This is a genomic window from Pseudomonas lini (assembly GCF_001042905.1).
Classification (GTDB): domain Bacteria; phylum Pseudomonadota; class Gammaproteobacteria; order Pseudomonadales; family Pseudomonadaceae; genus Aquipseudomonas; species Aquipseudomonas lini.
Window position 1 is genome coordinate 113,018 of record NZ_JYLB01000010.1, and the last position, 56,214, is coordinate 169,231.

The 56,214-nt window shown below is 57.1% G+C and carries 57 protein-coding genes and 2 pseudogenes (2 of these 59 only partly in view); 33 read left to right on the forward strand and 26 right to left on the reverse strand.

The annotated features are described in order from the left end of the window. From yghX to TU81_RS25165, 5 genes are all read left to right on the forward strand, one after another. Window positions 1-113, forward strand: partial view of a YghX family hydrolase gene (yghX, locus tag TU81_RS25145; protein WP_048397096.1) — the final stretch only. It extends 775 nt beyond the left edge of the window; only the last 113 of its 888 coding nucleotides appear in the window; the start codon falls outside the window, past its left edge; its stop codon occupies window positions 111-113. Window positions 114-349: 236 nt separating this feature from the next. Continuing rightward, window positions 350-538, forward strand: coding sequence for a DUF1843 domain-containing protein (locus tag TU81_RS25150; protein ID WP_038982645.1), 189 nt, complete (start codon window positions 350-352; stop codon window positions 536-538). Between the two features lie 41 nt (window positions 539-579). After that, window positions 580-1,224 carry a DUF1842 domain-containing protein gene (locus tag TU81_RS25155; protein ID WP_038982646.1) on the forward strand — a complete coding sequence of 215 codons (645 nt, stop codon included), beginning with the start codon at window positions 580-582 and terminating at the stop codon, window positions 1,222-1,224. 54 nt (window positions 1,225-1,278) lie between these two features. Continuing rightward, window positions 1,279-1,860, forward strand: a complete 582-nt coding sequence (locus tag TU81_RS25160; RefSeq protein WP_038982647.1) for a DUF1842 domain-containing protein — start codon at window positions 1,279-1,281, stop codon at window positions 1,858-1,860. A 258-nt stretch (window positions 1,861-2,118) separates the two neighbouring features. Then, window positions 2,119-3,582 carry a GDL motif peptide-associated radical SAM/SPASM maturase gene (locus TU81_RS25165; RefSeq protein WP_038982648.1) on the forward strand — a complete coding sequence of 488 codons (1,464 nt, stop codon included), beginning with the start codon at window positions 2,119-2,121 and terminating at the stop codon, window positions 3,580-3,582. 134 nt (window positions 3,583-3,716) lie between these two features. On the opposite strand, the gene TU81_RS25170 is transcribed toward TU81_RS25165, so the two are convergent. From TU81_RS25170 to TU81_RS25180, 3 genes are all read right to left on the reverse strand, one after another. Further along, on the reverse strand, window positions 3,717-4,646 hold the full coding sequence (locus TU81_RS25170) for a LysR family transcriptional regulator (protein ID WP_048397099.1): 930 nt from the start codon (window positions 4,644-4,646) through the stop codon (window positions 3,717-3,719). A gap of 29 nt (window positions 4,647-4,675) precedes the next feature. Then, on the reverse strand, window positions 4,676-5,650 hold the full coding sequence (locus tag TU81_RS25175; protein WP_048397101.1) for a quinone oxidoreductase family protein: 975 nt from the start codon (window positions 5,648-5,650) through the stop codon (window positions 4,676-4,678). An 84-nt stretch (window positions 5,651-5,734) separates the two neighbouring features. Then, window positions 5,735-7,156, reverse strand: coding sequence for an MFS transporter (locus tag TU81_RS25180; protein ID WP_048397104.1), 1,422 nt, complete (start codon window positions 7,154-7,156; stop codon window positions 5,735-5,737). 128 nt (window positions 7,157-7,284) lie between these two features. Here TU81_RS25180 and TU81_RS25185 point away from each other — a divergent pair, with 128 nt between their 5' ends. Continuing rightward, window positions 7,285-8,178 carry a LysR family transcriptional regulator gene (locus tag TU81_RS25185; protein WP_048397106.1) on the forward strand — a complete coding sequence of 298 codons (894 nt, stop codon included), beginning with the start codon at window positions 7,285-7,287 and terminating at the stop codon, window positions 8,176-8,178. A 17-nt stretch (window positions 8,179-8,195) separates the two neighbouring features. On the opposite strand, the gene TU81_RS25190 is transcribed toward TU81_RS25185, so the two are convergent. Continuing rightward, window positions 8,196-8,372, reverse strand: coding sequence for a DUF1289 domain-containing protein (locus TU81_RS25190; RefSeq protein ID WP_038982653.1), 177 nt, complete (start codon window positions 8,370-8,372; stop codon window positions 8,196-8,198). A gap of 3 nt (window positions 8,373-8,375) precedes the next feature. Next, a complete protein-coding gene (locus TU81_RS25195) occupies window positions 8,376-8,747 on the reverse strand; it encodes a hypothetical protein (RefSeq protein ID WP_048397108.1) in 372 nt (123 codons plus the stop codon). Between the two features lie 536 nt (window positions 8,748-9,283). Here TU81_RS25195 and katG point away from each other — a divergent pair. Beyond that, entirely contained in the window at window positions 9,284-11,572 is a 2,289-nt protein-coding gene (gene katG, locus TU81_RS25200) for a catalase/peroxidase HPI (protein WP_048397111.1), read from the forward strand. 96 nt (window positions 11,573-11,668) lie between these two features. On the opposite strand, the gene TU81_RS25205 is transcribed toward katG, so the two are convergent. From TU81_RS25205 to TU81_RS25215, 3 genes are all read right to left on the reverse strand, one after another. Continuing rightward, window positions 11,669-12,286 carry a LysE family translocator gene (locus TU81_RS25205; RefSeq protein WP_048397113.1) on the reverse strand — a complete coding sequence of 206 codons (618 nt, stop codon included), beginning with the start codon at window positions 12,284-12,286 and terminating at the stop codon, window positions 11,669-11,671. Between the two features lie 533 nt (window positions 12,287-12,819). Next, the gene (locus TU81_RS25210) at window positions 12,820-13,413 is read right to left on the reverse strand and encodes an NADPH-dependent FMN reductase (RefSeq protein ID WP_048397115.1); all 594 of its coding nucleotides are present in this window, start codon (window positions 13,411-13,413) and stop codon (window positions 12,820-12,822) included. After that, window positions 13,410-14,264, reverse strand: a complete 855-nt coding sequence (locus tag TU81_RS25215) for a sterol desaturase family protein (protein WP_038982657.1) — start codon at window positions 14,262-14,264, stop codon at window positions 13,410-13,412. The genes TU81_RS25210 and TU81_RS25215 overlap by 4 nt, the downstream gene beginning before the upstream one ends. Window positions 14,265-14,331: 67 nt before the next feature. On the opposite strand from TU81_RS25215, the gene TU81_RS25220 reads away from it, so the two are divergent. The 4 genes and pseudogenes from TU81_RS25220 to TU81_RS25230 all read left to right on the forward strand — a co-directional run bounded on the left by TU81_RS25220 (window position 14,332) and on the right by TU81_RS25230 (window position 16,351). Further along, the gene (locus TU81_RS25220) at window positions 14,332-15,294 is read left to right on the forward strand and encodes an AraC family transcriptional regulator ligand-binding domain-containing protein (protein WP_038982658.1); all 963 of its coding nucleotides are present in this window, start codon (window positions 14,332-14,334) and stop codon (window positions 15,292-15,294) included. A 37-nt stretch (window positions 15,295-15,331) separates the two neighbouring features. Next, window positions 15,332-15,442, forward strand: a pseudogene (locus TU81_RS30375) (transposase domain-containing protein); the annotation flags it as partial. A 22-nt stretch (window positions 15,443-15,464) separates the two neighbouring features. Next, window positions 15,465-15,971: an AAA family ATPase gene (locus tag TU81_RS25225; protein ID WP_038982659.1), complete on the forward strand. Its 507-nt coding sequence runs from the start codon at window positions 15,465-15,467 to the stop codon at window positions 15,969-15,971. 146 nt (window positions 15,972-16,117) lie between these two features. Next, window positions 16,118-16,351: a hypothetical protein gene (locus TU81_RS25230; RefSeq protein ID WP_038983676.1), complete on the forward strand. Its 234-nt coding sequence runs from the start codon at window positions 16,118-16,120 to the stop codon at window positions 16,349-16,351. A 70-nt stretch (window positions 16,352-16,421) separates the two neighbouring features. On the opposite strand, the gene TU81_RS25235 is transcribed toward TU81_RS25230, so the two are convergent. Further along, window positions 16,422-16,796, reverse strand: coding sequence for a tautomerase family protein (locus tag TU81_RS25235; protein WP_038982660.1), 375 nt, complete (start codon window positions 16,794-16,796; stop codon window positions 16,422-16,424). 108 nt (window positions 16,797-16,904) lie between these two features. Between TU81_RS25235 and TU81_RS25240 the strand changes: the two genes are divergently transcribed. After that, window positions 16,905-17,798, forward strand: a complete 894-nt coding sequence (locus TU81_RS25240; RefSeq protein ID WP_038982661.1) for a LysR substrate-binding domain-containing protein — start codon at window positions 16,905-16,907, stop codon at window positions 17,796-17,798. A 6-nt stretch (window positions 17,799-17,804) separates the two neighbouring features. Here TU81_RS25240 and TU81_RS25245 read toward each other — a convergent pair whose 3' ends face one another. The 3 genes from TU81_RS25245 to TU81_RS25255 all read right to left on the reverse strand — a co-directional run bounded on the left by TU81_RS25245 (window position 17,805) and on the right by TU81_RS25255 (window position 20,210). After that, window positions 17,805-18,698: a tyrosinase family protein gene (locus TU81_RS25245; RefSeq protein WP_048397117.1), complete on the reverse strand. Its 894-nt coding sequence runs from the start codon at window positions 18,696-18,698 to the stop codon at window positions 17,805-17,807. Next, a complete protein-coding gene (locus TU81_RS25250; RefSeq protein ID WP_048397119.1) occupies window positions 18,685-19,149 on the reverse strand; it encodes a hypothetical protein in 465 nt (154 codons plus the stop codon). Before TU81_RS25250 ends, TU81_RS25245 begins: the two co-directional genes overlap by 14 nt. Window positions 19,150-19,307: 158 nt before the next feature. Then, window positions 19,308-20,210 carry a LysR family transcriptional regulator gene (locus tag TU81_RS25255; RefSeq protein ID WP_038982664.1) on the reverse strand — a complete coding sequence of 301 codons (903 nt, stop codon included), beginning with the start codon at window positions 20,208-20,210 and terminating at the stop codon, window positions 19,308-19,310. 92 nt (window positions 20,211-20,302) lie between these two features. Here TU81_RS25255 and TU81_RS25260 point away from each other — a divergent pair, with 92 nt between their 5' ends. Continuing rightward, the gene (locus tag TU81_RS25260; protein WP_048397120.1) at window positions 20,303-21,310 is read left to right on the forward strand and encodes an aldo/keto reductase; all 1,008 of its coding nucleotides are present in this window, start codon (window positions 20,303-20,305) and stop codon (window positions 21,308-21,310) included. 56 nt (window positions 21,311-21,366) lie between these two features. Here the strand turns inward: TU81_RS25260 and TU81_RS25265 are convergent, their stop codons facing one another. The 4 genes from TU81_RS25265 to TU81_RS25280 form a co-directional block, all read right to left on the reverse strand. Beyond that, on the reverse strand, window positions 21,367-22,962 hold the full coding sequence (locus TU81_RS25265; RefSeq protein ID WP_048397122.1) for a DHA2 family efflux MFS transporter permease subunit: 1,596 nt from the start codon (window positions 22,960-22,962) through the stop codon (window positions 21,367-21,369). Further along, entirely contained in the window at window positions 22,959-24,056 is a 1,098-nt protein-coding gene (locus TU81_RS25270; protein ID WP_048397124.1) for an HlyD family secretion protein, read from the reverse strand. The genes TU81_RS25265 and TU81_RS25270 overlap by 4 nt, the downstream gene beginning before the upstream one ends. A gap of 99 nt (window positions 24,057-24,155) precedes the next feature. Beyond that, window positions 24,156-24,569: a cupin domain-containing protein gene (locus TU81_RS25275; RefSeq protein WP_048397125.1), complete on the reverse strand. Its 414-nt coding sequence runs from the start codon at window positions 24,567-24,569 to the stop codon at window positions 24,156-24,158. 43 nt (window positions 24,570-24,612) lie between these two features. Continuing rightward, complete coding sequence (locus TU81_RS25280; RefSeq protein ID WP_048397127.1) at window positions 24,613-25,365, reverse strand: SDR family oxidoreductase; 753 nt, start codon at window positions 25,363-25,365, stop codon at window positions 24,613-24,615. A gap of 241 nt (window positions 25,366-25,606) precedes the next feature. Here TU81_RS25280 and TU81_RS25285 point away from each other — a divergent pair, with 241 nt between their 5' ends. Further along, on the forward strand, window positions 25,607-27,190 hold the full coding sequence (locus TU81_RS25285; protein WP_048397276.1) for a winged helix-turn-helix domain-containing protein: 1,584 nt from the start codon (window positions 25,607-25,609) through the stop codon (window positions 27,188-27,190). Window positions 27,191-27,341: 151 nt separating this feature from the next. On the opposite strand, the gene TU81_RS25290 is transcribed toward TU81_RS25285, so the two are convergent. Continuing rightward, entirely contained in the window at window positions 27,342-27,734 is a 393-nt protein-coding gene (locus TU81_RS25290) for a DUF6124 family protein (protein ID WP_048397129.1), read from the reverse strand. Window positions 27,735-28,050: 316 nt separating this feature from the next. Between TU81_RS25290 and TU81_RS29870 the strand changes: the two genes are divergently transcribed. The 6 genes from TU81_RS29870 to TU81_RS25315 all read left to right on the forward strand — a co-directional run bounded on the left by TU81_RS29870 (window position 28,051) and on the right by TU81_RS25315 (window position 34,098). After that, complete coding sequence (locus TU81_RS29870) at window positions 28,051-28,251, forward strand: hypothetical protein (RefSeq protein ID WP_082157877.1); 201 nt, start codon at window positions 28,051-28,053, stop codon at window positions 28,249-28,251. A 281-nt stretch (window positions 28,252-28,532) separates the two neighbouring features. Next, window positions 28,533-30,656 (forward strand): hypothetical protein, encoded by a 2,124-nt coding sequence (locus TU81_RS25295; protein WP_048397131.1) that lies wholly within the window; start codon window positions 28,533-28,535, stop codon window positions 30,654-30,656. 796 nt (window positions 30,657-31,452) lie between these two features. Then, a complete protein-coding gene (locus TU81_RS25300; RefSeq protein ID WP_048397133.1) occupies window positions 31,453-31,815 on the forward strand; it encodes a DUF6124 family protein in 363 nt (120 codons plus the stop codon). A gap of 230 nt (window positions 31,816-32,045) precedes the next feature. Continuing rightward, window positions 32,046-32,576, forward strand: a complete 531-nt coding sequence (locus TU81_RS25305; RefSeq protein ID WP_048397135.1) for a PAAR domain-containing protein — start codon at window positions 32,046-32,048, stop codon at window positions 32,574-32,576. After that, window positions 32,573-33,466 carry a hypothetical protein gene (locus TU81_RS25310; protein WP_048397137.1) on the forward strand — a complete coding sequence of 298 codons (894 nt, stop codon included), beginning with the start codon at window positions 32,573-32,575 and terminating at the stop codon, window positions 33,464-33,466. Before TU81_RS25305 ends, TU81_RS25310 begins: the two co-directional genes overlap by 4 nt. Before the next feature lie 8 nt (window positions 33,467-33,474). Continuing rightward, window positions 33,475-34,098 carry a hypothetical protein gene (locus TU81_RS25315; protein ID WP_048397139.1) on the forward strand — a complete coding sequence of 208 codons (624 nt, stop codon included), beginning with the start codon at window positions 33,475-33,477 and terminating at the stop codon, window positions 34,096-34,098. 162 nt (window positions 34,099-34,260) lie between these two features. On the opposite strand, the pseudogene TU81_RS29875 reads toward TU81_RS25315, so the two are convergent. Then, window positions 34,261-34,626 (reverse strand): annotated as a pseudogene (locus TU81_RS29875) (malate:quinone oxidoreductase); the annotation flags it as partial. Window positions 34,627-34,802: 176 nt separating this feature from the next. Further along, the gene (locus tag TU81_RS25325) at window positions 34,803-35,372 is read right to left on the reverse strand and encodes a DJ-1/PfpI family protein (RefSeq protein WP_048397142.1); all 570 of its coding nucleotides are present in this window, start codon (window positions 35,370-35,372) and stop codon (window positions 34,803-34,805) included. Between the two features lie 431 nt (window positions 35,373-35,803). Between TU81_RS25325 and TU81_RS25330 the strand changes: the two genes are divergently transcribed. The 3 genes from TU81_RS25330 (at window position 35,804) to TU81_RS30865 (ending at window position 37,100) form a co-directional block, all read left to right on the forward strand. After that, on the forward strand, window positions 35,804-36,283 hold the full coding sequence (locus TU81_RS25330) for a hypothetical protein (protein ID WP_048397144.1): 480 nt from the start codon (window positions 35,804-35,806) through the stop codon (window positions 36,281-36,283). 12 nt (window positions 36,284-36,295) lie between these two features. After that, complete coding sequence (locus TU81_RS25335; RefSeq protein WP_048397146.1) at window positions 36,296-36,529, forward strand: hypothetical protein; 234 nt, start codon at window positions 36,296-36,298, stop codon at window positions 36,527-36,529. A gap of 103 nt (window positions 36,530-36,632) precedes the next feature. Then, window positions 36,633-37,100 (forward strand): hypothetical protein, encoded by a 468-nt coding sequence (locus TU81_RS30865; protein ID WP_231669735.1) that lies wholly within the window; start codon window positions 36,633-36,635, stop codon window positions 37,098-37,100. 103 nt (window positions 37,101-37,203) lie between these two features. On the opposite strand, the gene TU81_RS25345 is transcribed toward TU81_RS30865, so the two are convergent. Continuing rightward, complete coding sequence (locus TU81_RS25345; RefSeq protein ID WP_038982675.1) at window positions 37,204-37,971, reverse strand: tetratricopeptide repeat protein; 768 nt, start codon at window positions 37,969-37,971, stop codon at window positions 37,204-37,206. Between the two features lie 496 nt (window positions 37,972-38,467). Between TU81_RS25345 and TU81_RS31235 the strand changes: the two genes are divergently transcribed. From TU81_RS31235 to TU81_RS25360, 3 genes are all read left to right on the forward strand, one after another. Continuing rightward, window positions 38,468-38,674, forward strand: coding sequence for a hypothetical protein (locus TU81_RS31235; protein WP_048397148.1), 207 nt, complete (start codon window positions 38,468-38,470; stop codon window positions 38,672-38,674). Between the two features lie 291 nt (window positions 38,675-38,965). After that, on the forward strand, window positions 38,966-40,270 hold the full coding sequence (locus TU81_RS25355; RefSeq protein ID WP_048397150.1) for an MFS transporter: 1,305 nt from the start codon (window positions 38,966-38,968) through the stop codon (window positions 40,268-40,270). Between the two features lie 217 nt (window positions 40,271-40,487). Further along, window positions 40,488-41,540 carry an alpha/beta hydrolase family protein gene (locus TU81_RS25360; RefSeq protein WP_048397152.1) on the forward strand — a complete coding sequence of 351 codons (1,053 nt, stop codon included), beginning with the start codon at window positions 40,488-40,490 and terminating at the stop codon, window positions 41,538-41,540. A 142-nt stretch (window positions 41,541-41,682) separates the two neighbouring features. On the opposite strand, the gene TU81_RS29885 is transcribed toward TU81_RS25360, so the two are convergent. After that, a complete protein-coding gene (locus tag TU81_RS29885; RefSeq protein ID WP_080772114.1) occupies window positions 41,683-42,237 on the reverse strand; it encodes a TetR/AcrR family transcriptional regulator in 555 nt (184 codons plus the stop codon). Between the two features lie 126 nt (window positions 42,238-42,363). Between TU81_RS29885 and TU81_RS25370 the strand changes: the two genes are divergently transcribed. Beyond that, on the forward strand, window positions 42,364-43,041 hold the full coding sequence (locus TU81_RS25370; RefSeq protein ID WP_048397282.1) for a DJ-1/PfpI family protein: 678 nt from the start codon (window positions 42,364-42,366) through the stop codon (window positions 43,039-43,041). Between the two features lie 23 nt (window positions 43,042-43,064). Beyond that, window positions 43,065-43,595 (forward strand): DUF2867 domain-containing protein, encoded by a 531-nt coding sequence (locus tag TU81_RS25375; protein ID WP_048397156.1) that lies wholly within the window; start codon window positions 43,065-43,067, stop codon window positions 43,593-43,595. 180 nt (window positions 43,596-43,775) lie between these two features. Here the strand turns inward: TU81_RS25375 and mqo are convergent, their stop codons facing one another. The 3 genes from mqo to TU81_RS25390 all read right to left on the reverse strand — a co-directional run bounded on the left by mqo (window position 43,776) and on the right by TU81_RS25390 (window position 47,098). After that, window positions 43,776-45,422, reverse strand: coding sequence for a malate dehydrogenase (quinone) (mqo, locus tag TU81_RS25380; protein WP_038982680.1), 1,647 nt, complete (start codon window positions 45,420-45,422; stop codon window positions 43,776-43,778). 318 nt (window positions 45,423-45,740) lie between these two features. Then, window positions 45,741-46,451, reverse strand: coding sequence for a GNAT family N-acetyltransferase (locus TU81_RS25385; RefSeq protein WP_048397158.1), 711 nt, complete (start codon window positions 46,449-46,451; stop codon window positions 45,741-45,743). Between the two features lie 77 nt (window positions 46,452-46,528). Further along, window positions 46,529-47,098, reverse strand: a complete 570-nt coding sequence (locus TU81_RS25390) for a YceI family protein (RefSeq protein ID WP_048397160.1) — start codon at window positions 47,096-47,098, stop codon at window positions 46,529-46,531. A gap of 328 nt (window positions 47,099-47,426) precedes the next feature. On the opposite strand from TU81_RS25390, the gene TU81_RS25395 reads away from it, so the two are divergent. After that, entirely contained in the window at window positions 47,427-48,116 is a 690-nt protein-coding gene (locus TU81_RS25395; RefSeq protein WP_048397163.1) for a hypothetical protein, read from the forward strand. 116 nt (window positions 48,117-48,232) lie between these two features. On the opposite strand, the gene TU81_RS25400 is transcribed toward TU81_RS25395, so the two are convergent. Next, complete coding sequence (locus TU81_RS25400) at window positions 48,233-49,564, reverse strand: aminotransferase-like domain-containing protein (protein ID WP_048397165.1); 1,332 nt, start codon at window positions 49,562-49,564, stop codon at window positions 48,233-48,235. Window positions 49,565-49,652: 88 nt separating this feature from the next. Here TU81_RS25400 and TU81_RS25405 point away from each other — a divergent pair, with 88 nt between their 5' ends. The 4 genes from TU81_RS25405 to TU81_RS25420 all read left to right on the forward strand — a co-directional run bounded on the left by TU81_RS25405 (window position 49,653) and on the right by TU81_RS25420 (window position 55,335). Then, a complete protein-coding gene (locus TU81_RS25405; RefSeq protein WP_038982685.1) occupies window positions 49,653-50,549 on the forward strand; it encodes a DMT family transporter in 897 nt (298 codons plus the stop codon). A gap of 145 nt (window positions 50,550-50,694) precedes the next feature. Beyond that, window positions 50,695-51,240, forward strand: coding sequence for an Hsp20/alpha crystallin family protein (locus tag TU81_RS25410; protein WP_048397167.1), 546 nt, complete (start codon window positions 50,695-50,697; stop codon window positions 51,238-51,240). Between the two features lie 284 nt (window positions 51,241-51,524). Further along, entirely contained in the window at window positions 51,525-53,351 is a 1,827-nt protein-coding gene (gene ftsH / locus TU81_RS25415; RefSeq protein ID WP_048397169.1) for an ATP-dependent zinc metalloprotease FtsH, read from the forward strand. Window positions 53,352-53,514: 163 nt separating this feature from the next. Beyond that, window positions 53,515-55,335, forward strand: coding sequence for a DAHL domain-containing protein (locus TU81_RS25420; protein WP_048397172.1), 1,821 nt, complete (start codon window positions 53,515-53,517; stop codon window positions 55,333-55,335). A gap of 212 nt (window positions 55,336-55,547) precedes the next feature. Here TU81_RS25420 and TU81_RS25425 read toward each other — a convergent pair whose 3' ends face one another. After that, window positions 55,548-56,214, reverse strand: the 3' portion of a protein-coding gene (locus TU81_RS25425; RefSeq protein WP_048397174.1) for an aldo/keto reductase. Its footprint extends 152 nt past the window's final position; only the last 667 of its 819 coding nucleotides appear in the window; the start codon falls outside the window, past its right edge; the stop codon is at window positions 55,548-55,550.

The following is a 56,214-nucleotide window of genomic DNA, read 5'->3' on the forward strand; positions in this document are numbered from 1 at the left end:
ACCCCGGCGTTAACCATGGCTTCCATAACGACTCTACGCCTCGATACGATGATGCCGCCGCCAGGCTTGCCTGGGACCGAACACTGGCCTGGTTTCGGCGTTACTTGGCTTGATTAATCAAATACGAATAATGGCGATAAGGAAATTAACGCTTATGAAGAAGTAACTGAACAGGTCCTCCTTCATCGCCAATCTTAATATTGAACATATCGCCTCCTAACCCATCGCGATTAATAAAATAATATTAAAAATTACTGTTCCATTGTCCATTGCATATTTATCCGCGCCTGCTTAACTGCAAAAACTGCTGATGACAGCAGTGCCCGTAAACACCACGGAAGGAATCGTTATGAGCAGCTCAACTCGCCATAGCATGCCCCCCTATGGGGTGGCCATCCAAAGCGCGATCAAGACCGGCGACCTGCCGCAAATGAAGACGCTGTTGAAACAACGCGATGCATCCACACCTGAAAACAAAGAGCTAAGTACCGCTTACGAGCAATTGGCCAAGGAAGTCGCACGCCTGGAAAAGCATTAACAGCTATTTCCGCTCCCCTTATTGCAATGGAGGCAATAACCATGTCTGGTTCTAATCAGCAACCTGTCGGTTTGTTCCCGCTCGCCTACCGAATTGGTACTTCGATGCCGGGTGCACAAACTCTGGCACTCAATATTCTAGTCTTTACCCCTGATGAGACTGTCAACGGCACCGCTGCAATCACTCAGGCGACCAACCCGCCTCTGGATGTGCACTCCGATGTCTGGGGCGAGTACACCTACCTGACGGTCATGTCACCCGGCGTCAGCAAAATCCTGATCACCGCCCAAGGCAATCACGGCGGCTCAGGCTCGAATTCCATCGTGAATTTCAAGTTGCAACTGGTGGTGGGCACCGACTGGAAAGAAGGTATCGCCAACTATTCGTACTTGAATGGTCAGCAGTGGGTCGAGGTCAACAATGCTCCCGCCCATCTCATTGAGGCGGTGCCGTCCCACGTTTCCTTGCCGCCGTTGGAACCCGGCCCGGTGATTCCGCCGGAGTCGTCTTATCCGCCAATCATGCCGCTGTATGCCGCACCGATTCAAAGTGCAATGGCCAGCGGTGACCTGGCCCAGATGAAAAACCTGTCGCGCCTGGCCCAGCAGCAACTGGATCAGCAACCCCAACTGCAGACGGCGCTTGAAACGGCCAAGGAAGAAATCAGCCGGCAGGAACGCCGCTGACTCGACCACGAAATATGCCCGACTTGTCTTGAATACAAATAAGGGAGTAGCACCATGTCAATCGGACTTTTTCATACCCGCCTCAACGTCAGCAATCACCTGCTGGGCGCACCGGTTTTAACCCTGGACCTGCTGGTGGACACCGTAAAGAAAAAAGTCAGCGGGATTGCCAGTATTTACCAAAGCACCTACCCACCCCTCAACTTCCGTGCCCGTGTATGGGGTGAGTACGCCGAGGTCAAACTGGTGCCGACCGCCGAAAGCCACATCATCCTCACCCTGGCCGGCAGCCCGAGTGGCCCTCTCAGCCAGATCGCTCAGACCTTCGGTTTGAAAGGCATTTTGGGCGGCGATTGGGCGAGCGGTTATGCCGACTACAAGTACCAGGAACAGGGCGTCTGGCACTACGTGAAACACGCAGCGGTCAGCCAGGCTCCCGTTATTGTGCGCCCAGAGCATCCGCACCATGCGGTGCCACTCTACGCCGTCGCGGTACAGCAAGCGCAAACCAGCGGTGACCTGGCGCAACTGAAGGCCGTGGTCAGCCAGGGTGAACAGCAACTGGCCCACAGCGGTGCGCTGCGCAATGCGCTGGACCAGCTGAACGTTGAAATCGCCCGGCTGGAGGCTCGCTAACCCCGGGGAATACGGGTCAGGTACGCGCAATCCATGTGGGAGCGGGCTTGCTCGCGAAGGCGGCAGCACAGTCAATATTGATGTCGCCTGACACACCGCTTTCGCGAGCAAGCCCGCTCCCACAGGGTTCCGCGTTTAACTGACTGGCCCGGCTCATTTCAATAACAAAAGGTAAATCCGGTCGCGCCACTGCCCCAAGGAAGGCGCGAACACTTCGATGGATTCGTGCCGCGCACGCGTTGTGCGCAAGGATTTTCCATGTCAGACAGTCGCCCTGCCCGCTACCTCAGTGAAACCGACCTCAAACGCTACGTGCCAGTGCATGTGGTCTGGGAAATCACCCTGGCCTGCGATCTCAAATGCCTGCATTGCGGCTCACGCGCCGGCCATCGACGCCCCGACGAATTGAACACCCGGGAATGCCTGGACGTTATCGATTCCCTGGCGGCCCTCGGCACCCGCGAGATCACCTTGATCGGCGGTGAAGCCTATTTACGCAAGGACTGGACGCAACTGATCCAGGCCATCCACGATCACGGCATGTATTGCGCCATACAAACCGGTGGACGCAACCTGACACCGGCGAAAATGCAGGCCGCGGTGGATGCCGGGCTCAATGGCGTCGGTGTTTCACTGGATGGATTGGCCCCGCTGCATGACGCGGTGCGCAATGTTCCAGGCTCGTTCGACAAGGCGGTAGACACCTTGCGACGAGCCAAACAGTCCGGACTTTCGGTGAGCGTCAACACCCAAATCGGCGCGGCCACGTTGCCCGATCTGCCTGAGCTGATGGACCTGATTATCGGCCTCGGCGCCACGCACTGGCAGATCCAGCTGACGGTCGCGATGGGCAATGCCGTCGATCACCCGGAGCTGTTATTGCAGCCGTATCAACTGCTGGAAGTGATGCCGTTGCTGGCGCGTTTGTATCGCGAAGGCGTCGACCGCGGCCTGCTGATGAACGTGGGCAACAACATTGGTTACTACGGTCCTTATGAACACATGTGGCGTGGTTTCGGCGACGAGCGCGTGCACTGGAGTGGCTGCGCCGCCGGCCAGACCGTGCTGGCACTGGAAGCCGACGGCACCGTCAAGGGTTGCCCGTCATTGGCAACGGTGGGGTTTTCAGGCGGCAACGTACGCACCATGAGCCTGCACGATATCTGGCACTACAGCGAAGGTATGCACTTTGGCCGACTGCGCGGCGTCGAAGACCTGTGGGGTTACTGCCGAAGCTGTTACTACAACGACGTCTGCCGTGGCGGCTGCACCTGGACTTCGCACTCCCTGCTCGGCAAACCCGGCAACAACCCCTACTGCCATTACCGCGCGCTGGACCTGCAAAAACGCGGGCTGCGCGAGCGCATCGTCAAACTCGAAGACGCGGCAAAGACCTCCTTCGCCGTCGGGCGTTTTGACCTGATCACCGAACGCATCGACACCGGCGAGAAGGTCAGCAGCGTCAGCGACAGCGGCCAGGTGATCAAACTGGCCTGGGCAAACCAGGGCCAGAAATCACCGGACGAAGGACGTATTCCACCGCAACTGGCGCTGTGTCGTGGCTGCTTGCAGTACATCCATGCGCACGAAGTGACCTGCCCTCACTGTGACGCCGATGTCGCCGCCGCAGAAGCCGTGCACCAGACAGACCGTGCGCGGCAACAAGCGATTATCAACACTCTGACTGGCCTGCTGGGTATGCCGCAAAATACCTTGATGTAAGGGAGTAATGGCCAGTCAGTTAAGCGCAATCCATGTGGGAGCGGGCTTGCTCGCGAAGACGGCGGCACAGTCAACATTGATGTCGCCTGACACACCGCTTTCGCGAGCAAGCCCGCTCCCACAGGTATCGCATCTTAACTGACGGGCATTTGCCAAGGCGGCCCATCCGCAAATCTGGCCTCCAGCCATTCCTTGAAGGCCATGAGCGTTGCCGGTGTGAACGCGGCGGATGCTCGCACCAGATAGATCCCGCCCTGGGCATCCAGGTCCCACTCCGGCAGAACGCGAACCATCTGGCCGTTGGCGATTTCCCGACTCATCAGCCACTCGCCAGCGCCCAAAATACCGACGCCGGCCTTGGCCGCGGCGAGCAACGCCTCGCCGTCGTTCGAGGTCAAGGTGCCCCTGGTGATGACCCTCTCCTGCCGATCGCCCTTCGACAAACGCCATTCAGGAAACGCCGCAAGGCCGGTAAAGCCCAGGCAGTTGTGCTCAGTCAGTTGTTTCGGACTGGCCGGTAAACCATGCTCCTCTATGTAACCCGGTGAAGCGCAGAGAATGCGGCGATGGTCGCTGAGCTTCTTCGCGACGAGGCGGTTGTCGTTCAATTCGCCAATACGAATCGCCGCATCGAATCCTTCCGCAATGATGTCGACAACGCGATCGCTGTAATCCACCTCGACGGAGACCAGCGGATGAGCCGCCAGAAATTCCGGCAACATCGACGCCAGCCACAAGCGCCCCATCGCCGCAGGAAAAGCCAGGCGCAAGACGCCACGAACCTGCGCCGCGCCCAGTGACGCTTCCTGCTCGGCCTCGATAATCAACCCCGTGGCAGAGCGCAGGCGTTCGACGAGACGGTTGCCGGCATCGGTCAACCGCACCTGTCGCGTCGTACGCTCCATCAATCGCACGCCCAAGCGCTTTTCCATGGCCGCCAGGCGCTTTGAAATCACCGTCGGATGGCGTTGCAGCAACCGTCCGGCGGCCACGAACGAATGCGCCGAGGCGACTGCAAGAAGCGCTGCAATTTCATCGATGTGGCGGCTGTCCAGTGGGTTCACAAAACACTCTTTTTTCAGATGACAGACGATCAGGGCTTGAGGACGATCGCCCCGCGAGATTGCCCACCTTCCAGATCGGCATGGGCCCTGGCGACATCGGCCAATGCATAGCGGCCCCAGATGCCGGGCTTGATTATGCCCGCCTCGACCGCAGCCAGTACATCATCGGCTCGTTGCCGGTATTCGGCGATATCCGTGGTGTGCGCGGCGAGTGAAGGACGGGTCAGGAACAACGAGCCCTTGGCATTGAGCGTGCCCAGTTCGACCGCCGTCGGCGCCCCGGAGGATGCCCCGAAAGACACCATCAACCCACGCGGTCGCAAGCAGTCGAGCGACGCTTCGAACGACACGCGCCCGATGGGATCGTAGACCACATCGGCCTTCTTGCCGTGGGTGATCTCCGCCACATCCCCGGCCAGTGTCTGGGCATTGAACACCAGCACCGCATCGCAGCCCAGCGCCTTGGCGGTCTCGACACTCTCGGCCCGGGACACAATGCCGATGACAAAGGCCCCCAGGTGTTTGGCCCACGTCGCCATGATCTGCCCGAGACCGCCCGCTACGCCATACAACACCAGGGTGGTGCCGGGGCCGACCGGATAAGTCGTCTTCAGCAAGTACTGCGCGGTAATGCCTTTGAACAACACCGCGGCGGCCTCTTCAGCCGTCAACGCGTCGGGAATCGGCACCAGCCGTTCGGCCGGAAACAGGCGCGCACTGGCGTAAGCGCCGATAGGCCCTGTTGCGTAGGCCACCCGATCACCCACCTTGACGTTGCTCACATTCGCGCCGATGGCGGCAACCCGGCCAGCGCCTTCAAGGCCCAGACCCGATGGCAATGGCAGCGGTACGGCGCCCTTGCGTTGACTCACATCGAGGAAGTTGACGCCAATCGCCTCCTGCTCCAGCCAGACTTCACCCGGCCCCGGCTCACGCGCCGGCACTTGCTCGATGGTCATCACCTCAGGTGCGCCGGTGTGTGCGATACGAACGACAGAAACCATTGCCTGACTCCTTCACTTCAGCGCAGCCCATCTGCGCCATGTGCGGGAAGTATCGACATTCGATTTCACGTGAACAATACAGCTTCACTGCAGTTCATTACTGCATGCAGTGCAGCAGTGTGAAGCTCGCAGCGTCAGCGCGATTCCCAGTGCCAGGACGATCAACAGCGCGGCGACGGCAAACGTTATTCGCATACCGTTGGCGATGGCGGCGGGAGATGCCGTGGTGATGTCTGGCGTCGCCGAGGCAAAGGCAAACACCGCGCCCATGACCGAGGCGCCGGTGATCAGCCCGAGATTGCGCGACAGGCTGAGCATGCCGGCAATCACGCCGCGCTGGTCCGGACGGATGTCGGTCATGATCGCAGTGTTGTTGGCCGCCTGGAACAACGCGTAGCTGGCAGTGATCACTGCAATGGGCGCGAGGTAACCGAGGAGGCCGAAACCCGCTGGCATCATCGATAAAACGCCCGTGCCGAGTGCCATTGCGACGAGCCCGACGACGGTCATGCGTCGAGTGCCAAAACGGTCCACCAGGCGACCGGCCGGCACCCCGGTCAGCGCAGCCACCAACGGGCCGACCGACAAGGCAAGGCCGACAAGGGCCGTGCCGAGGCCAAGCGCACCCGAAAGATAAAACGGCCCGACCACCAGCGTCGCCATCATCACCGTCGAAACGAGCGTGCTCATGGCCAGGCTTGCGCTCAAACCCGGCTCCCGGAACAGCGCCAATTTAATCAATGGCGAGGCAACCCTGGCTTCAACGAATATGAAAATCCCGGTGCCGACAACAGCTGTCAGCAGCAGCGCAATATTCAGCGGCCCCAGATCACCGTACCCAATCGTCATCGCTAGCGCATACGCCGCGAGCGTCAGCGCCAGCAGCAACGTGCCTGCCTTGTCGAAACCCACCCGCCCTGTTTTCTCTCGCTGAGAATCCGCAGGCAAATAGCGATACGCCAGCCAAATATTCAGAATGCCCAGCGGCACGTTGATCAGAAAAATCGCCTGCCAGTCGAAGCCGGAAATCAACATCCCACCCAGCGACGGACCCAACGTGGTACCGATCGCCGACATCGTGCCGAGCAATCCCATGGCGCTGCCGGTCTGCGCTTTCGGCACCGTCTCACTGACAAACGCCACGGTCAGCGCCAACATGATCGCGGCCCCGAGCCCCTGCACCGCCCGGGCGCCGATCAGCCACCAAAGCGACGGCGCGACACCACACGCCAGCGATGACAGGGTAAAAATGCCGATGCCCGCCAGCAGCAAACGCCGACGGCCGACGAGATCACCGAGTCGTCCAACGCTGACAATCAGCGTGGTGATCGCCAGCAAATATGCCAGAACGATCCACTGCACCTCCTGAAAGGAAGCATCGAACGCCTCGGCCAGTGTCGGCAAACCCGCGTTGGCGATGCTGGTGTCGAGTGAGGGCATCAACATCGACAGCGAAAGACTGGCGAGCGCCCAGCGGACCGAGCCTGATTGAGTGATGAGTTTCATGGTTGGCCACGTTTTGAAAGGTAGATCAGCAGCGTATGCCCGTGCGTGATATGGCGGAAGGCGCACCATTTGCACCTGATAGTTGCGTTTGACGCCATGTCATCCGCACGCCGTGCTAACGTTGAGACATGACGACTCCCGACCTGAATTTGCTGATTACCCTGGATGTGCTGCTCGCCGAAGGCAGCGTCGCGCGCGCCGCCCAACGACTGCGCCTGAGCCCTTCGGCCATGAGCCGGGCGCTGGCGCGATTGCGCGAAACGACGGGCGACCCGCTGCTGGTCCGGGCCGGACGTGGATTGGTGCCGACACCCCGAGCACTCGAACTGCGCGAACAGGTCAGTCGTTTGGTGCAAGACGCCGAAGCCGTGTTACGCCCCGCCGAACAGCTCGACCTCAAGCAACTGGTGCGAACGTTCACGCTGCGCACCAGCGACGGTTTCGTCGAAAACTTCGGCCCGGCACTGATTGCCCGCGTGAGTGAACAAGCACCCGGCGTGCGCTTGCACTTTGTGCAGAAGCTGAACAAGGACAGCGCCGCGCTTCGCGACGGTTCCGTCGACCTGGAAACCGGCGTAGTCGGCGGCACGACGAGCCCGGAAGTGCGCACCCGGGCGTTGTTCGAAGATCGTTTCATCGGCGTCGTGCGCACGGGGCATCCGCTGAGCCAGGGCGAGGTCAGCGCCTCCCGCTATGCCGCTGGCGGGCACATCCTGGTCTCGCGGCGAGGGCTCGATAAGGGGCCGATGGATGAAGCCCTGGAAGTGCTGGGACTGGAGCGCGAGATCACCACCATCGTCGGCGGCTTTTCGGCCGCGCTGGCGCTGGCTCGCGCCTCGGACCTGATCGCCACCGTGCCCGCACAACACAGCCGAAACCTGCGCGCCGGGCTGCACAGTTTTGACCTTCCGTTCGAGCTGCCACCGATCACCATTTCGATGCTCTGGCACCCGCGGATGGATGCCGATTCAGCGCATCGGTGGTTGCGTGAATGTGTTCGAGAGGTTTGTGCTCAGCCCTAGAGTTTCAGCTGACCGCTTCATTTTTTCTGCAGACCCTTCAACCGCAAACTCGCCCGCTGCACCGCCGCCATTTTTTCCGGACGCTTCATGCGCTTCCATTTTCTGATGTCGTCCTTGGTGCGGCCACAACTGACACACAGCTCACCGCTCAGCTGGCAAATGGAAACACACGGATTTTCGATATCCTTGGCCACGTTTCAACCCCGCGTCGAGCGCTTGGGCGCCAGGCGTTGCTGCCAGTTGCCGGCATTGGCGCGCTGACATTGTTCTTCAGAATCGAACTGCACATGGGCCGCTACCGGGCTGACGAGAACGTCCGCTTCACTTAACGCCACGGCCGTCAGTTCGACCATGCGCTCGCCCTGCCCGCTCGCCAGCGCCTGGTCTTTATTGGCCTGCGTATCGAAGACCCAGATCACCCGCAGGCTGGAAGGAAAGACCGCGTAATCGATTTCGTGGGTCAGCCAGCAGAACCCGACTATTTCCGCTTTGGCCGTTTCACACGCCTCGGTCAGGGTGGCGACCAGGCGACGTTCGATGTGTGCCTGATCGCGTTTGCTTAAAGACATCGGGTAAGGGTCCTTGGGTGGGCGTCGATGGAAGGGACTCATCATACGATACCGGGCTGATCCGAGCGTTGCTGTGTCTGTGCTGCCGTCTTCGCGGGCAAGCCTCGCTCCCACAGGTTTTGTGTCGTTTGCACAATCGTGTTTCAACACAAAACCTGTGGGAGCGAGGCTTGCCCGCGAAGAGGCCCAAACACCCACCGCAAATCCCGGCCCTGGAAACGCCGCTGAAGAATATTGCGAGGTGCCAGATAAAAGAAAATGCCTATCACCCCCCAATACTCCACCTATTAGCTGACTGCTTTATAGGCGTCTAACCTTATTGAAGCGCTGGTGTAAGCCGGCCGGTTGAGACTTGATAAAAGATACGAATGAGTCAGAAGCGTACTAGGCTTGCCGTGGGCCACCGTATTGGCAACTCGATTGCTGCTCTCCAGATTTCCCGTGTGACCACGACGATCGGTTGATCGAACGGCTGCAGCCTATGTCATTGATTTCGCTCGTCGCTATTGCGCGCCCACCCCGGGCCGGATAGCCGGATGAATACGACCAAAGGTAGCGCACACATGGCAAATGAATCGAAATGCCCGTTCAATCACGCCGCCGCGGGCGGTGGTACGACGAACCGCGATTGGTGGCCGAACCAACTGAACCTGAAGATCCTGCACCAGAATTCGCGGCTGTCCGACCCTACGGATGAGGGCTACAACTACGCCGAAGCGTTCAAAAACCTGGACTTTCAGGCGCTCAAGCAAGACCTGAACGCGCTGATGACCGATTCGCAAGACTGGTGGCCGGCAGACTTCGGTCACTATGGGCCGCTGTTTATTCGCATGGCCTGGCACAGCGCCGGCACTTACCGCACCGGTGACGGTCGTGGCGGTGCCGGTTCCGGTCAGCAGCGCTTTGCGCCGCTCAACAGTTGGCCGGACAACGTCAGCCTCGACAAGGCGCGCCGGCTGCTTTGGCCGATCAAGCAAAAGTATGGTCGCAACATCTCCTGGGCCGACCTGATCGTGCTCACCGGTAACGTCGCGCTGGAATCCATGGGCTTCAAGACCTTCGGCTTTTCCGGCGGTCGGCCAGACGTTTGGGAACCGGATGAGGCCGTCTACTGGGGCTCGGAAAACAAGTGGCTGGGCGGCGACACCCGCTACGAAAAAGACAAAAAAGAACCTATGCAAGAACCCGGCGAAGGCCCACTCGTTGCTGAGCCGGGGGAAAATGAAGACAGCCGTACCGACGGAGGACGCAACCTGGAAAACCCGCTCGCCGCGGTGCAAATGGGCCTGATCTACGTCAACCCGGAAGGCCCGGAAGGCAACCCGGACCCGGTCGCTGCAGCGGTGGACATCCGCGAGACCTTCGGGCGCATGGCGATGAATGACGAAGAAACCGTGGCACTGATCGCCGGCGGCCACGCCTTCGGCAAGACCCACGGTGCCGGGCCTGCCGACAACGTCGGCGCCGAGCCCGAAGCGGCCGGCCTCGAAGCACAAGGCCTGGGCTGGAAGAGCACTTTCGGCAGCGGCAAGGGTGGCGACACCATCACCAGCGGCCTGGAAGTGACCTGGACCACCACGCCCACCAAATGGAGCAACAACTACCTGGAAAACCTGTTCGGTTTCGAGTGGGAACTGACCAAGAGCCCGGCGGGCGCCAACCAGTGGACGGCGAAAGGCGGTGCTGGCGCGGGCATCATTCCGGATGCTCATGACCCGTCGAAGCGGCGTAACCCGACCATGCTGACCACGGACCTGTCCCTGCGATTCGACCCGATCTATGAACCGATCTCGCGGCGTTTCCTGGCGAACCCGGACCAGTTGGCCGATGCATTTGCACGCGCCTGGTTCAAGCTGCTCCACCGCGACATGGGCCCCCTCTCCCGCTACCTCGGCCCGGAAATGCCCAACGAAGAGCTCCTGTGGCAAGATCCGATTCCGGAGGTCGATCATGCCCTGATCAACGACAGCGACATCGCCGCACTCAAAGGTAAACTCCAGTCCTGCGGCCTGACCGTCTCGCAGCTTGTATCAACTGCGTGGGCGGCGGCTTCCACCTTCCGCGGCTCCGACAAACGCGGCGGCGCCAACGGCGGACGCCTGCGTCTGGCTCCGCAGAAATTCTGGCAAGCCAACCAGCCTGAGCAACTGGCGAGCGTACTGGCGAAACTCGAGAGCATCCAGAACGAGTTCAACAGCGGCGGCAAGAAAATCTCCCTGGCAGACCTGATCGTGCTGGCCGGTTGCGCCGGTGTCGAACAAGCGGCAAAAAATGCCGGCCACACCGTCACAGTGCCTTTCACACCGGGACGGATGGACGCCTCGCAAGAACAAACGGACGTTGAATCCTTCGGGTTCCTTGAACCTGCCGCCGATGGCTTCCGTAACTACCTCAAATCCCGCTACAGCGTACCGGCCGAGGCCTTACTGATCGACAAGGCGCAACTGCTGACACTCACCGCGCCAGAAATGACCGCGCTTATCGGTGGCCTGCGGGTGTTGAACACCAACGTCGGACAAACCCAACACGGCGTCTTCACGAAACAGCCAGAAGCGTTGACCAACGACTTCTTCAAAAACCTGCTCGATATGAGCGTGGAATGGAAACCCGTGTCGGAGGCCAATGAAGAGTTTGAAGGACGCGATCGGAAAACCGGCGACCTTAAATGGACGGGTACGCGTGTTGATCTGGTGTTTGGCTCGAATGCGCAGTTGAGGGCATTGGCTGAGGTCTATGCCTGCGACGATGCGAAGGAGAAGTTTGTGAAAGACTTCGTCGCGGCTTGGGACAAGGTGATGAATCTGGATCGGTTTGATTTGAGATGATCTGAGCATACTGCTGAAAACCCGCAACGCCTCCCTGTGTGGAGGCGTTGTGCTTTTTGCTGATCTATCGGCCAGGATAGATATTCAATCGTGGACTTATTGAACCAGCTGACGGATCCCCAGAGACAAAATCAAACCGCCGCACAGTCGATCAATAGCTTTTTTTCTCCGTCGATACGCTGAAGCGATCTCAGGTTGCGAAAGAGCGATTGCGACCACTCCATACCAAGTCATCGAAACCACAACTACGACTGCCAGCATCGACAAAAACGTGCCTGGTGCAACGTGGGTGGGGGCTGCGGCTGAGAAAATAGCGGCATAGAAGGCCATGGATTTAGGGTTGCCAATGTTCGTCACAACCCCCTGAATGAATGACTGCCGAAAGTTACCGACGACTGCATTGTTACAGGGGGCAAGCGCGCTCTTCCCGGCCTTGAGCAGCAGTCCGAATCCAAACCACATCAGGTAGGCTGCCCCCAGAACTTTTACGATCAGCGCCGCCCAAGGGAACGCAGCAAATACAACGCCGATACCTGCGATTGCACAGGTGGCCCAGAACAAATTGACCAATACGATGCCTGCCACCAAGGCCAAAGCTTCTGAGCGCGTAGCAGCTACCGCTTTGTGGACTACTGCAACAAAATTTGGCCCTGGAATAACGACACCGGCCAGGTAAACCAAAAAGACTGTCAAAACGGCGGGACCATCGATCATCTGCATTCCTTGCGAGTGTTGTGGCTAGGGACAGTCTTTCAGATCAAGGCCGCCCGCGGACTCAACGTACAACGAAATAATAATTCGATACAGGGCTTTTCGGCGTAGTTGTATTTTTACGCCAGGAGCAGTCATTTGCAGGCTCGGGCCGCGCTTGATCTTCAAAAAGAAAAAGCCCTACCCACCTAAAAATGGGATGGAGCTTTTTACTGCGCAACTCGCTGGAATATGGGCAACCCACCTTCTCCTTACACCGGAGAAATCGTGGCAAGCGCACCGATCAAAATGGTCAACACCAGAAATCCACCCAGGAAAAATGCCATCTTGCCCATGGGGCCTCCTACGTTATGAGTTTGCGGTGCAGCGGCTACCGCAACTGCTGACCGTGCTGTCATTGTGAGCCGGAGGCTGATCCCATTACAGATGCAGATAGCTCAGAAAAATACGGATCAGAACAACGCAGCCCCCCGAATTTCCTGCCCCCGTAGGAGCTGCCGAAGGCTGCGATCTTTTGATCTTCAGCATCCGTGGTTTTACATTCCCGTAGAAAACTCCGGCGGGTGTTCGATTGCAGATCGTAGGGTGCGTAAAGCTGCATCGTACTGACCAAGTATCTGCAGAGCCCAGTCAGCACGTGCCCGAATGCGACTATCACTTTCATCTGAAGGCTCTTCGCTGTTTAACATCGACTCTACGTTTCTGATGATGAGTTGTTCAGGCAAATACATGATCCGGCTATTTTTGTAGCTCGATGCACGTAACTCAGCAATTGGATAGGCGCCTCCAAGCCCTGCCGAAACGCCCACCAACAGCGCAGGCTTATGTCCAAGTTCACCGAGCCCTGCGTACAAAAAGAAGTTTTTCAGGGCTGGGCAAGCCATGCCATTCCACTCAGGGCTGATCACGATCAGTGCCGTCGCTTTTTTGAGAATGGATTGCTGGGCATTCCAGACTCTGCCGGTATCTTCTTCTGGCCAAAGCGGTAGCCGACTAGAGGCCAGGTCTATCAGTTCGCTTGAGTCACACAGCTCAAGTTTCTCTAGTCGGTCGCGCAGATACCTGGCGACCTTGACTGATTGGCTGTTTGATCTGTTCGATCCAGACAGCAGAACTATATGACGACTCATCGCGCCACCTTCTGGTTAGCGTTTACCTTGGGTGCGGTACGGCGGGAACGCACGATGGGCCAGAACAACTCTTCTTTCCAGCTTATCGGTGACAAGTGTTCGATTCCGTAGGCTGGCGGACGCCGACGGGTAATTTTTGCGGTTCCGAACAGTACGTCCCAAAAAAATAACAGGTTGCCGAAATTGCCTTTGTAATGGGTAACGCCATCCTCGGCAGTCAAACCGTGATGCGCAGAGTGAGTGGCGGGTGTGGAGAAGGTTCGCTCCAAAACCCAAACAAGTGGGCGTAACGCGGGGATGCGATAAAGTTTGTCGTCCCACGCAATGCTGCTATGTGCAGCGAAGATCACGGTCATTTTCAGAATCAAATAAACGTAATAAACGTGTGCGAGCCCAAGATAAATCAGCATGCCAGATAGCCAGATGCCGGGCATCAGAAGGTAGTAGAAACTGTTGTTGCGATAGACGATGCGTACACTCATATAGGGTGCGGAATGATGCGCACGGTGCAATGCATAAAGTGCGGGAACCCGGTGAGTCAGGCGATGCCACCAATATTGGGTCATGTCATCCAGCAGTAAAAACAATACAAATCCTGCAACCCACGGAATTGCGGCTAACGCGTCTTTCATGCCCGGTACAGCCTGATTCAGTATCTGGCCACTTAGCCACATGACCAAAGGGAATGTGACCGCCACCAGTATGCCGGAGCCGACGACTTCAATGAGTACGTCACGTTTACCGCCTGACGACTGACGTAACGAGGAACAGGCAAGCTCTAGCAAAATGAAGGCAAGGAAGATCCCGGCCACTATTACAGCAGGGTTATTGGCGAGCATTGTTATATTCATGGCACTCTCGATTTAGGCCCTTGCGGGCAATGCCATGTCATTAGAAACCCAGGAGTCAGCCCTCCCAATGCGCGAAATGGACAGAATTGAGCTAGAACCGGCCAATCGCCCGCCACAACGCTTTCATCGAGGCAGACTGGGCCAAGTGCTGGAGCGCTTCCTTGACAGCCAGGTTTCCCGAAAAAGCACGGATTACAGCCTGATCGAACTGGATCAGCTTTGGCGCGAGGCGGCGCGCATTGATCCGGCGATCGGGTTAAAACTGTTCGCGCTGTTCACGCCTCAGGACTGGCACGTCCTGGCCCATCTTTGCCTGTACAGCCCCGATGTTTTGTCGGCGATGCATCTTTGGGCCCGGTACGCACCGCTTGCATCGGACACAGACAATGTAAGGTTGGTGAATGACGAAAACGGCGTCGGAATCGAGTTGTGCGTCGATGCGCCAGGAGAGTTGGCGCGGTATGTCATCGAACACTACGGCGTGATGTCCATCGCGCAATTGCGACGTGGAACCGGGCAGGAAGTGCAGCCGGTTCTGGCGAAATTCATGCATTCGCGTCCGTCGTATTACAAGCAATATGCCCAGTGGTTTGGAGACCGCATCGAGTTTGACTGCCCGGTTAACCGCTTCTATTTCCATGCGCAAAGCTTGAGCCTGCCGATGCAAACCCGTCATCACGGAATGTTGGAGTTATTGACTCAGGAGCTGGATCGACGGATTGCCGCGCATCGCAACTTCAGCGGTTGGTCAGCCAAGGTTGCCGACGGTGCGCGACGATCTCTGGCGAGAGGTGAAACGCCAAATCTGGACGATCTGGCAAAGGCGCTGCACCAGACGCCCAGGACATTACGCAGACGCCTGGAAGAACAAGGCACGACCTTCAGGCAATTACTCGATCAGATTCGGGCGGAACTGGAACTGCATCTTGAGTTGCACGGCGAGTCGTTAACAGAGATTGCAGCTCAATTGGGCTACAGCGATTTGACTGCTTATCTTCATGCCCGAAGTCGATGGCGCGACAGGAAATAAGGTGGCGGCCTGATTATTTCGAGCCTGTCTTTTGCTTTATGATCCGTATGCTTATCTGAAGGACGTTCTCACGCGCCTGCCGACTCAACGGGCGAGTGATATTGCGCAATCGCTGCCGCATAACTGGCAACCGCCTAGACTGGGTTAACTCACTAACCGAAGGACATAGAATGCTCATTGTCTTCAGCGGCCTTCCAGGTACCGGAAAAACGACTATCGCAAGTAACCTTGCCACCAAAACAAGTGCCGTGTATCTGCGGATCGATACGATTGAGCAGGCTATCCGAAATTCCGGTGCTCTTGCACAAGATGTGGGGCGGAGCGGTTACATGGTCGCTAATGAGCTTGCTCTGAGCAATCTTCGTTTCGGCAGCACGGTCATAGTCGACTGTGTTAACCCAGTAATCGAAAGCCGAAGGGCGTGGAGCGAAATCGCTATACGCGCTGGTGCTCCATTAGTAAATATCCAAGTGGTTTGCTCTGATAAACATGAACACCAGCGACGGGTAGAAACCAGAAAAATTGATATTCCTGGGCTGACTCCACCCACCTGGCAGTCTGTATTGAATCATGAATATGAGGCGTGGGATAACGCTCCGTTTAATATAGACACAGCCCTGACGTCTCCAGCGGAGGCAGTGGCAATGATCACTAAACGATTTTTATCCGAGGAGTAGCGCCAGTTAAAAGCCCGACATAGCAAGGTGTGATCAGCTGACGCTTACGATTGGCTGAGCTGCCCTCGTATTCAGTTGGGGTTTTCCATTGAGGGCAGTTTCTCCGACTACCACGAGTCGAAGGAAATATGGTTTTGGAAGGTCATATGAAAATTGTTAAAGGGATATTGTTCGTCATCCTTATCGTTGCCTTGGCCGTCGGGGCGTTTAATTTGATATTCGTGGCAGTGTCTAGCTACTTTGGGCCGTTCTACGAGGGTGATGCGGACCAAAGTCGGAACTTTGCAATCTGGCTTTTGGGTAATCTGGGGGTTGGGGTGCTTTCGGTTGTTATGGGTGTTGCTTTGTATCGGCGATATCTGCGTAGGGCACGTGTTTGAATGAACAACTTCGGCACCGATGGTGGTGAGCGACCGGTGCCCCTCGTGCTGTTGCCCACCTGATAGAAAACTAGTTGCCCCGCCCGCCACCAAACGACCATTCATCTGCCGCGGTAGTGGTAATCACCACCATGACGTCTTCAGAGTCGATGCCTGGCGCTCGACTCAGTCTCTGGACCAGGTTGCGATAGAAACGCTGTTTCGTCTCGGTGTCTCGAGGGCGACCGGCAGTAATCGCGATCAGCACAAAGTCATGGCTGCGCGGACCGCCAAGATAGCCGGGATCAAATATCAGTTCGCCCACTTCATGTTGGTGAATGACCTGGAATCGGTCGGCCATCGGCACTTCAAAGCTTTCTACCAACGCGTCGTGCAGCCCCTGTGAGAGGGCCTGTAAATACTCGGCCGACTTTCCCCGGTGCAATGAAATACGTGCAAATGGCATAACGGTCTACTCCTGAAAAACCCGCTGACAGGAGAAAACTATCAAGTCGCGATAATTCCGAATATCCGATTTAATGGCGACCATAGTCCTGAATTAGTGGATGATTCGATGCGCCGTCCGACCTTCGATCTTGATGTACTGCGTACTTTCGTGACCGGTGTGGAGTTCAACAGCTTTGCCAAAGCGGCGGATCGGCTCAATCGCTCGACGTCCGCCGTGAGCGCACAACTCAAGAAACTTGAGGAACAGATAGGCGCGCCAGTGCTGTCCAAATCCGGTCGAGGGCTGGTGTTGACGCCGGTGGGTGAGTCCCTGCTCAGCCAAGCCCGCCAACTGCTTGAACTGAACGACAGCATTTTCCAGACCCTGCACGAAAGCCAGACCGCCGCAACGGTACGCCTCGGGCTTCAGGAAGACTTTGGCGAACACTTTCTCAGCGACATTCTGCGACGCTACGTCCAGATGTACCCGAGGGTGAGCCTCGAAGTCAGGATCGCGCGCAATACCGAATTGTTTGCGTTGATCGACAGCGGTGGCCTGGATCTGGCCCTGACTTGGGACACAGGGCACAAGTCCCCTTATGCCACGCGCCTGGGTGAAACGCAGATGCACTGGATCGGGCCTCGTGACACGCCATCGCTCAACCGCGATGTAGATTCTCCCCTGCCATTGATCCTGTTCGACGCTCCTTGCGTGTTGCGTAGCGCGGCAACCCAGGCACTGGATGAGGCACGGATTCCCTGGCGAATTGCGCTGACCAGCCCCAGTGTTGGTGGAATCTGGGCGGCCGTTGCTGCCGGTTTGGGCGTCACGTTGCGAACCCGTATTGGATTGCCAGGACATCTCTCCGTCATTGCTGGCCTACCCACGCTGCCGACCCTCGGCTATGCGCTTTATCGTGGAGCAGAACACCTGGCGCCTGCCACCCGACAACTGGCTGCGTTGATACAAACCCGTCTGGAAGAGCAGGCGTTCAGTATCACTGCAGGCGCCTCCGTTTGACGCTGCCTAAAGCAAGTCACCCAAGGTGTCGTACTTGTAATACTGGCTGTAATTCAGCACATCCCGGGGTGTCACCTTTTCCGGGAAAGGGCTGTACATCGGGTCATCTATCCGATGGAACTTGAGCGTATCCGGGGCATTTCCCGCAGGTACGTAAGCGGCGGCGGGATGCTTCGCTTGCCATGCGGCCCAGAGCCGATCGACGTTGCAATGATGTAGAAAGAACACGGGATCGTTCGGCGAGGACGACAATCCCATGTCACCACCGACCCACACATGGACGTTGTTATGAATGCGTTCTTCGCCCGCCCATCCCTCGATACTGTTACGCGCACCACCGGTGGATTGGGCCGCGTTGTAGGGTGCTTTGTCATACACCGGGTTTTCATGGATGACCTTGCGCACATTGGCTCGGCTGGGCAGCGCCCCACCACTACCCAGATAACGCACCAGGGGGCGGTTTACCCCTTCCAGTTCCATGGTGCGGCCATTACCCGTCAATCGCACCCGCCACTTCCCATTCACGAACTGTCCAAGGTACTCATCCGACCAGATGAGTGAAGTTCTCGGGTCCTGAAGTTCCGCGTCAGTGTTCCAGTCCCAGTATGGGATTCGAAAGTTGGGGTCGCCTATCGCCTTGCGAATCAAGGTTTCCAGCCGCACGAGAAAGTAGCGATGCCACGGCAAGAATGATGGCCCGCCATGCGCAGCGTTCCTGGCCATCTGCCCGGCAGGCGTTGAAATCATCATGGCCCGGTGGTGCCAGGCCACGAAGGAGTCATAAATCGAGAGGTTAGCCTGTCCGGGCCAGGGATTCTGCGCGGGGTCCTTGAGCCGCTGTACCCCTTCAACGTATTTCTTAAGCGCCGGGAGATCATTGACCGCATTAGACCTGATCATGATGTGCTCCGTGGGCATGGTGGTCGGGGTGGCCCGAGTGCTCTCCCCCATCGCCATCGCCCTTGGCGAAGGATTCTGGATAGGCATCGATCACCGCGGTCATCAAGTCGAGAGCCGATCCGTAAGTGACGAATGGGGTGGCGTGCGTATGGACCTGGCCCGCATCGTCCACAAACAGATGCGCCTGGACCGGCGCCCCATCAACCTCTACCTGGTAGGTGGTCACGATCCGGACAACGTGCCCTTTGTGGTTAATCTCGCGAACCGTCCTGGCTTCATGTCCTGCATGCGGGTCCACGTACTCAGGGAACTGTTCCTTGATCCACGCTGGGTGCGTTTTGTCAGGATCGGTGATGGATATCTCTGCGAGAGCACCTATGTCAGGCGGGCTCAATAGCACGTTGGGTTTTGTGCCCGCTGGTTCGGGGCTGGAGACGTTCTTCCGTGTCATGATTCCTCCTGGAGTGTGCCCCCGGACGATTGCCCGGACTGGCTGGAGGAAGTGTAGTTGGTAGCGGGTAGGCATGCCGTTGAACTCGTCCGCCGGGCGGACTCGCTGTGGATTCCCCTACGCGGCTAGAATCAAAATGACATCGCGATGGTTATGAATCAGGTTCGCAAGTCGCCCGCTCTGATGAATTCGATGAGGGCGTTCAAGGCTGGCGGCACATGGCGCCGGCTGGGGTAATAAAGAAAGAATCGGCTTGGCGGTGCTTTCCATTCCTGGAGTATTTCTTTGAGATGCCCGTTGCGGATTTCGTCCCGCGCCAGCTCCTCGTAGACATAGGCAATACCCGCGCCATCTTTCGCCGCCTGGATCATCAGCGCATCGTCTTCCAGAATGAGCGGGCCTGTGACGGACAACCGTATCGGTTGACCGTCTGCCTGATACTCCCAGGCATAAAGTTTGCCACTGGGAAAACGCCTGGCAATGCACGCATGCTCGAGCAAGTCGCGGGGAGCCTGCGCGATCCCCTTCGCGGCCAGATAGGCATCCGACGCTACGGTCACGAATGATTGAGGTGCGCCTGCAGGGACTGCGATCATGTCACCGGCCAGGCTTTCACCAAAGCGGACTCCAGCGTCAAACCCGCCGTTCACGATATCAGTCAATCCATCATCGGTAATCAGGTCCAACTGAATACGTGGATACCTGGCCACGAAGGGCGCGAGCACTTTCGCAAACACGATACGAGCCGCCGGACGCGCCACGTTGAGGCGAAGTTTGCCAGCGGGCACTTCCTGCATCGAGGTCAATTGCGCCAATACATCGGCAACCTGGTGCAGGGTCGGGACCAGCGTCGCTAATAGCTGCTGGCCGGCCTCGGTCGGGGTCACGCTACGAGTGGTTCGGTTCAGCAGCCTGATGCCCAGGCGTGCCTCCAACGCTCGCATTGCGTGACTCAACGCGGAAGCCGACACGCCACGCTCGTCGGCTGCCTTGCGGAAGCTGCGATGGCGAGCGACGGCGGCAAAGGCATCGAGCTCAGAGAGATCGGGGTGATTACTCATGAATGTCATTCAGTAGTTCAAATACGATTACCCATCTTATCGTCATCAGATCTCTCCCGGATACTTCTCAACTCATTTGTGGAGAGGTCGCTATGCAAAAGAATCGTCTTGGATCATCGGATTTCCAAATTTCGCCTATTGGCTTGGGGACATGGGCAATCGCCGGCGCCGGCTGGGAATACAGTTGGGGCGCGCAGGATGACAAGGACAGCCTGGGCGCACTTGAATATGCCGTCGAACGCGGCGTGAACTGGATTGATACCGCTGCGGTTTATGGCTTGGGCCATGCGGAGCAATTGGTGGGGCAATTGCTGCGTCGGGTGCCGGTCTCGCGGCGTCCTTTGGTGTTCACCAAAGGCAGCCTGGTCTGGGACCCGGTCACGAAGGAGATTTCGCACTCCCTGGCCCCCCAATCCTTGCTCGCCGAGATCGACGCAAGCTTGCGCAGGCTCCAAGTCGAGACTATCGATCTGTATCAGATCCACTGGCCTGCCTTTCCTGCCGACGCAAGCAGTGAAGGTATTGAAGTGGCGCTTTCGGCTTTGGCAGCCGCGCGCGATCAAGGAAAAATTCGCGCTATCGGCGTATCCAATTTCGATGTCGCTCAACTCAAGCGGGCGCAGGCGGTGACTGAGATCGTTTCCCTCCAGCCGCCGTACTCCGCCTTGATGCGGGACATCGAGAAGGACGTCCTGCCATTCTGTGAGCAGGCCGGGCTGGGGGTCCTTGCCTATTCCACGCTGCAATCGGGATTACTGTCCGGCAGCATGACGCGCGAACGCATCTCGCAACTGCCCGAAGACGATTGGCGCAAGGCCCGAAGTGCTGATTTCCAGGAGCCTCGTTTGAGTGCGAACCTGACGCTGGTTGAGGTCATGGCACGCATTGGAGAAAGGCATGGGGTGAGCGCTGCGGCGGTCGCCATCGCCTGGGTACTTCGCCAACCGGTAGTGACGGGCGCCATTGTCGGAGCCCGCCGCCCGGCACAAGTAGACGGGCTGATTGCAGCCTCGGCGTTGCGCCTTAGCGCCGCGGAAATCGATGAAATTCGACCGTTCCTGCCGTCGGGCATGGGAACAAATGTTCCTGGCGCCGCCTGACACCCTGAGAGGTCCGAGTGCTCTCCTCCATCGTCATCGCTGGCAGGTGGGATGCCTCACGCGACTGCCCGCGAAGCGCGCACTTTCTCGTATCGCGCGAATCCGATCTTGATGCCGACCAGAATGGGGGCAGCGATTACAAAAAGCAGGGCCACGGCGATGAACGCTGTGTCGAAGGCAATCACCGTGGATTGACTTGTCACTAACCGGCCCAGAAGGCTCGTCGCTGCCCGGCCAGCGGCCACCGCATCCATTCCTTTCGCGCTCAGCATGGCTGTCGTGGTCGTCATCCGTTCGATGACCGCGGCCGCGCCTGGGGTGACGTTGGCGCCGAGGACCACGGCATTGGTGACGACGTTATGGTCGATCAGGGTCTGGAGCCCTGCGACTCCAATAAGGCCACCTAGCTGGCGACCCGTATTGAAAAGGCCTATTCCACTCGCGAGGTTTCGGCTGTTGAGGTGGCTGAAAGCAATCAGCGTGATCGATAGAAACAGAAAGCCAAGCCCCAACCCGCGCAACAAGATAGCCGCCATCATGTCGTCCGCGCCGCTTTCGCTGGTCGAACCGGACAACATCCACATCGCAACCATGATCATCAGGATGCCAAAGGGCACGGTGGCGAACGGCGCAACGCGGCGGGCCTGCATGAGCCAAGCAGATATGAGCAGCGCGCCGACAAAAAACGCGCCACTGGGTAACAGCAGCTGACCGGCATCGGTAGGCGTGAACCCGAGGACCGACAGGGCGAACGCCGGAATCAGGAATGCGCTGCCGAACAAAGCGGCGCCGGCGACAAAACTGACGATAAAGGCGAAGGAAAAATCGCTCGATTTGAACAGAGTAAAGTCGAGCAGCCCCTGCCCTTTGGCCAACACTTGTTGGCCGAGAAATGCCAGTAGAGCGGCTGCGCCGATCACGGTTAACCACAGGATGCGAGGCTCCTCGAACCAGTCCCATCGGCTGCCCTGGCTAAGAACGTAGGTGAAACACAACAGGCTGGCAGAGATCAGCGAGAAGCCGATCCAGTCAAACGGACGCTGCCGGACCTTGGCGGGCATGGGACCGTCTGCGATCAACACAAGTCCGGCAGCCGCCAAGGCAATCGGAACAACGCTGAAGAAGATCCATGTCCAGGATTGACTATCGATCAACCACCCTTGAAGTGCCGGGGCGAGCGTCGCGGGTGCGACAACGGAGCCCATGGCAAACAGGGCCTGAAGGATTGGCTGAAGGGACCGCGGATAAGCGCGAAATATAATCGCCTGGCCCCCGACCAGCAGAGTGCCGCCGGCGAAGCCCTGAACAACTCGAAGTGCAACCAGCAGATCGAGCCGAGCGGTGATGGCGGCAATGCCGCATGCCAGGCCCATGACCAGGATTGAGCTGATCATCACATGACGCGGATTAAAACGCTTCAGCAGCCAAGGCGCGGTCATGAACCCGATCAGCTTGAGCGCGAGGTAGCCGATATCCAGCCAGGCAAACTCATCAGGCGTTGCATAGGTGTCGCCGATGATGTCGCTGCGTCCGAGCGACAGAACGGTGCTGGCGATCGCTTCCGTCAGCGTGGCAAGCACGATGCCCGCCATCAGCAGGACACCGGTTGTAGCGCTGGCGTTGCTCCACGTGGCGCTGGCAACCGTGTTCATGAGCCCTCCCCTTGCGCAACCTCGACACGCGCGGACAGGCCTGGGACGATGCGGCCCGGCAACGGGTTATGGGCAAGCCGGATCTTTACCGGAACCCGCTGCACGACACGCACAAAGTTCCCCGTTGCATTGTCTGTGGGCAGCAAGCTGAACGCCGACCCGCTACCCGGCGCAAAGCTGTCGACCACGCCTTCAAGTACCCCGTCGGGATAGCCGTCGACCGTGATGCGCACGCGCTGACCGGGGCGGATATGTTCGAGCTGGGTTTCCTTGAAGTTCGCCACGACCCACACATCATTGACCGGCACGATATCGAGCAACGAAACACCCGGCGTAACGAACCGGCCGACGCGGACCTGACGGTTACCGATAACGCCATCAACAGGCGCGTGTACCACGGTGCTGTCGAGATCGATCTGGGCCAGATCGCGCGCGGCCTGTGCCTGCGCCACAGCAGCAACGGCAGCTTCTCGCTGGGCCACAAGGACGGTGATGCGTTGCTGTTGAGCCTCGACCGTTGCCGACGCTGCCGAGACCGTCGCCTCGGCTCTGGAGCGTGCCGTGCCGGTTTCATCGACGAGGGCCTGGCTGACCGCGTTGCTGACGATCAGTTTTTGGCTGCGATCGTGGGTCTTGGTCGCCAGATTCATCTCGGCGGAGGCCGAGCGGCGCTGGGCTTCGGCCTGTCGAATCAGGGCACGCTGAAGCTGGGTTTCGGCATCGACATGGGTCAGGCGAGCCTCGGCAGCGCTGACATTGGCCACTGCTTGAGCAAGTCGCGCTCGATAGTCCCTATCGTCAATCCGGAACAGGACATCCCCCGCACGAACGGTCTGGTTGTCCTCGACCTCTACCGCCGTGACATAGCCGGCAACTTTGGCGGCGAGCGAGGTGAGGTCGCCGCGCACATAAGCGTTATCGGTGGAGGTCGCACCGCTCGAAAGCGCCATGGACCATCCGCCAGCCAAGACCGCCACGGCACCGATGCACAGCAGGATGCCGATCATCTTTCTCTTGCTTTGCCGCGCCACCACGACAGGGATCTCGGCGCTTGCGCCGGTGGCAATGGCGGCCTTGTCCTGAAGCGAGTTCATGTTCTTGTTTCCTGTTCAATGCCAAGGGACCTGCAACAACCGCAGGACGACAGTGACCTGCCGCCCGGCTGTCGAGCGTCGATGAGCGCGTTGATCGGCTCACTTTTTAATAGGTGTAACGAGCTCCTTTTCGTTGCTGTCGAGGACGAACACGGCCAGCAGGCGTGCGGGTTTCGTATCGCTGGCGTTGGCGCTGACTTCGTGCACGGAGCCTGGCTCCTCTACGAAGTTTTCGCCGACGTTGTAGATCTTTTCCGGCTCGCCTTTGACTTTGATGCGAAACGAGCCCTCCAGGACCGTTGCATAAATGAAGGCCGTTTTCGGATGGGTGTGGGACGGCGACGCGGCGCCCGGCCCGTACTCGACCAGCACGCCCTTCATGCTCTTGTCAGGGAGGTTGGGAATGGGCCGGTCGAATACGACCGACACCTTGCCTGCGGGCGGCTCGGCGGCCGACGCTGCGGTGATCGACAGCGCTGCGAAGGCAGCGGCCAAGAGATATCGGGTAAACATGGCAATGCTCCTTGGTGTGTAGGTGGTGTGAGCGCGCGGCCCGTTACCGAGCCGTCGACTGACCGAGCCAGTCCTCGAAGCGGATCGCGCCCAGGCGTGGGTTCTTGCCGGGGGTCAGCGATTGATCGTCGAGCATCGAACCGAAATAACGCGCATGCACATCCGGCACGACCTTGCGCGTGTCCTGAGTGGCCCGCAGGAAGCGCCGGACCAGTTCGTCGAGTGGCATGGCCTCGGGACCGGCGACTTCGACCGTGCCATTGACCGGCGTTGCCAGCGTGACCTCGGCGAGCGCCGCCACCACGTCATCGGACGCCATCGGCTGGATCAGCGCCGGCGACAGGCAAATCTCCTCGCCGACGGTGGCCGCCTGCGCAATGCCGCCGACAAACTCGAAGAACTGCGTGGCACGCAAAATGGTGTAAGGGATGCCGGACGCCTTGATCAGGTTTTCCTGCGCGACCTTGGCCCGGAAATAGCCGTTTTCGGGAAGCCGTTCACTGCCGACGATCGACAGCGCAACGTGATGGCGAACGCCAGCGGCCGCCTCGGCAGCCAGCAGGTTACGGCTCGATGTTTCGAAGAACTCGAGCACGGCCTGGTCTTCCCATGAGGGCGCATTCGCCACGTCGACGACGATATCGGCGCCATCCATCGCTTGGGCCAGGCCCTCGCGGGTGATGCTGTTCACGCCCGTGCTGGGGGCGGCTGCGAGCGCTTCGTGGCCGCGCTCGCGGAGGATTGTCACAAGTTTCGATCCGATGAGGCCGGTGCCTCCAATGACGACGATATTCATGGTTTCTCTCCGCTTCTCGACTGCAACCATTGCTGTCGATGTAGATAGAGAGTGCCAGCGCGTGTCAGGGAAGTCCTTGTACCGGCCTTGGGTTTGCCTTCAAGGAAACTTGGTTTTTCGTCCAGAAAAACAGCTATTCGACGGGTATCCCTTGCCGCGGGCGCTGCCGTATTATCGACACCACTTACCCATCGCCAACTCGGACACGGAGTCGGGGGCGCTCGACCAGGGGATCCTCACCTTGCCATTCGTGTTTGAAGACTACGTGCTCGATCAGCAGCGCCGGGAACTCACCTTGCGCGGGCAAGTCGTGGCGGTCGGGCCGCAGGTCTTCGACCTATTGCTGCAGCTCGTCAGCAACCGCGATCGCGTCGTCAGCAAGGACGACCTGCTCAACGCCGTGTGGAGCGGTCGGATCGTCTCGGAATCGACCATCACCAGCCACATCAATGCGGTGCGCAAGGCCATCGGCGATACCGGCGAGGAGCAGCGCCTGGTGCGCACGGTCCCCCGCAAGGGTTACCGCTTCGTCGGCGAGATCAAGGTCGGCGAGACAGGCGAAGCGCCACAGCCTGACGGGCCAGGCATGGGTGAGCGCACCTCATCTGACCCAACTGAGCTCGTCCTGCCGGACAAACCCTCCATTACCGTCCTGCCCTTCCACAACCTGAGCGGCGATCCGGAGCAGGAGTATTTCGCCGACGGCATGGTCGAGGACATCATCGCCGCCCTGTCGCGTATCCGCTGGCTATTCGTCATCGCACGCAATTCGAGCTTTACCTACAAGGGTCGGGACGTGGACGTCCAAGGCGTCGGCCAGACACTCGGCGTGCGCTACGTGCTGGAAGGTAGCGTGCGCAAGTCCGGGAACAAGATACGCATCACCGGGCAGCTGATCGACGCGACGACCGGGACGCATATCTGGGCGGAGCGCTTCGAAGGAACGCTCCACGACATCTTCGAGCTGCAGGATCAAATTGCCGAAAGCGTCGTCGGCGCCATAGCACCGCAGCTGGAACGGGCGGAAATCGAGCGCGCCAAACGCAAACCGACGGAAAGCCTGGACGCTTACGACTATTACCTGCGCGGCATGGCGAAACTGCACAACGGCACCCGCGAAGCCATCGAGCAAGCGCTGCCGTTGTTCTACAAGGCCATCGAGCTCGATCCGGAGTTTGCATCGGCCTATGGCATGGCAGCCTGGTGCCACTTCTGGCGCAAGTTGAATGGCTGGATGACCGATCGGCCTCGAGAAATCGCCGAGGGCGCACGACTTGCGCGTCTGGCGGTGGAACTCGGCCGGGATGATGCGGTGGCGCTGACACGAGGCGGGCATGCACTTGCCCACCTCGCCGGCGATGTCGATGGCGGCATTGCCCTGCTCGACAGGGCACGCCTGCTCAACCCCAACCTCGCCCCCGCCTGGTTCCTGGGCGGTATCCTGCGCGCACTGCGCGGCGAAACAGACGCCGCCATCGAGCATCTGTCCCATGCCGTTCGCTTGAGTCCAGTGGATCCGGAAATGTTCAGGATGCAAGTCGGGATGGCGCTCGCGAACTTCTTCGCCGGGCGCTTCGAACCCGCTGCCGCCTGGGCAGAAAAGGCGCTGAGAAACCTGCCCTGCCTCCTGGTATCGGTTGCCTTGCTGGCGGCCAGTCATGCGCTCAGCGGAAACATGGATAAAGCGAAGCAGGCGATGCAGCGTTTGCATGAGCTGGATCCGTCCTTGCGAGTCTCCAGCCTGAAGGACTGGCTGCCAATCCAACGCCCCGAGGATCTTGCGCGGTTTGCTGATGGACTAAGGCTGGCTGGGTTGCCGGAGTAACTGCGGTTCGGTGAGCTGCGAATGGCTGACCGTAGGAGCTGCCGAAGGCTGCGATCTTTTGATCTTCCGATCTGAAAAACAAAAAAAGCCCCGCCCCACCTAAATGGGACAGAGCTTCTTACTACACATCACGCTGAAACAACGCCCTCACCTACCCCTGCGGATCGACCTGATCCAACACCCGATTCACCGACAACTCTGCCAGGGAAATCATCTGCTGGATGGCCAGCGCCATGTTGCATTGCGGGCCGGTGAGACTGAAGGCCAACTCGCTGGCTATTACGTTGGCTGAAGCGAGGGTTTCGCAGCAGTGGGCCAGGAGGCTTTCTTTGTCGACGTTGGGGGCGATGATGAAGATTGAGCTGGGACGGCGGTCGGCGAGTTTTGGTTTTGAGGGGGGTGGCGACAGGTAGTAATCGAGCGCGCGGATTGCGGCGTCGTGGAGTTTTTTTGAGTTGAGGCAGGTGTATGGGGAAACCGGATCGGTTTCTGCCGGTTCTGGGATCTCTGGGGTTTCAGATGGGTTTGCGTCGTCGTCGATCATTTGGAACTCCAATGGATTGGGCTCCTATGAAAATCGGGCTACCACACCCGGCCGCTGAATTGGCAGCGGCAGAGGGAGGTTAGCGAGGTGGCTTCCGACGGGCAAGCCCGGCGATGCGTGGGAAAGTTCTGAGGATATCGAGCTGTGATCTGCTTTCCTGTAGGTCTCTAGCGGTATTGCCTACTGTATATCTGATTGTTGATTGCTATGAGCCATTACTCGACTACGCTGAGTCGTGCTGCCTGCTCTCTGGATGTGAGGCACGGCCCTTCAAGGGAGAAGCGGGTTCACTTGGCACTCAACGGAAGGAAATTCCATGCCTATTTATTATGTCAACAACAAGGCGCAACTGAACGGCGACCATGAAGTTCACAAAGCAGGCTGCACGTGGATGCCAAGCGATAAAAAATCTCTTGGGGAGCATATTGGCTGCTCTACTGCAGTCGCATCAGCAAAGAAAATTTATCCCAAGGCTGATGGTTGCAAAACCTGTGCTAATGCGTGTCACACCGGCTAGTTAATGTATGAAGGGACGGGCTACTGTCCCTTTTGAGAAAGCCAGTTGAACGACCTTCACACTCAAGGTCATGAGCACGACCCAAAACGGACATCCACCGATGACTGCCTTCGGCCAGAAGCGGACGTTTAGACTATGCTAATAAACCTATGCCCATTTGCCCTTGATTTTACAAAACGTAGGACCCTTCTTAGGTTAGCAAGTACGAAGGATCATGTAATTCGAAGTAGGCTGAGCCGAATAGCTGTGCGATACAAAAATAAATACAAAGGGGACAGCGTATGAAGATAAATATCCGAAATTGTAACAATATTGATCATGGCGAAATTGAGATCAAAGAAAACACACTTAACATCAAGCATGCAATCAACGGCACCGGGAAGAGTACTATTGCAAAAGCCATCGCAGCTTCCGTAAATGACTATAAAAACAAGTCAAAAGAACTGCTCCAACTCCGACCCTACAAGTTAAGAGAGGATAAGGACGCAGTACCAGTCGTGGAAGGATGTGAAGCTGTCCAAAATTTTCTGATTTTCGATGAAAAATATATCAATGAAGTCGCTTTTCAGGCAGACGAATTGGTCAAAGGAAGTTTCGACATTTTCATCCGCGGTGAAGATTACGAAAGAGGAATACTTGAAATTGAGGCTATGACCTCGCAAATGAAAAACACCTTGAATGGAGATGAAGAAATTTCCGGGCTGCTGGCAGATTTCGAGGAGATAATTACTGCCTTCGGAAGAGAAGTTAAACACGGGATACACGCATCAAGTGCCATGTCCCAAGCTTTTAAAGGAGGCAACAACGTTGCCAATATTCCCGAAGGTTTAGAGCCCTTCAAAAAATTTATCCAGAACGACAATAACTATAAATGGGTGAGTTGGCAGCACCAAGGTGCACCATTCATGGATATGGGTAGCGATTGCCCATATTGTGCGACAGATGCTACCGAGAAGAAAGAAATCATAAAAAAGGTGTCTGATGTTTATAAACCCAAAGCAATCGAAAATCTTAATAAGATTGTTATCGCCTTTCAGCACCTAGAACAATATTTCTCCGAAGAAACGAGAAAGCGAATCACGGGATTTATCACAAAAATTGATGGCTATACTGACGACGAGTCTAATTATTTACTAGAAATAAAAGAACAAATCGCACGACTGAGAGAGCGCTTCATTGCCGCTCGTTCACTCGGCTTTTCATCCTTAAAAGACGTCGATAAAGTTCTCAACGCCATAAAAAATCAGGTAATTGATCTGAGCAATTTCCCATACTTGAAATCAGAGGCGACTCAAGCTAAAGCAGATATAGTCAATAAAGAACTTGAAAAGCTGCAAGAGATCGCCGGGAACTTGCAAGGAAAAGTTGCCAAGCAAAAGCTATTGATTAGGAAGTTAATTGAAGAGCATGGTGAAAAAATAAATCAATTTCTAAGGAATGCCGGATATAATTATCATGTGTTTTTGAAAGAAGAAGCCAGTGGTGAGTACCGCCTAAAACTTGAGCCGAACGATATTATAGGCGAAGTTACCGAAGTTAAGAGCCGGTTGAGTTTTGGTGAGCGCAACGCGTTTGCTTTAGTACTATTTATGTTCCAGGCTCTGAAAGAAAAAGCAGATTTGATTATCCTAGATGATCCAATCTCCTCATTCGATAAGAATAAAAAATATGCCATTATGGACATGCTATTCTCGAAGGGAAAATCCTCGCTTAGTGGTAAAACTGTCCTAATGCTGAGTCATGACTTCGAACCGGTTGTTGACCTGATTCATCATCACCGGGATAGATTTGAGTCGCTAAGCGCCTGTTTTTTGGAGAACAAACAGGGACATTTGATCGAGAAGACGATTGAGAGGAAGGATATTCAGACTTTTGTTGATATTAACACCTCCAATCTTGCGGATCAGATTCATGCACTTCATAAAGTAATTTATTTGCGAAGATATTTCGAAGTAATCAATAGAAAGAATTTGGCGTTCGACGTGCTATCCAGTGTTCTTCATAAGCGGGAGCGTCCACAAATTTACGAACAAAGAGAAATAGAAAGTGGTGTGTTTGAGCTTGTTCTACGCGACCTAACTGATGAAGAGTTCGCGTCAGGAACGGCTGAGATAGTGGGTCATATTCATGACTTCGATTATGATAAATTATACGCACTGAGTAGCGTCAACGCAGAGATGAAAAAGCTGTACTTGGATACGACAAGCAACTATGAGAAGTTGCATATATATCGCATGATATTTGACGAGAAAGCGGTAGCCACTTCAAATGTAATTGCAAAATTCATCAATCAATCATTTCATATAGAGAACGACTACATCTATCAATTAAATCCAAGATCCTATCAAATGGTACCGCAATACGTCATTGATGAGTGCGACAAAGCTATAAACGAAATTCAGTGAAAATTGTAAACAGAACGGTTTAGGGGATGTGAAATTGTATCGATTTGTTGTTCGAGGTCTGCTTCTGGCCGTTTCCTGCCCGCCGCGAGAGGCAGAAAACGACCCGTTGCGGTCATACAGGACGACAAAGCTGAACGTCCGGAGTTCATGCCTGAGCGGTCACTCTTCCCTCACACTGGAAAAAAGGGGACTTGAAAAAAGGGGACGGATTTATTTTCTTATTTCTGAAAAATAAATCAGTCCTTTTTCGTTCCTTTTCGTTCAGCGTCATATCCATCCGCCGGTGACTGATCCGGCATTCTCCTGCCAAATCCTCGATTCAAAAAACCACCTCGCCGTGCGCGGCCTGCATGACTTTAAGCGGGCGACAAGTGCGGCCGCGGCGCAACACAACCCTAAAAAATGTCAGACGCTTCCTCGTTTTTTTTTAAAACGCTCACGCGTTTAGCGATGCGTGTTTAAAGACACTCGGTGTTACGTCCCGAAGGCTACAAGACCTTGCGCCGTTACCTACCGTTAAGACAGAATCCGCCGGCTTGTGCGTCTTGGGTCTCGTCAGTAACTTAATCCCCGTCACTGCAAATCAGTGATCGGGTTTAGTAGCCCGTGGTTTACTCAAGGCGCATAGCGCATCAGATAGTCAGGGATCCCATCCCTGCACTTTATGGTGGCTGTGCGTAGGGCGCCCTCGGGCGCGCCGGCTCCTTGGGTCCCCGGTCTACTAACCTGCGCACAGCTGCCACCTCTCCTTATTAGTAGAGAAGAGGTGGTAGCTCTCACTTTGAGGACCCAAATTATGTTCAAGGTAACACCCAATCCGCCAGACACCGATCCGGCATCCCCGTACGAATCCCTCGGCTCGAAAAAATTCCACGAAGCCGCCGAGCGCGCCCTCAATTTCTACCTCAACCCGGCAGCGATCATGAACAACACCCCACGCAAACCCAGCACCATTTATATGGTTGCGCCGGATGTCGACCATGAAACCTTGCTGGTTCAAACGTGTGAGAACCTGGCCTCGGCCAGTGTCATGGCCAGCGACATTGCTGCATTGGTGGATGGCCCCCATCGCAGTACCCTGCTGGCGCTTCAGCAGGTCATCATGCTGGGGGAACTGGCGGTGAATCGAATGCTGGATAACTTCGTTCCACCTAAGTAATCACTCAGCCCTTTACCGAGAGGTTTGCCCCTCGGTAAAGGGCTTTGATCGTTGCAACGCGAAGGGGTCGTGTCAGTCACTTTGTGCTGAAGGTCGCGAATGGGCCAAACAGGATGACGCGCTTGCCGCCTAGTACACCGGGTTCTAGAGCAAGAGCGGTTACTCGCCATGGCTGTCAGCAGATTCTTTGTGCAACAATCGTCGGCTACTCGTTTACAAGGATGTTCAAAATGGCTGGTAAACCTGCTGCCCGTGTCACAGACCCGACTGCCTGTCCTCTTCCTGGCCATGGCGTTAATCCCATCGCTGCTGGTTCCCCCGATGTTTTCTTCGACGGCTTGGCCGCCGCTCGCCAAGACGACAAAAGTGCGTGTGGCAGTCCCATTGTCGGAGAGGTCGCCTCTACCGTTCTTATCAACGGCAAACCCGCCGCAACGGTGGGCAGCATTGGAGCTCATGGCAATAACGTGGTGAGTGGATCTGGAACGGTGATCATCGGCAACACCCACACCCCTGCAGAATTCACCCCGCCTTCACCAATGCCGCTATGGCTGCAGCCATTCAATGAGCAGTTCCGTATTCTCGGAAGCGACGGCCAACCACTCGCCCATGTCCCCTATCACATCAAAGATGAAGCCGGTCAGGTTTACACCGGGTTTTCTGACGAGTCAGGGCACACGCCACGAATCACTACCAAAAAACAGGAATCACTGGAAATCACAACAGGCGTTGCCGCACTTGAAAAGTGGAGTGAGGCATGACCGAGTTCTCTTGTAAGGTTCCGACGAATCAGCAAGCCGGCTCGGTAAGCAATGTGTCTGGCTATCCAATGCCTGCCAACATCCATATGTTTGTTGTGGTCGAGGAAATTGGTAAAGATGGTTTTCTGGTCAGAAAAATTTATGCATCTCCGGACAACCCTCATCTGATTGCAAAGAATCTCCCGGACTTTCAAATCAAGCATGAAATCTGGCCAGAAAAATTCGGCATGATCCCTGTTGACCCGAAATCAAACGCCACCGTAGCCGAACATGTTTTTAGCAGCAGGAAATATCCATCCAGCTACGTATCAACCAGTTCTATCTTCCCTGATGGCTCGCCACGTTTTGAAGGAAAGGCCGTTTACATCGATGTTGCGAAAGCCAAGGCCGCAGGAGCAAAACTGGTTAGCACCGAAGAAATCTTAAAGTCTTTGGAAGAATATAAAAAAGTCGCGCCTAAAAACGTGGCCAAGATCGACCAAATTGCGGAATGGGTAAAAAACATCGATAAAGAGGTATTGGTTCAAGCGGACAAAATACCTCCTAAAGCAATTTTTACACCTGGCTCATACAAAGCCACAAACGTATTCATCAAAGGTGCGAGAGTGGTCAGAGTATTTGCCATTGGCTTCACCGCCTATGATTTAAAATTGGCTGCAGACGAGTCAATCAAGCAAAAGAGCATCAAACCTATTTCTATTGAGGTGGTCAAGCAGGCTGGTGGTTGGGGCGCTGCTATTGCTGGGGCAAGGATTGGTTTCGTCGCGGGAGCAGCAGTTGGCATTGAAACGGGTCCTGGAGCAATCGTTAGTGGCGCTGTCGGAGGGATTATCTTCGGCACCGCTGGTTATTTAGGGGCCAGTTGGCTCACCGAATACCTACAGGACTGAGGTAGATCATGAGCATTTTTAGTCGTATCAAAGCCTTCATAAAACAGGAACCGAAAGAACAAATCGTCGGGTACTCCATACCAGAACTAAATTCGATTTTTACTAAACCTTTATCAAATATTGATCACCCCCTGCTCGATCATCCGCAAACCACATCTTTGGAGAACATAGGCATTCCAGCCTATTACTCTTCACTTTTAATCGACCACGAAGACGTTCGTGAATTCTTGACGCTCGTGGAATCCAACTTCAAATACGTGATTGAAAAATCGTTCAACGAACTACCCGTAAAGCAGTATGTAAACACTCAGAAAAATGAGCACTTGGTATTTTTCACATCTACCAGAGAATTCAATTCTGCAACTGTACGACTGGTCACCAATAGCGTTGATTTCTTGGCCATTATTGCTCGCGAGAAATTCTCCGTGCCCCCTCCATGGATTGTTTTCGAGGGATACAACCCTTCGTGGTGGTCAGGCGATATGCAAGGCGCTCAGGGCTACTACAACGAGAACTACTTCACCCCGTTTTTTACTAATCTAAGCGGAGCAGAAAGGGAAATTTACTACGCAAGATTCAAGGCTACAGATGAATGGATAAAAAGCTTGGAATTGATGTACGACGTTGAGTGATCGTTCACCTTTCTGGGGCTGCTTCGCAGCCCAACGGGGCAAGCCCCCTCGCCACAAAAAACTCGCCGGCCTTAGCATTTCGTTATCTGCAAGATCGAATTCCAAGCACAAAAAAGCCCACTGACCGTCACCGGTTCAGTGGGCTTTTGACAAGGTCTCTACTTACAAAGCCATATCAGTCGTAGCATTAGCCTTCGGCGCCTTGGCCGGAGCGGCCGGAGCGGCCGGAGCAGCAGCCGGAGCCGCCACCTGACCAATCACCGGCGGCGGAGTCAGCTCCAGCATCTTAGAGGTATAAGCCCACTCTTCCGCAACCTTCGCAGGGTTGCTGTTCAGCTGAGCGCCATAGCTCGGCACGTATTCTTTCAGGGCGTTGAGGCGGTCTTCGTCAGACAGCATCAGTTGGCCTGCAAGGTACTCGACCAGCGGGTATTCCTTGATGCCGACCTTGGTCATTGGCCACACGTTGTGTGTGTGTGTGGTCGTGGTGGTCAGCAGGTCCAGGTACGAGCCTTCTTTTAGGAGCTTGCAATTCTGATAGCCAATTGTGACCGAGAGAGTCCCGACTTCACACAACGCAGCCACGATGAAGACTACTCGTATGCCCGACGCCTGCAGATTTCAAACGGCTCACCAGATCCGCGCGCGCCAAAGCGGACACTCGAACACATCACCTGATCGGCTATTTTTGTAGGGCGAAGCGGTTACCCGTGTTCCGCTGCCAACATTGACCTGAACTGCGAAACGATCTCTGAAGATAGCCCGGCAGCTTCGAACACTGCGCAGGTGAAGCTAACGGGTGCAGGGCCTGGAGCAGTTATGATGCGGTCGGCAACCACAGCTACTTGGCTGCTTCGATAAAGGGCGGCGCCTTCATAACCTACGGCATTCTGTTGTAAGAAGTCAGCGCTGTTCGAGGTATGAGAAACCGAGTCGAGAAGCCCGGCTCTCGCAAGTGCCAGCGTTCCCCCACAGATACCGGCAATTGTCGCTCCACTTGAACGACTAGCATGAAGAAAGTCCCGAATGTCCGGTGCATCTGCATGCTCCCAGATCATTCCACCGATGACGACGACAACGTCCGGCTTCCAGTCCAGGCATTGTTGCAAGCTGCTATCCACAGTTACAGCCAATCCACCCTGTGAGCGGAACTGCCCCGTAACAGAGGCGAAAAACCTGACGTCGATCCCGTAAAACGGGGATGCAGTTCCTGCAATGAAAGCGTATTCCCAGTCCGCAAAACCGGGTGTCAGTATCAAGCCCACGCGTGCCATCAGTCAGAATCCTCCATGAAAACGACCAACATAAAGCGATAACAAATAGATTTCAACGGCTGCTTCGGGTCGATCTCTGCCCTTCATGACAGGCAGAAATCGGCCAAAAGCAGCCTTTATGATCCTCGCTACACATTGCGCCGATCTCAAAGGTGGAAGCTGTAGGAGGGAGGTTTTTTGGTGATGCGGGCGGCTTGTTCTGCTCTGGAGCTGGGGCTTGCTCGCGATAGCGGTCCAACTCCCAACCGGTCAATCACTGCCAAAACTGATAAGGACGCCGCTATGCTCGACTCCCTGGAAAAAATGCTCGCCAAGGGTGCCTGCTTAACGGACCGGCATTCACCGCTCCCCGCTCCAGCCAGATGAAATGATTTGAATCCAATACGCTCGTTGTAGAGAATCGCCACCCGTACCTCAAAAGGAAACGAGCGATGAAGTTCGAAGGGACTTTCCAATACATGGGCAATCACGGGATCGTCTTCAACATCTCACAGATCACCCTCACCGACAGCGAACGTGGGCGCCTGCGCGAGCTGCATTTTGGCGAGGCAAAAAACGCCCACTATGAGGTCAACAGCAAGGTCGTCGAGGTGTACGACAAGATGCTGGCCAAAAACCTGCCGTGCGTGATGATGATCGGCATCTCCAAGCCGTTGACCCGGCAACAGGGCGATGCCCTCAACGCCCAACGCACCACGATCGCCAACCTTGCCACCACTGCCTTCGCCGCCACCGCCAAGGCTGTGGCCCCTTCTTACGTGGCGATACCTGTAGGGGCCGGTGTACGCAGGTATGTCAATGAAATCCTACCCACCTACCATGCTGGCGACGTACTGGTCAGCATCGAGGCACAGGTCAATGGCGGTATCGGCCCGCAACGCACCCTCTCGACATTAATCATCAAGACCTGACTGGAGACGTACATGTCCGACATTACTCAATTGGTCATTGCCTTGGTGGTGTCCTTTCTGTTCGATCAATTCCTCAAACCGTATCTGCTGCGCAAGTGGCTAGGAGTGGTGTTGGTGGTGGCGGGTGCGGTTGGCTGCGTTGTTGCCGGTCAGACCCGCTTGTTGGGGTTTGATCTAGGGTTGCTGTCGGCTTTTGCCGTGGCGATTGGGATGGGGTTGTTCATGAGGCGGCGGCGGTTTGAGTAGGTTGGCTGCCGGCTGAGCGAGAAAGGTGGGCGGATTTAATATCAGAAAATAAAGCCGTCCCCTTAAGTAGGCTCTAAGGATTTCTGGGGAATCGAGGGGTGTAATGAGCAACCTGATTTCAATCGCAAGCCATAAATCGAAGTACAGCATCGGCTTCTATCCGACTTTTGCCGTTGACGGAGTACCTCTGGAGGTTTGGCTGCCTAGGCATAACCCGGATGCTGAGCTTCATCTCGTAGCGGCCCATTCAGGCTTGTACAGCGATGAAGATACTTGGTTGATATGGGATCGGATCTATTCCACTGCACCGGGATGGAAGACCCTGGTTCCCTTGCTTGTCTGCTCTGATGACCTAGACCTGACCTGCACCGTTATTGTCGCTGAGCAGTGCGCTGATGAGCATCAAGTCCAGTGGAGCCGATTTGGCTTGCTAAAGGATTTGATTACGCTGGAACTTCCATCTGTTGACTGGTACGACGCGATACCCTGTCTGACCTTTGAAAGGTCACATTATCAGAGCGTGCTGGACGAGTTCCGAAAACAAGAAAATATCAAAATGGACTGGGACTAGCTGCGTAAGCTATCTACCTGTGATTAATCTCGCCGTTCGTTACACCTGCCTCGGGCTGAAAGAAAAGACGTGTGAACGACTGCTATCGGCCAGATTTGGACATTCAGAAACCGCGCACCAGGTAGGCTCCTGAGGGAACTCGATCTCGCAGCTTCTTGCATTTGCCGGGTGCAGGCTGATGCCCCGGCGGACGATCAGGAAACCAGATTCGGCATTTGCCCGGAGGCGGCATATGGCCGCGGGGAATCTCAACCTCAGCGTACGCCCGCTCTGGCTCGACATTAGCCATTTGCAACTTTCCTTCGGGCCCGGCTCTGCCAGCCGTCGGTGCATCCGAAACCCGATCTGTCTCTGCGCTAGCGAAGTTGCCAGCGTCGCGCCCAGTGTCCGGAATGGATTGCTCAACAGCCGCCATTTCCACTTCGCGGCGCCTTTGGGTCTCCTCTTCCAGCCCCTTCTGTACTGCGACCAGGTCCTCTTTGGCATTGGGTGGGGTCCCCGAAGACTGGGCCTGCTGCGCCGCCTGGATCAATTGGAAGTTGCGGTTGCGCAACTCGACGTTGCGACCAACCCGCATGTTCGAGCGCACCGCCAAGGTTTCAGCCTGCTGGTACTGCCCCTGCTGAAGACGCAACACACCGAGGTAATGCAGAGTCGCGGGATTGTTCGGCTGGATATGCAGGGCACGCTCCAGCGTGGCGGCGGCCTGGTCCAGTTGGCCATTTTCATACTGCCGCGAGGCTGTTTCGATCAGGGTGGTTGATGCGCTGTTGCTTTGCGCGGGCGCTCTTCGCTCGGCAGCGACAGAACAAAGCGACGCGCCGGCGCAGAACACCAGGATGAGGCCGGGCAGAAAATTCTTGGTTGGCATCAGGGGGCGGACTCGGCTGATCTTGGACGGTTCTGTCGTAAAACAGGCAACCAGCGCTGCTCGGCATTTCCGATATAGGGCCGCTATTGACCTGGCCAATACCCTGAAGTTCCTGCACTGACACCGTTGGCTATTTAAGCAACGGCCACCTAGAACTTTTCCTTATTTATCGGTCTATTTGGATAGGCTCATCCGCTCGGTAAGCGCGAACCCGCAGGCTCCCGCAGTCAGATGGCCACACGCCCAGTTATCAATCAGAGGTTGCCTTCGCTCATGAAATTCCATGACCCACGGATGGTGCTCTTCGGCCTGTTCGCATTCGCGGCAGTGGGCTCGGCATCAGCAACTCAGATGAAGACCTCAACCCCTATTATCGCAACTGACGTCGCAGTAGTTCAGGTTCCGGTCCAGGCTGTCGGCAACCCTTGGCCGACCTTGGCCAGTATGGCCGACAAGCAGCCAGGGCCGTTGCTTGCCCATGATGACCGATACTGGCATGAACACCGTCGGCATGATCGTAGAGACCATTGGCGCCGAGATGACTGGCGTAGAGATAACTGGCGTAGAGAGCAAGCCCGCCGAGAAGCAGAACGCCATCGTGATTGGGAACGCCGCCAAGATCGGGCCATGCGGTACCGCTACGACGACGATCACCGCTACTATCGTCGCTAGTGCGACGCCACGGGATCAATCAGTCGCCTAACTTGCGCGCTGGGCTCGTTCAGATTCATCCAGGTGCTCCAGCAGCACCGCTATGTTGCATCCCGCAGCTTGATTGCCTCCATCCAGCCCGGCCCCTGCGCCAACAGCGGGGGGCAGACGCTGACGTGGATTGCACCGTGGCGCGGGAACCACTGACCGTCGCGCAACACCCTGCGCGTGCCGCGGATTGCGACCGGCAGCAGCGGCACGCCGACACGCGAGGCTGCGTTCGGCAGCTGCTACGGTTTGGGGCTAGGCTCTTAAGGATGCCGCTCCAGACAGAGAGATCGCCATGTCAGCCAGCCTTGCCCCCGGAGTGACGCGCCGAGAAATCTGGGCTTGGGCAATGTTCGATTTCGCCAACTCCGGCTATACAACGGTGGTGATCACCGCCGTGTTCAACGCCTACTTCGTCGCGGTGGTCGCCAAGGGCGAAGCCTGGGGTACGCTGGCCTGGACCAGCGCCACCGCACTCTCCTATGTCCTGATCATCCTGACCGCGCCGCTGATCGGCGCCTATGCCGACGCCTTCGCCTGCAAGAAGCGCCTGTTGTTGTTCAGCACGGTCGGTTGCGTCGCCTTTACCTCTGGACTCGCGCTGGCCGGACCGGGGGAGCTCGGTATCGCGATCCTTTTCATCGTGCTATCCAACTTCTGCTTCGGCAGCGGCGAGAACCTGATCGCCGCCTTCCTGCCCCAACTCGCCCGTGCAGATGCCTTGGGCAAAGTGTCCGGTTGGGGCTGGGGGTTCGGCTATATCGGCGGCCTGCTCAGCCTGGGCGCCTGCCTGGCCTTCGTCAGCTGGGCCCAGGCGCAGGGCCAGACTGCGACGCAGTTCGTGCCGGTGTGCATGCTGATCACCGCGGCCTTGTTCGCCCTAGCCAGCGTGCCGACTTTCCTGTTCCTGCGCGAACGCAGCCAGCCGCAGCCAGGACGCGGCGGCACGCCTATCGCGCAAGCGGCGTTGGCGCGCTTCGCGCAGACGCTGCGCGAAGCCGACCGCTATCGCGACCTGCTGCGCTTCCTTGCCTGCACCGTCTGCTACCAGGCCGGCATCTCGGCGGTGATCGCCCTGGCGGCCATCTATGCCAATCAGGTCATGGGCTTCAATACCCAGGACACGCTGCTGCTGATCTTCGTGGTGAATATCACGGCCTCCATCGGCGCCGTGCTGTTCGGTTGGTTGCAGGATCGCCTCGGCCATCGCGCCACGCTGGCGCTGACCCTGTTGGGATGGCTCGGCATGGTCGGCATGGTCTGGGTCGCACGTGGCCCTGAGCTATTCTGGCTGGCGGCCAACCTCGCCGGTCTGTGCATGGGCGCCAGTCAATCGGCCGGCCGCGCGATAGTCGGTCTGCTAGCACCGCCGACGCGCCTGGCGGAGTTCTTCGGCCTCTGGGGGCTGGCAGTCAAACTGTCGGCAATCCTCGGCCCCATGACTTACGGCCTGACCAGTTGGCTATCCGGCGGCGATCACCGCCTGGCGATGCTGATCACCGGCAGCTATTTCGTTGTCGGCCTGCTGATCCTGGCTGGCGTCGACCTCGAGCGCGGGCGGCAGGCAGCTGTCAGCTGTACCGAGAGTCTCGAAAAGTGAGAGGGACTATCCATTTCGGGCCAGTTTTTGCCTGTCGCGACTGCCTCGATTCGGCCCAAAGGACGTTCAGCCTCCTCACTAAAGACCGCGAACAGAGTTAACGATGAAAGTTATGCGCGGCGGCTCGAATGTGGTCTTTAATGTCCGTACTTATATGCAGCCGCATTAACTTCGACTCAGGTTGCCATGCACTTGTCCATTCAAGGAAGAAACGACATTGAAAATAGCTTTCGGCGCCCTGTTATTGACTTGGCTGACGACTCTCGCACTCGCTGACGATAACCCTGTCGGATTCCAGTCTTCCACACTGCCGGACTCGCACAACGACCGCTCACTGGAGATGGTCGTCTGGTACCCCAGTGCAACTACCGACGCCACGCAAATGATTGGCGATGATGCGGTGTTCGTCGGGGCTTCTGCCGTTCGTGATGCGCCGCCCGCTGCTGGCAAGCATCCATTGTTGGTGCTCTCCCACGGGTACAGAGGTAACTGGAGCAACCAGATCTGGCTTGCCAGTGCTCTGGCTCATAGGGGTTACATCGTCGCCGCAATCAATCACCCTGGCACCACCACTCATGACCGTAGCCCTCAAGCAGCGGCGCAGTTATGGCAGCGACCCGTTGATGTGCGCCGAGCCATTGATAGGGTCACGACTCAACCTGAAAAATTCGGCTTCGTCGCCAATGATCGAATTGCAGTAGTGGGCCATTCACTCGGTGGCTGGACCGCCCTGGAGATCGCCGGTGCTCGTTTCGATCCAGACCGCTTCGCCCATGACTGTAAAGCCCACCCGCAGTTAACAAGTTGCACCGTCTATGGAACGATAAACCCCGCAAGCACCTCAGAATCAAAGGCCGCGTTGGCCGCCGATTTGCGCGATAAACGCGTCACTGCTGTGGTTACATTGGACTTGGGCCTTTCACGGGGCCTGACCGATGAAAGCCTGGCCGCGCTGCCGGTACCAGCGCTGGTGATCGCTGCCGGCGTACCGTCGCGCGAGCTTCCCGCTGAGTTGGAGTCTGCCAACCTGGCCAAACGCCTGCCTGCGGCGTCAAGCCGTTACGTCGAAATCAGCGACGCAAGCCATTTCAGCTTCTTGTCGGTGTGCAAACCTGGCGCGCAGGTAATGCTTGAAGAAGACGTACCAGGCGATGGCATTATTTGCCGTGATGGCGACAGCGCTCGCCCGCGTGGGGTGATTCAACAGCAGATTACATCGCTGATAGCAGAGTTTCTTCAGTCATCCATCTACAAAGAAGACAGTTTGTAAACTCGTGGTACGAGAACTGCCGCAGCTCAACAAAACCCCGCTGGAGCAGTTTCAGCGCCCGCGCAATCTGTCAGATCGGTTGGCCAGGGATGAGCGCTCTGGGTCGGAAGCGGTCGGTTGCGGACAGCTGCTTTCCCATGACTTAGGCCCGCCACGGTGGAAGAGCCCCTTCGAAAAGTGAAAAGGCTCGATGCAGGAAACTGTTGAAGCGAGCGGCATCACGCCGCAGCCCTGCCTGTTGACCACCAATCAGGCACAGATGGGCCACCTGACCAATCACTTCTGCTTGGCCTGGCATATGGACCAAGCGGCGGCACGTCCGTATCGCGAAGTCCAGTCGTCTTGTGTCAACACGCTGCTGAAACTCGCCTACCAACGGATCGTGCAGCGACCAGGCTCGGATGGAAACTTCCCGCCCAGGTTGTTTCTCAGCGGCAATACTCAAGTAGCGTTTCAAGGTTTCGCCCGCGCTACGCCCCTGCGCCGCATAAGCGAGCATGCGCTCCGTGTAGTCTTCTTCCCAAGCGGCCAGCAAGGTGCGGACAAAGTCTTCGCGATTGCGGAAATGGTGATAGAACGATCCGCGGGTCACATTCAATCGGCGCGATAGACTCTCGGCCGAAACGCCAATATGCCCTATGTGGTCGAGGGCCTCAAAACCAGCCGCGATCCAATGGTTACGAGTTAGTTTTCTCACCCGTTATTTCGCTCCATATTTAGCGCCATACAGACTGTGTATGGTGCGCAACCGATTGATACGCTGCGAACACCAGCAAAGATGGCCGTTGCGTTTTGCACGCCAGCACTTTTCATGGAGCTCGCCTTGAAGAAAATCGTTCTGGTTGCTTTCGACCAATTCACTGATATCGACCTGTTCCTGATGTGGGACATTCTAGGCCGCAACACTGAGGACTGGCACGTCCGAATACTGGGTTCTAGCTCTATCGTGCGATCGGCGCACGGCCTGCCTGTTTCGGTGCACGGTCCGCTTTCCGAGGCCAATAGTGCCGACGCGGTATTGTTCGTCAGCGGCAAGGAAGGGATACCCGCTGCACTTGCCAACCCAGATTTCCTGCCGTCGTTTGAACTTGACTCCAGACGCCAGCGAATCGGCTCCCTATGCGCCGGAGCTTTCATTCTCGAACGGCTTGGGCTGCTCAGCGGCCAGGCAACTACACACCCGGATGCACGATCGAGCTTGCAAGCTCTGGGACTTGAGCCCATGGACCAGCCTCTTGTATGCCAAGGGAACGTTGCAACCGCTGGCGGATGCCTTTCGGCGCTCTATCTGGTGGGATGGTTGGTTGAATCCTGGTTCGATGTCGACAAGCGCCGTGCGACGTTGCTCCCTGTTTTGCCAGCTGGGCAGCAAGAGCTCTATGATGCCTTGATCGGGCTCAGTATCCGACAAGGAGAAGTTGGCGCCACAGGGCGACAAGGAGCGTTGTACGACAAACCATCGCAACAAGAAACGCGACATGGCATGTCGTCTAATTGGTAGTTAGAACTCAGGAGAGATCCCCGATGCCCCGAGAATTTGAGCTCATTATGTCCGTGCCAGTCCCCTCGAGGTCCGGCATTTCCCACTTTTACAAGTCGATGAACCTGGCGGACGCTTTTGCGATTCGGCTCCCTGCGGGCACATCCAGCAATCCAGATTTGCTAGCTCGATTCATCTTTTCCCACCAGCCATCCTGGATCGGATGGCTCACGAAAGCCCGAGACACTATTGTTGCCTGTTTCGGTCTCAAGACAGCCAAACACTTGGCAACACTTGCTAATCGGCTTGAAATCTTCAAGATCTACAGCACGAACCAGACTGAAATCGTGTTGGGAGAGGACGACAAGCACCTCGACTTCCGGATATCGATCCTATGTTCTGGAGAGGCAGAGCCAGAAGGCAGTCGCCAACTCGTTTTTTCAACCGTGGTCCAGTGCCACAACCGTCTAGGCCGGGTCTACATCTTCGTTATTGCCCCATTTCACCGCTTGGTTGTTAAGGCCAGCCTCCTCCGGGCAGCGCGCGTCGGTTGGCCTCTGGCAACCTGCCCCTAAGGCTGAGAGCGCTACGGCCGATCACGCGCTGGGGCTGCTTCGCAGCCCAACGGGGGCAAGCCCCCTCGCCACAAAAAGCTCGTCAGCCTTAGCATTTCGTAATTCGCAAGATTGAATTCCAGACACAAAAAAGCCCACTGACCGTCACCGATCCAGTGGGCTTTCCGATTACGCTTCTACTTACAAAGCCATATCCGTCGCAGCATTAGCCTTCGGTGCCTTGGCCGGAGCAGCCGGAGCAGCAGCCGGAGCCACCACCTGACCAATCGCCGGCGGCGGAGTCAGCTCCAACACCTTGGAGGTATAAGCCCACTCTTCAGCCACTTTCGCAGGGTTGCTGTTCAGCTGAGTGCCATAGCTCGGCACGATCTGACGCAGCTTTTCCTGCCAGGCAGGGGTTGCAACCTTGTCCTTGAACACTTTCTGCAGCACGGTCAGCATGATCGGTGCGGCAGTCGATGCGCCCGGCGATGCGCCCAGCAGACCAGCAATGGTGCCGTCTGCGGAAGCAACGATTTCGGTGCCCAACTTCAGCACGCCACCGGCAGCTTCATCACGCTTGATGATTTGCACGCGTTGGCCGGCTTGCCACAGGCGCCAGTCTTCGGCTTTGGCGTTCGGGAAGTATTCTTTCAGGGCGTTGAGGCGGTCTTCGTCAGACAGCATCAGTTGGCCTGCAAGGTACTCGACCAGCGGGTATTCCTTGATGCCGACCTTGGTCATTGGCCACACGTTGTGCGTGGTCGTGGTGGTCAGCAGGTCCAGGTACGAACCTTCTTTCAGGAACTTGGTGCTGAAGGTCGCGAATGGGCCAAACAGGATGACGCGCTTGCCGTCCAGAACACGGGTGTCCAGGTGCGGAACCGACATTGGCGGTGCGCCAACGGAGGCTTTGCCGTAGGCCTTGGCCAGGTGTTGCTCGGCGATGGTCGGGTTTTCGGTCACGAGGAACGAGCCGCCAACCGGGAAGCCTGCGTATTCCTTGGCTTCAGGAATGCCGGACTTCTGCAGCAGGTGCAGTGCACCGCCGCCCGCGCCGATGAAGACAAACTTGGCGTCGGTTTCGGTTTTGGTGCCGTCTTTCAGGTTTTTGTAGCTGACGCGCCAGCTGCCGTCTTCGTTCTTGGTGATGTCTTGCACTTCGCTAGACAGTTTCAAGTCGAACTTCGGCGTGGTTTGCAGGTGCGCGACGAACTGGCGGGTGATCTCGCCGAAGTTCATGTCGGTGCCGAGCGGGCTCCAGGTGGCCGCGACTTTCTGGTTCGGGTCACGCCCTTCCATCATCAGCGGTACCCACTTCTTGATGACAGCCGGGTCTTCGGAGTACTGCATGCCGGCGAACAGCGGGCTCGCTTGCAGGGCTTCGTAGCGCTTCTTCAGGAACTTGATGTTGTCATCGCCCCACACAAAGCTCATGTGCGGAGTGGAGTTGATGAACGAACGCGGGTTCTTCAGCACGCCTTGCTGAACTTGCCAGGCCCAGAACTGACGGGAGATCTGGAAGGCTTCGTTGATTTCAACGGCTTTCGCGATCTGGACGTTGCCCTTGTCGTCTTCCGGGGTGTAGTTCAACTCGGCCAGGGCGGAGTGACCGGTACCGGCGTTGTTCCAGCCGTTGGAGCTTTCCTGGGCGACGCCGTCGAGGCGCTCGACCATTTCCATCGACAGACCGGGTTCCAGCTCATTAAGCCAGACACCCAGCGTTGCACTCATGATGCCGCCGCCAATGAGCAGCACATCGACTTTCTTTGCCTCTTCCGCGTGAACGGACGTGATCCCCATCGACAAAGCCAGCCCCAGCAGGGCCGTGTTCAGTTTCTTAAACATCTGTAGCACCTATGATAAACGCCATCCGCCCCCAATCCTCAACATGAGCAACCCAAGAGTACGGGTACGCAGGCAGCGTGCCGTGGGTTCCTACACTTACAAGGATTTGAAGGTGGGCACACAAGGCCGACGTGTCTCCATCGACCTCAGTTATATGTCCCTCGTGCACTGACTTTTTATCATTATTGGCTCAGTTACTTGAGCGACATTGATTCTGTCGGACGTCTGTGGACGTACGAACCGAATAAAGTCAAACCAAGTTAATGCGACAGAATATCACGCCTCGGCCAGCCTGCGCGCCCGAAAGGACTCAACAGTCTAGTCGGGACGAGGCCCGCGCCCGGCGTCTTTGCTCAAACGATCCAGCACAAACGCCTTGGCGTTGCGCGTCATCTGGTCGAGATGCCGGTCACGCTGCTTCTCTGCATCGATCATCGCCCGCTTGCCGTGTTTCTGCAGCAGATACGTATGTATCTGCCGCACCTCCAAAGAACTGTAGATTGATGTGACATCCAGTAAGCCCATCAAGCCTTCGGTGCCGTGATCACGGGTGTTCATCAGCACCTGAGTGCCGCGCACGCCCAGCACCTGGAAGCCCATCGATTCGAACCAGGGCACCTTGGCGACGGTGCAGGTCAACTCGGCATGCGGGTAGCGGCCGAGCATGTCTTGCAGCATCGCCCGGGCGATGCCTCGCCGCCGATGGCTGGCCTGCACTGCCATATACGCCACGCCGCACGCTTCGGGATCGTCCTTGACCGGCAGGTACAGCAGAAAGCCGATGACTGTCTCGGGGTCTTCATCGTCCGTTGCAACGATCAGTTCGACAGCAATGCCTTTGGCGCCGCCGAGCGCTTCGAGGTAGAGATGAACCTCATAGCCCACCGTGTATTGATAGACGTTGTACAACGGGTTGCTCTGCGCGATGCCCACCATGCTGATGTCGGTCAGGTTGTCGACAACCATCTGCAGGATCTGGCTGTTGATGGGCTCCGGGCACGGAGTGGCAAAGTGGGTGAGCTGGGGCATTGCGTTTCTGACTCCGGGTTAAGGCTTACTGAGCATCAGCCCCGCTATTGTCACAGATCGAGCCCCTTACAGGAAAATCACTGCTCGGGCGCGACGATGCGAAAGCGGATGCTGATGTCGTTGGACACAACCTTGTCGGCCCACTCCCCTTCCCCGATGTTGAAGTCCCTGCGTTTCACAACGATGTCGCCATCGAAGATCCCGATGGCCTTCTCCGGCTTCAGCAGCACTTTCACCTGCAACTCGCGCGTCATGCCCCTGAGCGTGAGGTTGCCGGTGATCAAGTAGCGGTGGTCGCCCAGTGCTTCCACCCCGGTCGATTCAAAGGTCGCCACCGGATAATCCGCCGTGTTGAACCAGGCAGGCTTTTGCAGCTCGCTGTTGGCGTCGCTGGCCCCGGCGTCGATGCTGGCGAGGTCGATGGTCAACTTGGCATGGGCCGCTTCGGGGTTTTGCGTATCGAAATCGAGCGTGGCGTCGAACTTGCCGAAGGTGCCATACGCCCTGGAGCCGAACTGGTTATAGGTGAAAGAGATCTTGCTGGCGGTGGTGTTGACCTGGGTGTATTCGACGGCGTGGGCGCAGGGCAAGGTGCCGACCAGGAGGATGGCGAGCAATGCGGCGAAACGCGGGAATCGAGGGGGCATGGGATTCTCCGGTTGAAGCGCCCTTCAAGAATTGAAGTACCGCAGCCGTGTGGCTGCGATAGCTGGACTTAAGCAAATAATCGTTGGTTATTCCAGCGCAGCCGTACCGCGCGCCTTTACCCGCCGCGCCATTACTGGATAATGGCACCCCGCCACAATCAGGCCCTGACCTTGATGTCTCAAGGTTTTCTATTGCTACAGCCTGACAGTCGCCTTCAAGGATGGACGATCGGCTACGGAACAAGGACTCAGCACTGTGATATCCCCGCAAGATTCAGCAATACCGCTTACCCGCACTCAGAAACTCACCTCGTTGATCACTCGTGGCATGGCAGGGCTCAGTATCGTGCTGGGCGCCATGTGGGCGTTAATCACTTATGCGGTGCCGGACCCCAGCGTGTTCGGCTTCAGCTTCATCAGCTGGAAAAACGTGGTGTTGCTGGTGAGTACCTTTCTGTTTCTGGGAGCCGTTTCAATCGGCTGGCAGATTCGTAACTTCACACCGATGCTCCGCGGCGCATTGCAGTTCTTCATGGTTGCCGGTTTGTCTTTTGGTTTCTTCATCCTGGGCACCGAATATGCCAAGCCCTCTTTCGAATTCGCCAAACTGCAAGCCAAGATCGTCGAAAACGAAGGCAACAACCTGCTCGGCAAGCGCATGGAAGTGCTGGATAACGTTCGCATCGAATTGGAGGGCTGCGAAAATATCGGCCGATTGCCCACCTGCACTTTTGAACTGACCAATCTGAATATAGATCGCAGCTTTCGCTTCGACGACGGCACCCGGCTATTCGACGAGTCCGGCGGCCCACTCAAGTTCGAGTCGATCCGGGTAGGCCAGGTCGAGGACAACGCCTGGCTACGCTTCCCGCTGATTCGCAATGTACCGACACGCGTTACGCTGATCTTCCAGCAGAGCAACAGCAAGCTGAGCAAAACGCCTGCGATCAAGTTGGTGTTTCGGGATGGGAATGATGAGGCGCTTACCGTCAAATTCAGTGAGATTGTCATGCGCTAGGTGTCGGAATAAGGCTCTTTACTGGCCGTCGGAAAGTCTTCAGCACTGAGGACTTCCCTGGTTTTTTTTCATACGAGAGCTCTACATTACAACTTAAGAATTCGCTGTTGGGCTGGCTACGAATAAGCCCCAATCATCCACTTCACTTTTTCCAGCGCCTCGCGCAGTGCGCCCATCTCCACAGAGCCCAGCGCCAGGCGAAACGCGTGCGGGACGTTGGCCGAGGTGGCAAACGGTTCAGCGGTTGAAACCGACACATTTTCGCGCATCAACGCCATGGCGATCTGATCGGCCCTTGCGTCTTCCGACAATGGCAGCCACAGGAAATACGACGATGGATGGCGAATGCAGCGCAGCCCCGCCAGTACTTCGCCGGCCACGACTTGCCTCGCTTGCGCGTCCTGGCGCTTTTCAGCTTCCAGTTGCATGACGGTGCCGTCGTCGAGCCATGCAGTGGCGATTGCCGTCATCACGCCCGGGGTATTCCAGGTGGTCGCTTTGATCGTGCGCTCCAGCGCGGGCACGTGTTGAAGGGGGGCGACGACGAAGCCGACACGCAATCCAGTGGCCACACTCTTGGAGAGGCCTGACACGTAAATCGTCCTCTCGGGGGCGAGTACCGCCAGCGGTGCGGGGGGATTTTCCGCCAGGAAGGCGTAAGCGGCGTCCTCGATGATTAATAGCCCGTGCTGGCGCGCAATCGTCACCAGGCACTCGCGTTGATCGGCACTCATCACCCACCCCAGTGGATTGTGCAGGGTCGGCATCGTGTACACGGCCCGCACGCGTCTATGCCGGCACAGGCTTTCCAGTGCTTCCAGATCCGGGCCGTGATCGAGCACCGGAATGGGCACGATTTCCAGGTGCAGTGAATCGGCCAGAGCCTTGAATCCTGAATAGGTCAACGCGTCCGCTGCAATCACGTCACCGGGTTGCAACAGCGCCATCATCGTCACGGCCAGCCCCTGCTGGGCACCGGTGACGATCAGCACCTGCTCCGCCTCAACCGTCAGGCCGCGGACGCGCAGATGGCGCGCCACAGAGGCGCGTTCATGCGGGCGCCCCGCGTGTGGCTGGTAGCGCAGCAGCGATTCCAGATCGCCGGCCGATGCGAGTTGGCGCAGGGCATTTCGCAACATTTCTGTCTGCCCGGGAAGCGCTGGATAGTTGAAGTTCAGGTCCGTCATGCCAGCGGCAACGCTATGCTGGTCGATGTTCTGGCCGGGCGACCACGATGTTTCCCTGACGAAAGTCCCCCGCCCCATCTCTCCGCTGACCAGCCCCATGGCTTCCAGCTCCGCATAGACCCGAGAGGCCGTCACCAATGCCAGGCCTTCCGTTGCCGCCAACTGGCGGTGGGTCGGTAGGCGCGTGCCCGGCAACAGTCGCCCTGAGCGGATGTCCGCCGCAAATTCATCCACCAGTGATTTGTAGCGTGAACGAGGCATGCGCAAGTGTATCCATGACAATATTTTGATTGTATTGAGTTTCGTCCATACGATGCCTCCCATGCAACCGGCATAAAGGGAGTCCTCAATGGAACGCACATCGAACCTGCAACAGCACACCTCGGAAAAAACCGCGAGCGGATGGCTCAACGGGTTCATTGGCGTGCTCATCTTCAGCGGCTCGCTGCCCGCGACACGGGTGGCCGTTCTGGAATTTGACCCGGTCTTTTTGACGGTTGCCCGGGCCAGCATCGCTGCCATTTTGGCGCTGTGCATGTTGCTGCTTTTCAACGAAAAACGGCCGGCCAAGAGTCAGCTTCTCTCCCTGGCAATCGTGGCGCTGGGCGTTGTATTGGGGTTTCCGCTGCTGACTGCGCTGGCGCTGCAATATGTGACGTCTGCGCATTCCATTGTCTTCGTTGGCCTGTTGCCACTCGCCACGGCAGCCTTCGGCGTCTGGCGCGGTGGCGAGCGTCCCCGGCCGGTTTTCTGGTTTTTCTCGGTGCTGGGAAGCCTGCTGGTGGTGGGGTTTGCCGTCTCCCAAGGCCTGACCGCCTCTCCTGCGGGGGACATCCTGATGTTGCTGGCCATCCTCGCCTGCGGGCTGGGCTATGCGGAAGGCGCGAAGCTTTCAAGAACACTCGGCGGCTGGCAGGTGATTTCCTGGGCCTTGGTGCTGTCGTTGCCCGTCATGATTCCGCTGACCTGGTTTCTGGCCCCACCTTCGCTCTCGGGAATAACGCCGACCGCATGGTTCAGCCTGGCTTATGTCTCGCTGTTCAGCATGTTTCTCGGCTTCGTATTCTGGTACCGCGGGCTGGCCCAAGGCGGGATTGCCGCCGTCGGTCAGCTTCAGTTGCTACAGCCGTTTTTTGGCTTGGCGCTGGCGGCCACATTGCTGCATGAGCAAGTCAGTCTTGGCATGTTGGGTGTGACTGTTGCAGTGATCCTTTGCGTGGTCGGTGCGCGCAAGTTCTCGAAATAGACGGCTTGCAATCAAAAACCGACTGTTGGTCGGCCTCAGGGCCGCAGGAATACTAACCTTTTAAGGTAAGGCCTGAATCTGTCGTGATGGACCGGCCTCCAAGCTGTTCCCGGCCCACCGCAGTACTCGATAGGAGGAACGAAAAATGGCCAATGTCGAGAAAAAAATGCCGGTACACACCGACGACGAAAAAACCGATCAGCAACCGATGGCGACAGACCCTTGGCGTCCTCTGGAAAAACTGCGCCAGCAGGTCGATCACCTGTTCGAAGACTTCAATCGTGGCTCGGGGCTGACGCCTTTCCGGCGTGGTCTGTTTGATGTCGAACCGTTCTGGAGTCGGGAATTTATCGGTCGCAGCCTGCCTGCGGTGGACATTACCGAGAAGGAGGAAAGCTTCGAAATCACCGCTGAATTGCCAGGCATGGATCAGGAAAATATCGACATCAAATTGTCCAACGGCAATCTGATCATCAAGGGTGAAAAGAAAGAGGACAAGGAAGAAAAAAGAAAGGGCTATCACTTGTCAGAGCGTCACTATGGCTCCTTCCAGCGGGCGTTCAGCCTGCCCAAAGGCGTCGATGCCGACAAGATCGAAGCCAATTTCAGCAAAGGCGTGCTGAGTATTTCGCTGCCGAAGAAGCCCGAAGCCATGAACGCGGACAAAAAGGTGCAGATCAAATCAAGCTGAATCGTCGAGACACTTCGCGCAAAAAAGCCCCTTGTCGGGAAGCCGGCACGGGGCTTTTTTGCCGTGGTCTAAAAAATAACCGGGCGGGCGCGGTTAATGCCTGTCAGTTAGTCCGAGTGGGAGCGGGCTTGCTCGCGAAGGCGCCGGGTCAGCCAACATCAATGTTGAATGACACACCGCTTTCGCGAGCAAGCCCGCTCCCACAGGTTTCGTTCCTTAACTGACCGGCAACTTGGCGGCGGCGCGGTATGAACGACCCTGCGTTCCCACGCTGAGCCAAGGCCATGAAAAAGAACGAACAGTGGAACCTGTCCTACTTCGCGATCGCTTTTATCGTGCTGAGCCTCATGCAGATATTCGTTGGCGAGCGCCAGGCCGTGCAGCCCCTCCCCTACAGCCAATTCCTGCAATTGTTGAACGAGCAAAAAGTCAGTGATTTGCGGGTCGACAAGGACCAGATCAGCGGCAAGTTGCAAGAGCCCATCGACGGGCGCGAGCGGTTCTCCACGGTGCGGGTCGATCCGGCGCTGGCGACCGAACTCTCTCAATCGGGTGTCGGTTTTACCGGAACCACCGAAAACACCTTTATGAACAGCCTGTTGGGCTGGTTGTTGCCGTTTATTCTGATCATGGTGTTCTGGAATTTCCTGTTTCGCGGGATGGCGGACAAACAAGGTCTTGGCGGGCTAATGAATGTCGGCAAGTCCCGGGCCAAGGTGTTTGTCGAACGCGATACCGGAGTGACCTTCGCCGATGTCGCAGGCATCGACGAAGCCAAGGCCGAGCTGGTGGAAATCGTTTCGTTCCTCAAGGACAAGGAACGATACGCACGCTTGGGCGCACACATTCCCAAGGGCACCTTGCTGGTCGGCCCGCCTGGCACCGGCAAAACCCTGGTGGCCAAAGCCATCGCCGGTGAAGCCGGTGTGCCGTTTTTCTCGATCTCCGGCTCCGAGTTCGTCGAGATGTTCGTCGGGGTCGGTGCGGCCCGGGTGCGCGACCTGTTCGAGCAGGCACGACAGGCGGCGCCCTGCATCATTTTCATCGATGAACTGGACGCACTGGGCAAGATGCGCGGCGTCGGTACGCTGGGCGGCAATGACGAAAAAGAACAGACCCTTAACCAGTTACTGGCCGAGCTGGATGGCTTCGATCCCCGGGAGGGCGTCGTGTTGCTGGCCGCGACCAACCGACCGGAGGTCCTCGACCCGGCGTTGTTGCGGGCCGGCCGCTTCGACCGGCAGATTCTGATCGACCGCCCCGATCGCAAAGGGCGGGAGGCGATCCTCAAGGTTCATCTGCAGAAAATCACCGTGGAGCCAGGGCTCGATGGTGCGCGTATTGCCGAGATCACCACTGGCTTCACCGGCGCCGACCTGGCCAACCTGGTTAACGAAGCGGCCATTGTCGCCACCCGACGCGGCGCCGAGGCGGTCAGCCTGAACGATTTCACCGCGGCGGTAGAACGCCTCATCGCGGGGCTCGAACGCAAGAGCAGCCTGCTCGATCCCGAGGAGCGCCGGGTGGTGGCCTATCACGAAATGGGGCATGCCCTGGCCGCCAGCACGCTGCCGGCGATGGATCCGGTGCATAAAGTGTCGATCGTGCCCCGCGCCATCGGCTCGCTCGGCTATACCCTGCAACGACCGACCGAGGATCACTTCCTGATCAGTTGCCAGACGCTCAAGGACCGGATTGTCGTGCTGATGGCCGGGCGCGCCGCCGAAGACCTTGTCTATGGCCAGATCTCCACCGGGGCCGCCGATGATCTGGGCCGCGCGACCGATATTGCCCGACAACTGATTACCCGGTTCGGCATGAGCGCCGAACTAGGACAATCGGTGCTGGAGCGGCAAAACGCAACGTACCTGGGGGATCGCATGACCACACTGGGCGAGAAAGACTATTCGGAACAAACCGCCCGGGAAATCGACCTGGGTATTCGCGCCCTGCTCGATGAAGCCTACCAACGGGCCAAGGCATTGCTGCAGAGTCGCCGGGCCGACCTGGATGAGGGCGCCCGCCTGTTGCTGGAAAAAGAAACGCTCACACCCGAGGAATTCCCGCCTCTGCTGCCGCTCAAGCCTGCCCCGGCATTACCGCGACCGTAAGACCACTGATCGCCGTTCAATGTTTTTCCGACGCTGTTCGCCAACAACGCTAGGCTTACAAATAATGTGGTGATTATCGCCATTTTGCAGGGAGCGCAAAAATGGAAATCATTAACCGTTGGCAAAACCTCCCGCTCAGGATCGCCCAGGGAGGAATGCCGCAATGAAGCTTTCCAATCATTACAAATGGACTGCCCTGGGCGCCATTGCGCTAACCCTTTTCAGCGTACTGATATTTTTGCTGATCAAATCATTTTCCTACGACACATCGACCTACTTCGAGTCGCGCGATTTCGTTCGCCAACTCAAGCAGTTCGATGCCAATTGGAACGTGAAGATTCTGCGAGCAAAAATCGGCCTGACCGACAATTTGTTTCTGGGAGCGCCCGCTGAAGCAGAACAGCGATGGGCGCAGCTCGACAACCTCAATACGACCGGCCCCCTCTCGACACTTTGGCAAACCCGACGCCAGGGTTATCTGGATGCGGTAGAAAACAAAACCCGACTGGTTGAGCAATTCAAACAGCACAACACGGCCTTGCGAATATCATTCGAGGCCCTGCCTGAGCTGGAAGATAATATTCGTGTGTTACTGGAGGATTCCAGCAACACACGCCCGTCGGTGGGTGCTGCGGTACTCTCAGTGGTGTTCGATGTTACGTTGGACACCCTTGAATACGCCCTCTATGTCTCCAGCGAAAGGGCTGAGGAAATCTCCGGACATCTGAAGTATCTGGATGAATACATCAATCAACTGCCGCCCGAACAGCGCCCGCCTTTCACTGCTTTTGTAGACGCGGTGAATGCCATTGTTCGAGAACAGCCCATCGTCAATGATCTGCTTGATCGCATCAGTGTGATTCCGGTCGGACGGCAGTTGGACAGCATCACCGAACTATTGAACGAGAAACAACGGCGCACAGGCGCGACAGACCGCCAATATCACCTTTACCTGGGAGTATGCGCCGGCATCATGGCGCTGCTGTTGTTGTATCTGGCCGGCCGCCTGATTCGCAGTTATGCCCTGATCAACAAGATGAACAATGAGTTGCAAACGGCAAACGAGCGACTGGAGCAACGCGTCGAGGAACGCACCCGCGAGTTGATCGAGGCCGAGCGCGAACTGGTCGATGCCGCGCGAATGGCCGGCATGGCGGAAATCGCAACCAATGTGTTGCACAACGTTGGGAACGTACTGAACAGCGTTAACGTCTCGGCAGATTTGATCACCCGCAAATTGGCGATGAGCAAAACCCTTGGCTTGGGCAAAGCGGTAAACATGATGAACGAGCATGCCGAAGACCTGGGGCAGTTCATGACCTTCGACGACAAAGGCAAACTGCTTCGCGGTTACCTCAATCAACTGGTCGACTCCATTGCGACCGAACAATCGAGCATCGTTGACGAACTGTCACAACTCACTAAAAGCATCGATCACATCAAGGACATCGTTTCCACTCAACAGGCGTATGCCGGCGCGGCCAGGCTGGTCGAGCCGTTGAACGTTGTCGATCTGTTCGAGGATGCGTTGCGCATGAATTCCGGCGCGTTGAGCCGGCACCATGTCGTCGTCACCAAGAACTATCAGGACACGCCAACGATCATCGGCGACAAACACCGGCTGCTGTTGATCCTGATCAACCTGATCAGCAATGCCAAATATGCGATGTCCAAGGTCAGCGACCATCAGCGCCACATGACGCTGGGCATCAAGATTATCGATAACACAACGCTGCGCCTCAGCGTGGAGGATCAGGGCGAAGGGATCGCTGCCGAGAACATCGCCCGTATCTTCAATCACGGTTTCACCACGCGCAAGGAAGGCCACGGCTTTGGCCTGCACAGTTGCGCGCTCGCGGCGGTAGAGATGAACGGGCACCTGCGTGTCCATAGCGATGGACCAGGTCATGGCGCGGTTTTCACCCTGGAGATTCCGCTGGAGACTGCTAATGCATTGCCGACCGCAGGAATGTCAGTCGGTTAAGCGCAGAACCTGTGGGAGCGGGCTTGTGTGGCGAGGGGGCTTGCCCCCGTTGGCTCGCGAAGCGGCCCCAAAACCTGCAATCGCGGTGTATCAGGTACACCGGATGCAATGGTTTTACGACTGCTACGCAGCCGAACGGGGGCAAGCCCCCTCGCCACACAAGCCCGCGCCCACATGAAGGGCGCAGTCGCACCGCCATCACGCCAACGAGCCTACCCCACCAAAACCATCAACTGTTGGCGCTGCGCATCCGTCAGCATCGGGCCGAAACCCGCACCGGCGTTTTCCGCCATGTAGCGCGGGTTGCTGGTGCCGGGGATGACACACGTCACCGCCGAATGAGCCAGCAGGAATTTGAGCGCCAGTTGTGCCCAGCTATTGACCCCCACTTGCGCGGCCCATCCCGGCAGCGGTTTGCCTTTCAATCGAGCGAGCAAGCCACCGCCGCCGAAAGGCCGATTGCAAATCACTGCCACGCCACGTTCGCGACACAGCGGCAGGATTCGCTTCTCGACACCACGATCGTCCAGGGCATAGTTGATCTGCAAAAAGTCCAGCGGCTCGGCTTTCAACACGGCCTCCACTTCGTCGTACGCCGACGCTGTGTAATGGGTGATGCCGATGTAGCGGATGCGCCCTTCTGCCTTCCATTCGCGCAGGGTGGGCAGGTGGGTTTTCCAGTCCAGCAGGTTGTGAATCTGCATCAGATCGATACGGTCGGTCTGTAATAGCTTGAAGGACTGTTCCATTTGCGCGATGCCTTCTTCGCGGCCACGGGTCCAGACCTTGGTGGCCAGAAACGCAGGCGAACGAGGCCGATGGATCGACAGCAATTCACCGGTCGTCTGCTCGGCGCGACCGTACATCGGTGAGCTGTCG

Excerpts from the sequence above, each read along its gene's own strand:
- TU81_RS25150 (WP_038982645.1), top strand. The coding sequence starts at position 350 with ATGAGCAGCTCAACTCGCCATAGCATGCCCCCCTATGGGGTGGCCATC.
- TU81_RS25155 (WP_038982646.1), top strand. The coding sequence starts at position 580 with ATGTCTGGTTCTAATCAGCAACCTGTCGGTTTGTTCCCGCTCGCCTAC.
- TU81_RS25160 (WP_038982647.1), top strand. The coding sequence starts at position 1,279 with ATGTCAATCGGACTTTTTCATACCCGCCTCAACGTCAGCAATCACCTG.
- TU81_RS25165 (WP_038982648.1), top strand. The coding sequence starts at position 2,119 with ATGTCAGACAGTCGCCCTGCCCGCTACCTCAGTGAAACCGACCTCAAA.
- TU81_RS25175 (WP_048397101.1), bottom strand. The coding sequence starts at position 5,650 with ATGGTTTCTGTCGTTCGTATCGCACACACCGGCGCACCTGAGGTGATG.
- TU81_RS25180 (WP_048397104.1), bottom strand. The coding sequence starts at position 7,156 with ATGAAACTCATCACTCAATCAGGCTCGGTCCGCTGGGCGCTCGCCAGT.
- TU81_RS25185 (WP_048397106.1), top strand. The coding sequence starts at position 7,285 with ATGACGACTCCCGACCTGAATTTGCTGATTACCCTGGATGTGCTGCTC.
- TU81_RS25195 (WP_048397108.1), bottom strand. The coding sequence starts at position 8,747 with ATGTCTTTAAGCAAACGCGATCAGGCACACATCGAACGTCGCCTGGTC.
- katG (WP_048397111.1), top strand. The coding sequence starts at position 9,284 with ATGAATACGACCAAAGGTAGCGCACACATGGCAAATGAATCGAAATGC.
- TU81_RS25205 (WP_048397113.1), bottom strand. The coding sequence starts at position 12,286 with ATGATCGATGGTCCCGCCGTTTTGACAGTCTTTTTGGTTTACCTGGCC.
- TU81_RS25210 (WP_048397115.1), bottom strand. The coding sequence starts at position 13,413 with ATGAGTCGTCATATAGTTCTGCTGTCTGGATCGAACAGATCAAACAGC.
- TU81_RS25215 (WP_038982657.1), bottom strand. The coding sequence starts at position 14,264 with ATGAATATAACAATGCTCGCCAATAACCCTGCTGTAATAGTGGCCGGG.
- TU81_RS25220 (WP_038982658.1), top strand. The coding sequence starts at position 14,332 with ATGCGCGAAATGGACAGAATTGAGCTAGAACCGGCCAATCGCCCGCCA.
- TU81_RS25225 (WP_038982659.1), top strand. The coding sequence starts at position 15,465 with ATGCTCATTGTCTTCAGCGGCCTTCCAGGTACCGGAAAAACGACTATC.
- TU81_RS25230 (WP_038983676.1), top strand. The coding sequence starts at position 16,118 with ATGAAAATTGTTAAAGGGATATTGTTCGTCATCCTTATCGTTGCCTTG.
- TU81_RS25235 (WP_038982660.1), bottom strand. The coding sequence starts at position 16,796 with ATGCCATTTGCACGTATTTCATTGCACCGGGGAAAGTCGGCCGAGTAT.
- TU81_RS25240 (WP_038982661.1), top strand. The coding sequence starts at position 16,905 with ATGCGCCGTCCGACCTTCGATCTTGATGTACTGCGTACTTTCGTGACC.
- TU81_RS25245 (WP_048397117.1), bottom strand. The coding sequence starts at position 18,698 with ATGATCAGGTCTAATGCGGTCAATGATCTCCCGGCGCTTAAGAAATAC.
- TU81_RS25250 (WP_048397119.1), bottom strand. The coding sequence starts at position 19,149 with ATGACACGGAAGAACGTCTCCAGCCCCGAACCAGCGGGCACAAAACCC.
- TU81_RS25255 (WP_038982664.1), bottom strand. The coding sequence starts at position 20,210 with ATGAGTAATCACCCCGATCTCTCTGAGCTCGATGCCTTTGCCGCCGTC.
- TU81_RS25260 (WP_048397120.1), top strand. The coding sequence starts at position 20,303 with ATGCAAAAGAATCGTCTTGGATCATCGGATTTCCAAATTTCGCCTATT.
- TU81_RS25265 (WP_048397122.1), bottom strand. The coding sequence starts at position 22,962 with ATGAACACGGTTGCCAGCGCCACGTGGAGCAACGCCAGCGCTACAACC.
- TU81_RS25270 (WP_048397124.1), bottom strand. The coding sequence starts at position 24,056 with ATGAACTCGCTTCAGGACAAGGCCGCCATTGCCACCGGCGCAAGCGCC.
- TU81_RS25275 (WP_048397125.1), bottom strand. The coding sequence starts at position 24,569 with ATGTTTACCCGATATCTCTTGGCCGCTGCCTTCGCAGCGCTGTCGATC.
- TU81_RS25280 (WP_048397127.1), bottom strand. The coding sequence starts at position 25,365 with ATGAATATCGTCGTCATTGGAGGCACCGGCCTCATCGGATCGAAACTT.
- TU81_RS25290 (WP_048397129.1), bottom strand. The coding sequence starts at position 27,734 with ATGATCGACGACGACGCAAACCCATCTGAAACCCCAGAGATCCCAGAA.
- TU81_RS29870 (WP_082157877.1), top strand. The coding sequence starts at position 28,051 with ATGCCTATTTATTATGTCAACAACAAGGCGCAACTGAACGGCGACCAT.
- TU81_RS25295 (WP_048397131.1), top strand. The coding sequence starts at position 28,533 with ATGAAGATAAATATCCGAAATTGTAACAATATTGATCATGGCGAAATT.
- TU81_RS25300 (WP_048397133.1), top strand. The coding sequence starts at position 31,453 with ATGTTCAAGGTAACACCCAATCCGCCAGACACCGATCCGGCATCCCCG.
- TU81_RS25305 (WP_048397135.1), top strand. The coding sequence starts at position 32,046 with ATGGCTGGTAAACCTGCTGCCCGTGTCACAGACCCGACTGCCTGTCCT.
- TU81_RS25310 (WP_048397137.1), top strand. The coding sequence starts at position 32,573 with ATGACCGAGTTCTCTTGTAAGGTTCCGACGAATCAGCAAGCCGGCTCG.
- TU81_RS25315 (WP_048397139.1), top strand. The coding sequence starts at position 33,475 with ATGAGCATTTTTAGTCGTATCAAAGCCTTCATAAAACAGGAACCGAAA.
- TU81_RS25325 (WP_048397142.1), bottom strand. The coding sequence starts at position 35,372 with ATGGCACGCGTGGGCTTGATACTGACACCCGGTTTTGCGGACTGGGAA.
- TU81_RS25330 (WP_048397144.1), top strand. The coding sequence starts at position 35,804 with ATGAAGTTCGAAGGGACTTTCCAATACATGGGCAATCACGGGATCGTC.
- TU81_RS25335 (WP_048397146.1), top strand. The coding sequence starts at position 36,296 with ATGTCCGACATTACTCAATTGGTCATTGCCTTGGTGGTGTCCTTTCTG.
- TU81_RS30865 (WP_231669735.1), top strand. The coding sequence starts at position 36,633 with ATGAGCAACCTGATTTCAATCGCAAGCCATAAATCGAAGTACAGCATC.
- TU81_RS25345 (WP_038982675.1), bottom strand. The coding sequence starts at position 37,971 with ATGCCAACCAAGAATTTTCTGCCCGGCCTCATCCTGGTGTTCTGCGCC.
- TU81_RS31235 (WP_048397148.1), top strand. The coding sequence starts at position 38,468 with ATGAACACCGTCGGCATGATCGTAGAGACCATTGGCGCCGAGATGACT.
- TU81_RS25355 (WP_048397150.1), top strand. The coding sequence starts at position 38,966 with ATGTCAGCCAGCCTTGCCCCCGGAGTGACGCGCCGAGAAATCTGGGCT.
- TU81_RS25375 (WP_048397156.1), top strand. The coding sequence starts at position 43,065 with ATGCCCCGAGAATTTGAGCTCATTATGTCCGTGCCAGTCCCCTCGAGG.
- mqo (WP_038982680.1), bottom strand. The coding sequence starts at position 45,422 with ATGTTTAAGAAACTGAACACGGCCCTGCTGGGGCTGGCTTTGTCGATG.
- TU81_RS25385 (WP_048397158.1), bottom strand. The coding sequence starts at position 46,451 with ATGCCCCAGCTCACCCACTTTGCCACTCCGTGCCCGGAGCCCATCAAC.
- TU81_RS25390 (WP_048397160.1), bottom strand. The coding sequence starts at position 47,098 with ATGCCCCCTCGATTCCCGCGTTTCGCCGCATTGCTCGCCATCCTCCTG.
- TU81_RS25395 (WP_048397163.1), top strand. The coding sequence starts at position 47,427 with ATGGCAGGGCTCAGTATCGTGCTGGGCGCCATGTGGGCGTTAATCACT.
- TU81_RS25400 (WP_048397165.1), bottom strand. The coding sequence starts at position 49,564 with ATGCCTCGTTCACGCTACAAATCACTGGTGGATGAATTTGCGGCGGAC.
- TU81_RS25405 (WP_038982685.1), top strand. The coding sequence starts at position 49,653 with ATGGAACGCACATCGAACCTGCAACAGCACACCTCGGAAAAAACCGCG.
- TU81_RS25410 (WP_048397167.1), top strand. The coding sequence starts at position 50,695 with ATGGCCAATGTCGAGAAAAAAATGCCGGTACACACCGACGACGAAAAA.
- ftsH (WP_048397169.1), top strand. The coding sequence starts at position 51,525 with ATGAAAAAGAACGAACAGTGGAACCTGTCCTACTTCGCGATCGCTTTT.
- TU81_RS25420 (WP_048397172.1), top strand. The coding sequence starts at position 53,515 with ATGAAGCTTTCCAATCATTACAAATGGACTGCCCTGGGCGCCATTGCG.